Source organism: Phaeobacter sp. JH20_29, from assembly GCF_048056175.1.
Classification (GTDB): Bacteria; Pseudomonadota; Alphaproteobacteria; order Rhodobacterales; family Rhodobacteraceae; genus Phaeobacter; species Phaeobacter bryozoorum.
On record NZ_JAYMWO010000017.1, the window covers coordinates 1 to 53165 of the forward strand.

The window sequence follows — 53165 nt, forward strand, 5'->3', positions numbered from 1 at the left end:
GATGGAAATCCGCGAACTGCTGTCTTCCTACGACTACCCGGGCGACGATATCCCGATCATCGCAGGGTCCGCTCTGGCGGCGATGGAAGGCCGTGACGACGCGATCGGCGCCGACAAGATCAAAGAACTGATGGCGGCTGTTGACGATTACATCGACACGCCTGAGCGCGCTGTTGACCAGCCGTTCCTGATGCCGATCGAAGACGTGTTCTCGATTTCCGGCCGTGGCACCGTTGTGACCGGTCGTATTGAGCGCGGCGTGATCAACGTTGGCGACTCGATCGAGATCGTTGGTATCCGTGACACCTCCACCACCACCTGTACCGGTGTGGAAATGTTCCGCAAACTCTTGGACCGTGGTGAAGCAGGCGACAACATCGGCGCGCTGCTGCGTGGTGTGGACCGTGACGGCGTTGAGCGTGGTCAGGTTCTGTGTAAGCCGGGTTCCGTGAAGCCGCACACCAAGTTCGAAGCTGAGGCCTATATCCTCACCAAGGAAGAAGGCGGTCGTCACACCCCGTTCTTCGCGAACTACCGTCCGCAGTTCTACTTCCGGACCACCGACGTGACCGGCACCGTGACCCTGCCTGAGGGCACCGAGATGGTTATGCCCGGCGACAACCTGAAGTTCGACGTTGAACTGATCGCGCCGATCGCGATGGAGCAGGGCCTGCGCTTTGCGATCCGCGAAGGCGGCCGCACCGTCGGCGCCGGCGTTGTGTCGAAAATCACCGACTAAGGTCGAGTTTCCACCGGAAACTCTGGCCTGCGGTGACAGGTGGTTTTCGCTAGAAAATCACCGAGCGCCACTCAGGTGAGAAAATAGAAAGGCCGCTCCAACCGGGGCGGCCTTTTTCTATGTGGCGCGAGGCTCTTCGGGAGTCGGTAGCCCTGATGCTGCGCCTTGAATTGCGCCCGCATAGGTGGCTAAGAGGGTGTCAAAATCACGCCATAATAGTTTCACATTCCAAGCGTTTTCCTCCGCCAAGAAAGGGGAAAGCTTTTAGGGAGTCTTTGAATGGGACGTTTAATTTATTTGTTTCTGATCGCCCCTTGGTGGGTATACGCAGCTGCTGCCGCAGGTTTCTTGTATTTGAGTGAGCAAGTTTATCAGAACGAGTTGAAAGAAAAGGCCGATGCCACAGCTGCGTTGGCCCAGCCGATTCCGGGCCGGGTGGATTTGTCTGCTTTTGACAGGCAGAGCGATGTCGGTCTGGCGGACGAGGTTCACATTGGTGGGTGGATCAATACGAATTTCAATTATCGTCTTCGCAAGACCAAGAAAGGCAGCGTCCGCACAGAAGGGTATATGTATGTGCTGCAAGGCGCCGCTGACACTTCGAGCACTAAACAGGTCCGTGCCATTATTTTGATGTCGGAGCGTGAGAAAGCTGATTTCATCAGCCGAATCTCCGAGTTTCAGGTCCCTGGTAAGCTGGACGAGACTGGGCATTCGTACTTTGCGTTCAATGGTGTGAGCACCAATGCAGGATCTTTTTCAGACCTGGTTAACGATGCCTTCAAAGAACAGGGGCTGACGAAGGGCCCGGACTTCATAGTCGTCGAGCCTTTTTGGGAAGGCCGGGAAAAGGGATTGACCTATGCGGGCGATCCTCAAAGGTTGCGCGGGAAGTTGTGGAAGCTTTCCGGCGTTCTGCTTGTACTGGCAGCGATCAAATTCGGATTGGCTCGCCGTAGCAAGCAGCGGCAGAGCGAACGGGACGCTGCCAGTGTCGAACGGGCAATCTTGGCCAGTTCTCCCATCGCCAGTGCTGGCGAGAAAGGTGCCCGGTTTGGCAGGCCGGACCCTGGAGTGTCTCAGCCGAAAACGCTGCGCCAGACTGCAGCAAGAGTGCAGAAAACGTTACCTGAGCGGTCCAGTCCTGAACTGCAGTCCGAGGAAGAAGGGGGGGGCCATGGATTGGCAAAAGCAGGGTTTATGCAGCGATTTACCCAGGCGTCCAGAAAATCCCAGATGATCCTCTTGGGGATGGTTTTTATTCTTCCGTTTTGCGTAATGAAACCCGCCTTTGGAGGGATGGTTCTGCCTGTCGCGTTTATGGTCTACATCTACTGGTCAATTGGCGCGAAGGCTGCGTCATCTGTACGGGAGGCGTTGGAGGAGGTTGGCCTTCTCAAACCCAGAATCTCCCGCTTAGCAAAGCAGGACCCTTTCAGCCGACTGGAAGCCCAAGCAAGGAATTTCCGATAGCGCAAGTCAGGGCGGTTGGCCTGACTGCCCTAACTATCTGGACAAGATGATAATCAAACCCCAAACCCGTCGCCCGCCCCAAACGCAAACGTATCGGTGCGGAACCCCTTGCCACACACGGCTATCAGGCGTATACGGCGCCATCCCGCACTGCGGGGCAAAGGCGGGGTGATTCCCGCCTTTTGGGTTCGATGAGGGTGCGCGGTGGTCGCTTGCCCTCCTCTCAACCCCAACGCCTGAAAAAAAGGCATGACTATGCAAAGCCAAAATATCCGTATCCGGCTGAAGGCATTCGACTTCCGCGTACTGGACGCCAGCACGCAGGAAATCGTGAACACTGCCAAGCGGACCGGCGCGCAGGTGCGCGGCCCGATCCCCCTGCCGAACAAGATTGAGAAATTCACCGTTCTGCGTGGCCCGCACGTTGACAAGAAATCTCGTGACCAGTTCGAGATCCGCACCCACAAGCGGCTCCTGGACATCGTTGATCCGACCCCCCAGACCGTGGACGCGCTGATGAAGCTCGACCTCGCCGCTGGTGTGGACGTCGAAATCAAGCTGCAATCCTAAGATCGGAGGGTAAACATATGCGCTCTGGTATTATCGCAAAGAAAGTCGGCATGACCCGGCTGTTCCTCGAAGACGGCAAGCAGGTTCCTGTGACCGTTCTTCAGCTGGACGGCCTGCAAGTGACCGCACAGCGCACCGAGGAAAAAGACGGCTACACCGCCGTTCAGCTCGGCGCAGGTTCGGCCAAGGTCAAGCGCGTCTCCAAAGCCATGCGCGGCCACTTCGCAGCAGCGAAGGTTGAGCCCAAGCGCAAGCTGGTTGAGTTCCGCGTGCCTGCGGACGCCCTGATCGAAGTGGGCGCGGAAATCTCCGCCGAGCACTTCCTCGAAGGTCAGAAGGTAGACGTGACCGGCACCTCCATCGGTAAAGGTTTTGCCGGTGCGATGAAGCGCTGGAACTTCGGTGGTCTGCGCGCCTCGCACGGTGTGTCGATCTCCCACCGTTCCCACGGTTCGACCGGTCAGTGTCAGGATCCCGGCAAGGTTTTCAAAGGCAAGAAAATGGCCGGCCACATGGGTGCTGCCCGCGTGACCACTCAGAACCTTGAAGTCGTCAAGACCGACGCCGATCGTGGCCTGATCATGATCAAAGGCGCCGTTCCCGGCTCCAAAGGTGGCTGGGTCACCGTCAAAGACGCCGTGAAAAAGAAAGCCCCCGAAGGTCTGCCTTTCCCGGCAGCTCTGAAGTCGGCTGCAGCGGAAGAAGTCTCCGCGGAAGGTGGTGAAGCATGAAACTTGATGTGATCAAACTGGACGGCGGCAAAGCCGGCGACATCGAGCTGGATGCAGAGCTGTTCGGCCTGGAGCCGCGCACCGACATCCTGCACCGTGTGGTGCGCTGGCAGCGTAACAACGCGCAGGCCGGTACCCACAAGGTCAAGACGCGGTCCGAGACCTCCTACTCGACCAAGAAGATCTATCGCCAGAAGGGCACCGGCGGCGCACGCCACGGTGACCGTAATGCGCCGATCTTCCGCAAGGGTGGTGTCTACAAGGGTCCGACCCCGCGTTCGCACGGCCACGAGCTGACCAAGAAATTCCGCAAGCTGGGTCTGCGCCACGCGCTGTCCGCCAAAGCAAAAGCGGGTGAACTGGTCGTTATCGAAAACGCCGATTCCGAAGGCAAGACCGCCGCTCTGGCCAAACAGGTCAAGGACCTGGGCTGGAAGCGCGCGCTGGTCATCGATGGTGCATCCGTGAACGAGGGCTTCGCCCGCGCCGCGCGCAACATCGAAGGTCTGGATATCCTGCCGACAATGGGCGCAAACGTCTATGACATCCTGAAGCGTGACACCCTGGTGCTCACCAAAGCAGGTGTCGAAGCACTGGAGGCTCGCCTGAAATGAGCGCGAAGGCAGAACACTACGACGTGATCCGCAAGCCGATCATCACCGAAAAAGCAACCATGGCATCCGAAACCGGTGCAGTGGTCTTTGAAGTAGCGATCGACTCCAACAAACCCCAGATCAAAGAAGCCGTTGAGGCGCTCTTTGGTGTGAAGGTCAAAGCGGTCAACACCACCATCACCAAGGGTAAGGTCAAGCGTTTCCGCGGCCAGCTGGGCAAGCGTAAAGACGTGAAAAAAGCCTATGTGACCCTGGAAGAAGGCAACACCATCGACGTGTCCACCGGACTCTGAGATCTGCCTTTTTACAAGATTGAGAGGCCCTCGCGGAAGCGGGGGCCTTTTTCGTTGGGGCAGGGGGCAACGAAGGGTAGGGCACGACCTCGGGCGGGGTTGCCTGGCCTGCGGTTGGGCGATCCGGTCCGCTCCGTTTAGCTCAGTCCTGAAAGTTGTTTCGAGGAGTGGTTCGAGTTAAGGAATGTGCGCTATTCAAGTTGCATATTTTAGGACACAGATATGAAATACGTAATTATTGTGGTCGGTCTCGTCGCCGGATGTTCTTCGGCTGTGACTTCACATGTCTACAGCAGTCAGAGAAGCGATACTCTTTGGTACCAGCATAGCTTAGAACGCAATCTCTTGAAACTTGCTCAAATCGAAGCTGAGTTAGGTTCGCGTGGGGAGTACAGTTCCGGGACTTTTAACTTCATAGGTCGACGCACTGCCGAGCTGGTTGGTAGAGAACGGTTTGAAAGATCGTCGTCGGGTGTGCAGCGGCGAAATGATAGGAACTGTGATGATTTTGCCACCGCAGCCGAGGCTCAGAAATTCTTCCTATCGTCTGGCGGGCCGACAGCAGATCCGCACAGATTGGATGGCGATGGTGATGGTTTCGCCTGTGAATGGGGGCGGGAGGTCAAGCGAGCATATCGAAAGTTTCACCATACGCCCAAAGTTCGAGCTTACCGATCAGCTCCACGGTGTTATACGGGCCCTCGCGGCGGGCGCTATACGATATCTGCAGGTGGACGAAAGAACTATGGTGGGTGCTGACAGGTTCGGCTGAACTCCCCCATTGCCACCTCCCCCCGACTCTGCTAAGCCGCAGCAATCCTGACGACCCCGGATTCGCTCCGGGGTTATTACGTTTGTCAGGATGTTCGAACCTGGGGACCTTCGGGGCCCTATAATCTGGCCACCCTAGTAGGGCGTCTCATTGTGGGACAACCGGGCGGGGGGCTTACACATAGCGGGCCCAAAGACAAAAACCTAAGGGTCTGCACGCTAAACGGAAGACAGAAAGCATGGCACTCAAGTCGTATAAGCCGACGACGCCGGGCCAGCGTGGGCTGGTTCTGATCGACCGTTCGGAGCTTTGGAAAGGGCGTCCGGTCAAATCTCTCACTGAGGGTCTGACCAAATCGGGCGGCCGGAACAACACCGGACGGATCACTTCACGTCGTCGTGGCGGCGGCGCAAAGCGTCTCTACCGGATCGTTGACTTCAAACGGAACAAATTTGATGTCGCGGCAACCGTTGAACGGATCGAATATGACCCGAACCGGACCGCATTCATCGCGCTGATCAAATACGAAGACGGCGAGCAGGCCTATATCCTCGCTCCGCAGCGTCTGGCAGTTGGTGACAAGGTGATCGCATCCGCGAAGGCCGACATCAAGCCGGGCAACGCAATGCCGTTCTCGGGCATGCCGATCGGTACCATCGTTCACAACATCGAAATGAAGCCCGGCAAAGGCGGCCAGATCGCCCGTGCAGCCGGTACTTACGCTCAGTTCGTTGGTCGTGATGGTGGCTACGCTCAGATCCGCCTGTCCTCGGGCGAACTGCGCCTGGTTCGTCAGGAATGCATGGCCACCGTTGGTGCGGTCAGCAACCCCGACAACTCGAACCAGAACTTTGGTAAAGCCGGCCGTATGCGCCACAAGGGCAAGCGTCCTTCTGTGCGTGGTGTGGTTATGAACCCGATCGACCACCCGCACGGTGGTGGTGAAGGCCGTACCTCCGGTGGTCGTCACCCGGTGACACCCTGGGGTAAGCCGACCAAAGGCAAGCGTACCCGCAACAAAAACAAAGCGTCGCAAAAGCTTATCATCCGCTCGCGCCACGCCAAGAAGAAGGGACGTTAACATATGTCTCGCTCTGTATGGAAAGGCCCCTTTGTCGATGCTTACGTGCTGAAAAAAGCCGAAGCAGCGCGCGAGTCGGGCCGCAATGAAGTCATCAAGATCTGGTCGCGCCGCTCGACGATCCTGCCCCAGTTCGTGGGCCTGACGTTTGGCGTTTACAACGGTCAGAAGCACATCCCCGTCAACGTCTCGGAAGACATGATCGGTCAGAAGTTCGGTGAATATTCGCCGACACGGACCTACTACGGTCATGCTGCGGACAAAAAAGCGAAGCGGAAGTAAGTCATGGGCAAGGCAAAAAATCCCCGCCGCGTGGCAGACAACGAAGCAATGGCAAAACTGCGCATGCTCCGTACCTCCCCGCAGAAACTGAACCTCGTCGCCGCTATGATCCGTGGCAAGAAAGTTGAGAAGGCTCTGACCGACCTGACTTTCTCCAACAAGCGGGTCGCACAGGACGTGAAGAAATGCCTTCAGTCCGCCATCGCGAACGCCGAGAACAACCATAACCTGGACGTCGATGAACTGATCGTTGCCGAGGCTTATGTGGGTAAGAACCTGACCATGAAACGCGGCCGTCCTCGTGCCCGTGGCCGGTTTGGCAAAATCCTCAAGCCGTTTTCGGAGATCACCATCAAGGTGCGTCAAGTTGAGGAGCAAGCCTAATGGGACATAAAGTCAATCCGGTCGGCATGCGCCTTCAGGTCAACCGCACCTGGGACAGCCGTTGGTACGCCGACACCAAAGACTATGGTGATCTGCTGCTGGAAGACCTGCGCATCCGTGATTTCATCAAGGAAGAGTGCAAGCAGGCAGGCATCGCCCGCGTGATCATCGAACGCCCCCACAAGAAGTGCCGTGTGACCATTCACACCGCACGTCCGGGCGTGATCATCGGTAAAAAAGGTGCTGACATCGAAGTGCTGCGCAAGAAGCTCGCCTCGATGACAGACTCGGAACTGCACCTCAACATCGTTGAAGTCCGCAAGCCCGAGCTCGACGCACAGCTGGTTGGCGAGTCCATCGCTCAGCAGCTGGAACGTCGTGTGTCCTTCCGTCGCGCGATGAAGCGTGCCGTGCAGAACGCCATGCGTATGGGCGCCCTGGGTATCCGGGTGAACGTTGCAGGTCGTCTGGGTGGTGCTGAAATCGCACGGACCGAATGGTACCGTGAAGGTCGTGTGCCGCTGCACACGCTGCGCGCCGACATCGATTACGCTCACTCCGAAGCCATGACCCCGTACGGGATCATCGGGATCAAAGTCTGGATCTTCAAAGGCGAGATCATGGAACACGATCCTCAGGCGCGTGACCGTAAAGCACAGGAACTCCAGGACGGTCCGGCACCTCGCGGTGCAGGCGGTCGTCGCTAAGGAGGAGATGACATGCTTCAACCAAAGCGTACTAAATTCCGCAAAATGCACAAAGGCCGGATTTCCGGCGAAGCAAAAGGCGGTTCGGACCTGAACTTCGGCACCTATGGCCTGAAGGCAACCACTCCTGAGCGTGTTACCGCGCGTCAGATTGAGGCTGCTCGTCGTGCCATGACCCGCCACATGAAGCGTCAGGGTCGTGTCTGGATCCGCATCTTCCCGGATACCCCGGTAACCTCCAAGCCCGTCGAAGTTCGTATGGGTAAAGGTAAGGGCTCCGTGGATTACTGGGCATGCAAAGTGAAGCCCGGTCGCGTGATGTTCGAGATCGACGGCGTCAATGACGACATCGCACGCGAGGCCCTGCGCCTGGCCGCGATGAAGCTGCCGGTCAAGACCCGCGTCGTAGTTCGCGAAGACTGGTAAGCGGCGGCGCTCTTGCGCATCCGATGAAAAACAAAAAGCCCCCGCCGAGCGATCGGTGGGGGTTTTCTTATGTGCCTTCGGCGTAGAATGATTTGTCCGCCCCGGCGGCGGGCGGTCAGGCTAGCGATATTTTGCGGCGGTGATGAACTCTCCGAAGGCCTCACACCAGATCACCACGGTGGTGTAATCCTCGATGTTGATCCCTTCGGGGATGGGCAGGATCAGCCCGTCGAACATCTTCACATCGCCAATCCGCGCCGACGCGGCCTTGATCGCCTCGAACCCGGCCTCATCCTCAACAAACTCTGGCGTCAGGTAGAGTTTGTAGTCCGGGCCTGGTGCCAGCTCGCCCATATGGGTGATCTGCTGCGGCGACAGGCTGATGCTGCCGGTGCCCCAATGCAGGAAATCGCTGCCGGCCAGATCGCGGCTGAAACTGCCGGTAAAGCGTGCTCCCTTGGCGCTTTCGCTCAGGGTTGCGGCATCCGGGCTCTGCGGCGCGGTCAGGATCGGCAACATGTAGATTCCCAAAGCAAATCCGAACGCCAGCGCGATCCCATGGCTCAGCAGTCTCAATATCCAGCGCATGTTCTGCTCCTCATCCTGGGTGAGGCCAGCTTATGGGCGGGCGCGGTGAAAAGGGAAGGGGGCAGACCTATCTTGTCCGGCAAAGCATCTCGTACTCACCCTGATGTTGCGCTAAAGGACAGATATGGCACAGATAGATTCCCTCTTTGTAACCCGTCTCTACCGCGCAGCCCTGTCCGAACACGGACCAAAGGTTGATGCCGGTGAACTTGAAAACTCCTGCTTCGTGATCGCTCAGGACGATGAAGCCGGTCAGGATTGGTGCGAGGAGAACGGCTATCCCGGCTATACCTCCTATGCCTCGCTGACCGATCTGCCGTGGCGCTTCCCGATTTTTGCCGATCTGGTGAAGTCGCTTGATCTGCATGTCGCGGCCTTTGCCAAGGATCTGCAACTGGATCTGGACGGACGTGCGTTGGTTCTGGAGGATCTCTGGATCAACATCCTGCCCGAGGGCGGCACCCACGCCAGCCACATCCACCCTCATTCGGTGATCTCCGGCACGACCTATGTGTCGATGCCCGAAGGCGCGAGCGCGCTGAAGCTGGAGGACCCGCGCCACGCCATGATGATGGCGCATCCCCCGCGCATGAAGGACTGCCGTCAGGAGCTGAAGACATTTGTCTACCAGTCGCCCGCCGTCGGGGATGTGCTGCTGTGGGAAAGCTTCATCCGCCACGAGGTGCCGATGAACATGGCCGAAGACGAGCGTGTCTCGGTGAGCTTTAACTACCGCTGGGAGTGATCAGACGTGAAGACCGTTGATATCGTTAAATGGGTTGCGACCGCTATTCAGCTGGTTGGCTATGGAATGACCGGTCTCAATATGACGCCGTGGAACGTTTACTTTTTCTTCGCCGGTATCTTCCTGTGGTTTGCCGTTGGCGCGATGTGGAAAGATAAGGCGATTATGGTGGTACATGTGGGGGCGTTTATCTCGCTGATGATTGGGCATCTTAACGCGCCTCCAGTTTAAGGGGCGGCTTCCAGCGGATGCATCCCAAGATGTGTCGACACTAGGTACGCAGCATGTACGATCACGCGGCAATCGAGCTTCTTGCCGGCGAGCAAGTCGTTCACGCCACTCACGCCCGCATTGCGCTAACGCTGACTGAGGTGATCGTCATTGTGCTCTGCGCGCCACTGGCTCTAGTGATCTGGCAGTTCATCCATCGTGCCTTTCGCTCGGTCACCTACATCATCACCACACAGCGCGTGCTGATTGTCGAAAAGCAAGGCATTGCCGATCAGATCCGCATTCAGGATATCCAGCGAGTTCGGGCGAGGCGGCACGCGATGATGATTTCTGGAATGGGGAAACGCCTGTGGCTTGCGCGGCTCCAAAGCGGGTGGCAATTTGACACGATCTTAACGCGGGTTCGCGAGCTGCGCTAAGGGGCGCGACCGGGTGCCAAAGGGTGTCGCAAACTTCACCCTTGCCCCGACCGTCTACCTCCTGTAAGTGGACCCATCGCCTGACCCCTGTCCCGCGTGGATCTGGGGCTGGTGATTCTTTTTGCCGCGTCTTTCGGCGCGGTGTGACATAACCCACCAGGTTCAAAGGTGACCCATCTCGGGGCCTTCTGGTGCTTAGGACAAGGAACAAAGGCGATGAACGCCAATGATCTGCGCGAGAAAACCGTGGATGAACTCCGCGATACCCTCGCATCCCTGAAAAAAGAGAGCTTCAACCTGCGTTTTCAGCAGGCAACCGGTCAGCTGGAATCGACCGCAGGCATCAAGGCGGCCCGCCGCAATGCTGCACGCGTCAAAACCATCCTGAACGAAAAAGCTGCTGCTGCAGCTGAATAAGGAGCTTCTCGAATGCCCAAACGTATCCTGCAAGGCGTTGTGACCTCCGACGCTAACGCACAGACCGTCACCGTTTCCGTTGAGCGCCGCTTTACGCATCCGGTTCTGAAGAAAACCATCCGTAAGTCCAAGAAGTACCGGGCTCACGATGAAAAGAACGCTTTCAAGGTCGGCGATTCCGTACGCATCATCGAGTGCGCGCCGAAATCGAAAACGAAACGCTGGGAAGTTCTGGAAGCCTAAGAGTCTCATCTCGAGACTCCTGGCGACTAGACTTAACAGTTAGTCGAAACCCTGGGGGATTACGCCACGCATCGGCGCCCCAAAGGTCGGGAGAAACCACATGATCCAGATGCAAACAAACCTGGATGTTGCTGACAACTCCGGCGCTCGCCGAGTTCAGTGCATCAAGGTTCTGGGTGGTTCCAAGCGTAAGTACGCATCCGTTGGCGACATCATTGTCGTCTCGGTCAAGGAAGCCATCCCGCGCGGCCGCGTGAAAAAAGGGGACGTCCGCAAGGCCGTCGTCGTACGCACCGCCAAAGAGGTCCGTCGTGAAGACGGTACCGCAATCCGTTTTGACCGCAATGCAGCTGTCATCCTGAACAACAACAACGAGCCCGTAGGTACCCGTATCTTTGGCCCGGTTGTTCGTGAGCTGCGCGCGAAAAACTTCATGAAGATCATCTCGCTCGCTCCGGAGGTGCTGTAATCATGGCTGCTAAACTCCGCAAAGGCGACAAGGTCGTCGTGCTGGCCGGCAAGGACAAGGGCAAAGAAGGCACCATCGCCTCCGTTGACCCCAAAGCCGGCAAAGCCATCGTTGACGGTGTGAACATGGCAATCCGCCACACACGTCAGACCCAGTCTGACCAGGGTGGCCGTCTGCCCAAGGCACTGCCCATCCAGCTGTCGAACCTGGCCCTGCTGGACGCAAACGGCAAAGCAACCCGCGTTGGCTTCCGTATGGAAGGTGACAAGAAAGTGCGCTTCGCCAAAACCACGGGGGACGTGATTGATGCTTGATAACGCAACCTATACCCCGCGTCTGAAGGCTCTCTACAAGGAAACCATCCGTGGCGCCCTGAAAGAAGAGTTCGGCTACAAGAACGACATGATGATCCCCAAGCTGGACAAAATCGTTCTGAACATCGGCTGCGGCCGTGCTGCCGTCAAAGACAGCAAGAAAGCCAAGTCTGCTCAGGCTGATCTGACCGCAATCGCGGGCCAGAAGGCACTGACCACAGTGGCAAAGAACTCCATCGCCGGCTTCCGCGTTCGCGAAGGCATGCCGATGGGCGCAAAGGTGACTCTGCGCGGCGACCGGATGTACGAATTCCTCGACCGTCTGACCACCATCGCGATGCCCCGTATCCGCGACTTCCGCGGCGTGTCGGGCACGTCTTTTGACGGCCGTGGCAACTATGCCATGGGTCTGAAAGAGCACATGGTCTTCCCTGAGATCGACTTCGACAAGATCGACGAAGCTTGGGGTATGGACATCGTGATTGCCACCACCGCGAATACCGACGCGGAAGCAAAGGCGCTGTTGAAAGCTTTCAACATGCCCTTCAATAGCTAAGCGCGGGAAGGAAGAGACATGGCTAAGAAAAGCATGATCGAACGCGAGAAGAAGCGCGAACGCCTGGTGGCAAAATACGCCGCGAAGCGTGCCGAGCTGAAAGAAATCGCAAACGACGAATCTCGCCCGATGGAAGAGCGCTTCAAGGCGCGCCTCGACCTGGCGAAACTGCCGCGTAACTCGTCGGCAACCCGTCTGCACAACCGCTGCCAGCTGACCGGCCGTCCTCACGCTTACTACCGTAAGCTGAAGATCAGCCGTATCGCACTGCGGGAACTGGGCTCGAATGGCCAGATCCCCGGCATGGTGAAATCGAGCTGGTAAGGGAGAGACTGATATGAACGATCCTATCGGCGATATGCTCACCCGTATCCGTAACTCGCAAATGCGCGGCAAATCCACTGTCATGACACCGGCTTCCAAGCTGCGTGCATGGGTTCTGGATGTGCTGAAGCAAGAGGGTTACATCCGCGGTTATGAGTCTGCGACTGATGCAAAGGGCCACCCGGCTCTGGAAATCAGCCTGAAATACTTCGATGGCGAACCTGTCATTCGTGAACTGAAGCGGGTCTCCAAACCCGGTCGTCGCGTTTACATGGGCGTCAATGACATCCCGTCGGTCCGTCAGGGCCTGGGTGTGTCGATTGTCTCCACCCCCAAGGGTGTGATGTCGGACGCAAGCGCACGCGCAGCCAACGTTGGCGGCGAAGTGCTCTGCACCGTCTTCTAAGGAGGCCCCACGATGTCCCGTATTGGTAAAAAACCGGTCGAACTTCCCAGCGGCGTAACTGCTTCTGTGTCCGGCCAGACCATCGAAGTCAAAGGCCCGAAAGGCGCCCGCAGCTTCACCGCGACCGACGACGTCACCCTGACTGTTGATGACAATGTCATCAAAGTGGATCCCCGCGGCAAATCCAAGCGCGCGCGCCAGCAGTGGGGCATGTCCCGCACCATGGTCGCGAACCTGGTTGCAGGCGTGACCACCGGCTTCAAAAAAGAGCTGGAGATCCAGGGTGTGGGTTACCGGGCTCAGATGCAGGGCAACACCCTGAAGCTGAACCTGGGCTACAGCCACGACGTTGATTTCACTGCCCCGGAAGGTGTCACCATCACCGCACCGAAGCAGACCGAAATCGTTGTCGAAGGTAATGATCAACAACTCGTTGGCGAAGTTGCGGCCAAAATCCGCGACTGGCGTCGTCCCGAGCCCTACAAGGGCAAAGGCATTCGCTACAAAGGCGAGTTTATCTTCCGCAAGGAAGGCAAGAAGAAGTAAGGACCAGCAAAATGGCAAACAGCAAACGTACCCTGTTTCTGAAGCGCCGGCTGCGCGTCCGGAACAAGCTTCGCAAGGTCAACGCAGGCCGTCCGCGCCTGTCCGTACACCGTTCGAACAAGAACATCTCTGTTCAGCTGATCGACGACGTACGCGGTGTGACCCTCGCTTCGGCATCGACCCTGGAAAAAGACCTGGGTCACGTTGGCAAGAACAACGTCGAAGCAGCTACCAAAGTGGGTTCGGTTATCGCCGAGCGCGCCAAGGCGGCTGGCGTCACCGAGGCCTATTTCGATCGTGGCGGCTTCCTGTTTCACGGCAAGGTGAAGGCTCTGGCCGACGCTGCGCGTGAAGGCGGCCTGAAGATCTAAGGATCTGTGCGCCTCGGTTCCGGCAGTCGTCGGGTCCGGGGCATACACCCAAAGTCAAAGTGGGTGGCGTTCGCGCCATCCCGATGATCCGGGGGCGGGCCGATCCGGTCCTAACCCACCTGGATTGAGTTCAAGTCAGGCGCTTGTCGTCAGAATGAAAAGGATTGCCTCATGGCAGAACGTGAAAATCGCCGTGGCCGTGGCCGCCGCGAAGAAGAAACCCCGGAATTCGCCGACCGTCTGGTCGCGATCAACCGGGTGTCGAAAACCGTAAAAGGTGGTAAGCGCTTCGGCTTCGCCGCTCTGGTGGTTGTTGGCGATCAGAAAGGCCGCGTCGGCTTTGGTAAAGGTAAAGCGAAAGAGGTCCCCGAGGCCATTCGTAAAGCCACCGAGCAGGCCAAGCGTCAGATGATCCGCGTGCAGCTGAAAGAAGGCCGCACCCTGCATCACGACATGCACGGCCGTCACGGCGCAGGCAAAGTTGTCATGCGCACCGCACCGGAAGGTACCGGTATCATCGCAGGTGGTCCGATGCGTGCCGTCTTCGAAATGCTCGGCGTCAAAGACGTTGTTTCGAAGTCGATCGGTTCGCAGAACCCCTACAACATGATCCGCGCCACCATCGACGGTCTGAAAAAAGAGCAGTCGCCCCGTTCGGTTGCTCAGCGTCGTGGCAAAAAAGTCGCCGACATCCTGCCCAAGCGGGATGAAGCCCCTGCTGCTGAAGCAGAAGCGTAAGGAGACGGACACATGGCAAAAACCATCGTCGTTAAGCAGATCGGCTCCCCGATCCGCCGCCCCGCAGACCAGCGCGCAACCCTCGTTGGCCTGGGCCTGAACAAGATGCACAAGACCCGCGAACTGGAAGATACCCCTTCCGTACGTGGTATGGTCAACAAGATCCCGCATCTGGTTGAGATCATCGAAGAGCGCGACTAAGCGCTCTCTCGTATGAGCCAAACAAAAGAAAGCGCCCCGATTTCGGGGCGCTTTTTTGTTGCAGAGATCAATTTGGGAGGAGGGGGTATCTATCTGATCCGCCGGGAGAGAGGCCCCCGGCCATCTGGACTGTCGGTTTTCAACATCAGCGATGATCACCGGATCCGCGATGGCACAGACTAGGGGCGGCCAGCGGTGGTCGGTAGATCAGCCGAAGTAGGTGCTGGCGTCGTAGTAGGGCAGATCAGGGGCGGTTTCAGCCGCGTCCCGGCGGTCGATGATGGCCTGCAGCAGGCGGGTCGCCAGCTCGGCAGTCAGAGGGTAGAGAACCAGCAGCGCCACCACGGTGGTGGAGAGGCCGATAAAGCCGGTTGCGATTGCGGTGACGGTTGCGCTTGCGCCGATGAGAGTGCTGAAGAGTGCCATGATCGTGTTCCTTGATGCTGATGATTTCCTTGTCCTCAATGTGCCATTTGCCTCAAATTGCATCAATCACACGAAAGGATAGTTCGCGGCTCCGGAGGCTAGCCCAGGCATCCCTAGGGTGACGGAAAACGCCGTTGGAGCGCGGAAATACCGGTATCTGCGGTGGTGGGGCGCAATCGCGCCAGCATCCGGCCTGCCGCGCCCCCTCCAGATCAGCCTTGCGCCGAACCTCCACGATTCCCACGGCCGCAACGGCTGCGCGCCATCCGGCCCAGACCGGACGCCGGAGATTAATATCTCAGTCATCTCCTATGCTTGGCGTGCATAGCGGGCAGTCCGACCTGTCAGTTGTTTGCGCAAACATTTCCACCTATCTCTCGGGTGTCACTGAAACAGACATAACTGAGACCACCCGGAAATTCGTCCGGTCAGATAAAGGATCAACATTATGGCACATGTCATCAACACCACCGACACCGGCTTTAACCTCGCAGCGCGCCTGCGTGGCTTCGCAGAAGAGGTCAAGGACAGCTGGGCCCGTCGCGCCGAATACAAACGCACCTTCGCCGAGCTGGACGGCCTGTCCAACCGCGACCTGGCGGACATCGGCGTGCGCCGCTGCGACATTCCGCAAATCGCCCACGCGCAGGCCTACGGCCAGTAAGGCGAGAGCCGCAACAGATTGTCATCCGGCGGGGACCGCAACGACGGCTCCCCCCGGATCGACCCAAGCTCCAGACCGTCTCTTTCTCCTCCCTCAGGGGTCGGGCTGGACACGCCTCCGCGCTGCGGGGGCGTTTTTGGTTTCTGGCGCGACGATGCCGATGGCCGACCCGTTGCCAGCCAGTCGCTGGCCGTTGCCACCCCGGCGCGCGCCCGCTCCATGATCCGTTTACGCGCCCGTGGCATTCTGCACAGGATCGCGATCCCCGCCGGGCCTGACACCCCCGGCACCCATGACCAGGGCCCCGGTGTGGCAACCGGGGAGCTTGATAATATTATTTCGCACGGGAGAGATCCCGTCCCACATCCCCCGGCGGCGCCGCCACCCTTTATGGTCGGCCACAGACGCAACGGACACCGCAACAGACCTGAAATAGCAGCCACCGACAGGGCAGGGGCCCTGGCGGTCCTTGGTGCTTGGCAGCTGCCATGATCCGCTTTGGAACCCGGTGTCTGCCGCATATGGACTGAACCCTTGATCCGGCGCGGTATCGGGTCTATACGCCCCCGGTGGTCCTCTGGACGACAGAATCAGAAAACCAAGAAACGCCGTGTTTGCCCTAATCCGCTTCGGGGGCAGTTCCGGCAAAGGAGAAGCGATATGAAACTCAATGAACTGCGCGACAATCCCGGCGCCGCCAAGAAACGCACCCGCGTTGCACGTGGTCCGGGTTCCGGCAAAGGTAAAATGGGTGGCCGTGGTATCAAAGGTCAGAAATCCCGTTCGGGTGTTTCGATCAATGGCTACGAAGGCGGCCAGATGCCCCTCTACCAGCGTCTGCCCAAGCGCGGCTTCAACAAGCCGAACCGCAAGTCCTACGCTGTTGTGAACCTGGGCCTGATCCAGAAATTCATCGACGAAGGCAAGCTGGAAGCCGGTTCCATCACCGAAGACACCCTGATCTCGTCGGGTCTGGTACGTCGTAAGCTGGACGGTATCCGCGTTCTGGCAAAGGGTGACTTCACCGCCAAGGCAACCATCGCTGTGACCGGCGCCTCCAAGGCCGCCGTAGACGCAGTCGCAAAGGCCGGTGGCGCCCTGACCGTGGCAAACACTGCCGCAGCTGAGTAACAGCTTGTGAGCGGCGCCGATGCCGCTTACATAGACTTCAGTTTTCCATTAACGCCGCCCGAGCCGGAAAACGGCCCTGGGCGGCGTTTTCGCAAGAAGAGACCTTTTTTATGGTATCAGCAGCAGAACAAATGGCGGCGAACACCAGCTGGGCCGCTCTTGGCAAAGCCACGGATCTGCGCAACCGTATCCTGTTTACGCTCGGGCTTTTGATTGTCTATCGCCTGGGCACCTATATTCCCGTTCCGGGGATTGATGCGGATGCACTGCGCCAGTTCATGACCTCGGCAGGGCAGGGCATCGGGGGCATGGTGTCCATGTTCACCGGCGGCGCGCTTGGCCGTATGGGCATCTTTGCACTTGGCATCATGCCCTATATTTCGGCGTCGATCATTGTGCAGCTGCTGACCTCGATGGTCCCGGCGCTCGAACAGCTCAAGAAAGAGGGCGAGCAGGGCCGCAAGAAGATCAACCAATACACCCGCTACGGCACCGTGCTTCTGGCGACAGCGCAGGCCTATGGTCTGGCGGTCTCGCTCGAATCGGGGGATCTGGCGACCGATCCGGGGCTCTATTTCCGCCTCGCCTGCATGATCACCCTGGTGGGTGGCACCATGTTCCTGATGTGGCTGGGCGAGCAGATCACCCAGCGCGGCATCGGCAATGGTATCTCCCTGATCATCTTCGTTGGCATCATCGCCGAAGTGCCCGCCGCGATTGCCCAGTTCCTGGCCTCCGGCCGCTCCGGTGCGATCAGCCCGGCGGTGATCATCGCGGTGATCGTGATGATGATCGCCATCATCATGTTCGTGGTGTTCATGGAGCGCGCCCTGCGCAAGATCCATATCCAGTACCCGCGCCGTCAGGTCGGCATGAAGGTCTATGACGGTGGCTCCAGCCACCTGCCGGTCAAGGTGAACCCCGCAGGCGTGATCCCGGCGATCTTTGCGTCCTCGCTGCTGCTGCTGCCGGTGACCATCTCGACCTTCTCCGCAGGCAGCACCTCCGGCCCGATCATGTCCTGGCTGCTGGCCAACTTCGGCCCCGGTCAGCCGCTCTACCTGCTGTTCTTTGTCGGTATGATCGTGTTCTTCGCCTATTTCTACACCTTCAACGTGTCCTTCAAACCCGATGAGGTCGCGACCAACCTGAAGAATCAGAACGGCTTTGTTCCCGGTATCCGTCCCGGCAAGAAAACCGCCGAATACCTCGAATATGTGGTCAATCGCGTGCTGGTTCTGGGTTCGGCCTATCTCGCGGCTGTCTGTCTGCTGCCGGAAATCCTGCGTGGTCAGCTTGCAATCCCGGTTTACTTTGGCGGCACCTCCGTGTTGATTGTGGTTTCTGTTGTGATGGACACCATTCAACAGGCACAAAGCCACCTGCTTGCGCACCAATACGAAGGTCTCATTGAAAAGAGCCAGCTGCGCGGCCGCAATAAGAAACGGACACGACGGGGACCTGCACGCCGATGAGCAATATTATCCTTCTGGGCCCGCCCGGCGCGGGCAAGGGAACACAAGCACGCTACCTGGTTGAATCGCGCAATATGGTTCAGCTCAGCACCGGCGACATGCTGCGCGATGCGCAGGCGTCGGGCAGCGAAATGGGCAAGCGGGTTGCCGCTGTGATTGCCCGCGGCGAGCTGGTGACTGACCGTATCGTGATTGGGCTCATTCGCGAAAAGATCGAAGAAGGAGCCGAGGGCGGCTTTATCTTCGACGGTTTCCCGCGGACGCTGGCGCAGGCGGATGCGCTGGCCGAACTGCTGAGCGAAACCGGCCAGAAGCTGGACGCGGTGATCGAGATGCAGGTGGATGACGCCGCGCTGGTTGCCCGCATCACCGGTCGTTCGACCTGTGGCGATTGCGGTGAAGTCTATCACGACGAGACCAAGCCCTGGCCTGCCGATGGCAAATGCGCCAACTGCGGCGGCACCTCGCAGAAACGTCGCCCCGACGACAATGAGGAAAGCCTGCGCACCCGGCTGATGGAATACTACAAGAAGACCTCGCCGCTGATCGGCTACTACTACGCCAAGGGCAACCTTCAGCGTCTCGACGGTCTGGCCTCCATCGAAGAGGTTCGCAAGAATCTCGGCTGGATCATGGGCGACTGAACCACGGCCTCTCCAGCACTGATAGATCATCGCCCCGCGCCTTTCTGGCCGGGGCGTTTTTGTTGCGGGGGAGGGCAATATGCAGATAAAACGTCACAAATGCTGCCGTTGACGGTTGACCTTGCGGGAAACTTCGGTCCCAGTCTTGTCGATGGGTTGACCATAGCACGATTTCCACATACGGAAGCCCATCCCTTCTGGGAATCATCACAGGTGCGCGCAATTTTTGCCTGCCCTGACCACCTCGAAATGCTGGACCCACGGGCGACACTGCCAAGGTCAAGCGTTGTGAAAAAAGGTTCCGGCGCTACGGAACCGCAACGAAAAGGAAAGTGACACGTGGCACGTATTGCCGGCGTAAACATCCCGACTGCAAAGCGGGTACCTATCGCCCTTACCTATATCACCGGCATTGGCACGACCTCTGCTCAAGCCATCTGCGAAGCCGTAGGCATCGACGCAACCCGTCGTGTGAACGAGCTGTCCGACGCTGAAGTTCTGGCCGTGCGTGAGCACATCGACGCCAACTACACCGTCGAAGGCGACCTGCGCCGTGAAGTTCAGATGAACATCAAGCGTCTGATGGACCTGGGCTGCTACCGCGGTCTGCGCCATCGTCGTAACCTGCCCGTTCGCGGTCAGCGTACCCACACCAACGCTCGTACTCGCAAAGGCCCCGCAAAGGCCATTGCTGGTAAGAAGAAATAAGGGAGGGTTTGATCAATGGCACGCGATAAGACTCGTACCAAGCGCAAAGAGCGCAAGAACATCGCCTCCGGCGTTGCACATGTGAACTCCTCGTTCAACAACACCAAGATCCTGATCTCGGACGTGCAAGGCAATGCGATTTCCTGGTCCTCCGCAGGCACCATGGGCTTCAAAGGGTCGCGTAAATCGACTCCTTATGCCGCTCAGATGGCTGCTGAAGATGCAGGCAAAAAAGCGCAGGAACACGGCGTTAAAACTCTGGAAGTCGAAGTTCAGGGCCCCGGTTCGGGCCGTGAATCCGCACTGCGCGCCCTGGCCGCAGTGGGCTTCAACATCACCTCGATCCGTGATGTGACCCCGATCGCGCACAACGGCTGCCGCCCGCCGAAGCGCCGCCGCGTCTAAGCGATACTGATTTTTTGCTGGGGCTTTGCGATTTCTGCAAGGCCCCAGTACGCCATTTGAAACCTCGGGCGTCTGTACCTTTCGGACATGAGGTACGGACAGGAATGGAGGGACCGCATGATCCACAAGAATTGGGCTGAACTGATCAAGCCGACTCAGCTTGACGTGAAGCCGGGCAATGATCCCGCACGCCAGGCCACCGTTGTGGCTGAACCGCTGGAACGCGGCTTTGGCCTGACACTGGGCAACGCGCTGCGCCGCGTTCTGATGAGCTCGCTGCAAGGCGCCGCCATCACCTCCGTGCAGATCGACAATGTTCTGCATGAATTCTCCAGCGTCGCCGGCGTTCGCGAAGATGTCACCGACATCATCCTGAACCTCAAAGGCGTGTCGCTGCGCATGGAAGTCGAAGGCCCCAAGCGCCTGTCGATCAATGCCAAAGGCCCCGCAGTTGTCACCGCCGGTGACATCTCCGAATCCGCTGGCATCGAAGTGCTGAACCGTGAGCACGTGATCTGCCACCTCGATGATGGTGCCGATCTGTTCATGGAACTGACCGTCAACACCGGCAAGGGCTATGTCTCTGCTGACAAGAACAAGCCCGAAGATGCGCCCATCGGTCTGATCCCGATCGACGCCATCTACTCGCCGGTCAAGAAGGTCTCCTATGACGTTCAGCCGACCCGTGAAGGTCAGGTTCTGGACTATGACAAGCTGACCATGAAGATCGAAACCGATGGCTCCATCACGCCCGACGACGCGGTCGCCTATGCGGCCCGTATCGTGCAGGATCAGCTGTCGATCTTCGTCAACTTCGACGAGCCGGAATCGGCAAACCGTCAGGACGACGACGACGGTCTCGAGTTCAACCCGCTTCTGCTGAAGAAAGTGGACGAACTGGAACTGTCTGTCCGGTCTGCAAACTGCCTGAAGAACGACAACATCGTCTACATCGGCGATCTCATCCAGAAGACCGAAGCAGAAATGCTGCGCACGCCGAACTTCGGCCGCAAGTCGCTGAACGAGATCAAAGAAGTGCTGTCGGGCATGGGTCTGCACCTTGGCATGGATGTCGAGGACTGGCCGCCGGACAACATCGAAGATCTGGCCAAGAAGTTCGAAGACAGCTTCTAAGAGATTGGGCGGCCTCTAGGGCCGCCCGAAATGCCCCGGTTGCGGGGGAAGACCCGGGCATCTGCCCCAAGGTGAGCGGCTGACACGCATCAGCCGCCTGACAAAGCAAAACGCGAAGTAAAGGATTGAAAAAATGCGTCACGCACGTGGTTACCGCCGCCTGAACCGTACTCATGAGCACCGTAAGGCCCTGTTCTCCAACATGGCCGGCTCGCTGATCGAGCACGAGCAGATCAAGACAACCCTTCCCAAAGCAAAAGAACTGCGCCCGATCATCGAAAAGATGATCACCCTGGCAAAGCGCGGCGACCTGCACGCCCGCCGTCAGGCCGCGTCCAAGCTGAAGGAAGACAAGGACGTTGCAAAACTGTTCGACGTTCTGGGTCCGCGCTACAAAGACCGTCAGGGCGGCTATGTCCGTATCCTGAAAGCCGGTTTCCGCTATGGCGACATGGCACCGATGGCGATCATCGAATTCGTTGATCGTGATCGCGATGCCAAAGGCGCCGCCGACAAGGCACGCCTGGCCGAAGCAGAAGCTGCTGCTGACGAATAAGAACTCCCGGTTTCCACCGGACCTGACCCCCGCTCTGGCAACAGGGCGGGGGTTTTTCGTTCTGCGCCCCCGTTTCGCGGGAGGCCCCCGGTTGGGGATAGGGGCCAAAGTCGCGGATTTTCCCCGGTGAATCCTACCTTGTAAAAGACGGCAGCGGTCCGCATATCCTGTTCACAAGAACAATCGGAGTCGTCATGTTTCGTGCCATCCTGACCGCAGCGGGCCTGTTTCTGGCCACTCAGATCCCCTCCACACAGGCCTTTGCCGAAACCCGCGTGCCCCAGTCGCAGGCAGAAATCTCGCTTGGTTTTGCGCCTCTGGTGAAACAGGCGGCGCCTGCGGTGGTGAACATCTATGCCAAGATCGTGCAGGAACAGCGCCGCACGCCTTTTATGAACGATCCCTTCTTCGACGATTTCTTTCGCGGCCTGTCAAAGCCGCAGCCACGGGTGCAGAACTCGCTTGGCTCCGGGGTGATCCTGTCGGCTGATGGCATCGTGGTGTCGAACTACCATGTGGTTGGTATGGCGACGGATATCCGGGTGGTGACCACCGACCGGCGCGAATATGCCGCTCAGGTGGTGCTGGCGGATGAGGCCAGCGATCTGGCCATTCTCCAGCTACAGGACGCCAAGGACCTCCCCTTTCTGGAGCTGCGTGACAGTGACCGGGTAGAGGTGGGCGAACTGGCACTGGCGATCGGCAACCCCTTTGGGGTGGGCCAGACCGTCAGCAGCGGCATCGTCTCCGGGCTGGCGCGCTCCGGCGCGGCGACGGGCGAGGGGATCGGCTATTTCATTCAGACCGACGCGCCGATTAACCCCGGTAACTCTGGCGGGGCGCTGATTGATGTGAATGGCAATCTGATTGGCATCAACACCCGCATCGTCACCCGCTCCGGCGGCTCCAACGGGATCGGTTTTGCGATCCCGGCCAATCTGGTGCGGGCCTTCATGCGGCAGGCCCATGATGGTGCCGAGGAATTCCAGCGCCCCTGGGCAGGCATGATGGGCCAGCCGGTCGATGCCGATCTGGCGGCGTCGCTTGGGATGGAGCTGCCAGAAGGCATGGTGATCTCGGAACTGCATCCCGCCAGCCCCTTTGCCAAGGCCGGGTTCGAGGTGGGGGATGTGGTGCTCGACGTGGCGGGGGAGGCGGTGAATTCGCCCTCCGAAATGGTCTTCCGCATGTCGGTGGCCGGTCTGGGCGACAGCGCCGAGGTGACCCGGCTGCGCGGCACCGAGCGCAGCACGGTGATGGTCGAGATGATGCTGGCCCCCGATGATCCGCCCGCCGATCCGCTTACCCTGCCCGAAGGGACGCCGCTGCCGGGGCTGACCCTTGCGCGGATCAACCCGCAGTCGATTGTTCGTTTGCAGCTGCCGATGACCGCCACAGGTGTGGTGATCACCGATCCCGGCGCCTATGGCGGCCGTGTCGGTCTGCGCGCCGGTGACATTATCCTTGGCATCAACAATGAGGCCATCGAGACCCCCTCCGATGTCTCTGCCGTGCTGGCGGCGATTGGCCGCTGGATGAAGATTGATCTGAACCGTCAGGGCCAGCGCGTGTCGCTGCGTTACCGGCTCTGATCATGGCTGATCTCTTTGACAGCGGTGATGCCGCGCCCCGGCCAGATCCGACCGCCGAGCTGAACCGCCCGCTGGCGGATCGGCTGCGGCCGAAGACGCTGGCAGAAGTGATCGGCCAGACGCAGGTTCTGGGCGAGGACGCCCCTCTGGGGGTGATGCTGGCATCGGGCTCGCTGTCATCGCTGATCTTCTGGGGACCACCGGGCGTGGGCAAGACCACCATCGCCCGGCTGCTGGCCCGTGAAACCGATCTCCATTTCGTGCAGATCTCGGCCATTTTCACCGGCGTGCCGGATCTGAAGAAGGTGTTCGAAGCCGCAAGGATCCGCCGTCAGAACGGGCAGGGGACATTGCTGTTCGTGGATGAGATCCACCGGTTCAACAAGGCGCAGCAGGACGGCTTCCTGCCGCATATGGAGGATGGCACCATCCTGCTGGTGGGGGCGACCACTGAAAACCCGTCGTTTGAACTGAACGCCGCTGTGCTGAGCCGGGCGCAGGTGCTGGTGCTGGAACGCCTGTCTCTGGTCGATCTGGAGCGGCTGACCCAACGCGCCGAGCAGGAGCTTGGCCGCGCCCTGCCGCTGACGCCCGATGCCCGCGACGCGCTTCAGGGGATGGCCGATGGCGACGGGCGGGCGCTGCTGAACCTCATCGAACAGATCGCCGCGTGGACCGTGGACAGCCCGCTGGGCCGCGAGGCGCTGGCCACCCGGCTGATGCGGCGGGCGGCGAAATACGACAAATCCGGCGATGAGCATTACAACCTGATTTCTGCCCTGCATAAATCCGTGCGCGGCTCCGACCCGGATGCAGCCCTCTACTGGTTTGCCCGGATGCTGGAGGGTGGCGAGGATCCGCGCTATCTGGCGCGTCGGCTCACCCGCATGGCGGTGGAGGATATCGCGCTGGCCGATCCGCAGGCGCAGGGCATCTGCATCGAGGCCTGGGAGACCTATGAGCGCCTTGGCAGCCCCGAGGGCGAGCTGGCGCTGGCCCAGGCGGTGATCTACCTGGCCCTCGCCCCCAAGACCAACGCGGGCTACATGGCCTATAAGGCGGCGCGACGGCTCGCGAAACAGACCGGCAGCGCGCCGCCGCCCAAACATATCCTGAACGCGCCGACCAAGCTGATGAAATCGCAAGGCTACGGTGAGGGCTATGATTACGATCACAACGCCGCCGACGGGTTTTCAGGGCAGAACTATTTTCCCGACGACGTGCCGCGCCCGGTGCTTTATCAGCCGGTCGAGCGGGGCTTTGAGCGCGAGTTGAAGCGCCGGACCGAGTATTTTGCCAATCTGCGCGCCAAGCGGAACAGCTGATCCGGCTTTGCGGGGCAAAGCCGGGCCTGCGGCGCGAGTATTTCTGGAAAGATGACGGGCCTGCGCCGTGGCTGCAATGCTGCCATGCAGCGCGCAAAACTTGACATCACCGCGCCAGCCGGCGACAGACCGCAGATGGTTTTTTCGGTTCTATATGTGGCTCTGGGCGGCGCGATCGGCGCGGCCTGCCGCTATCTGGCCGGTTTGGGGATCCACCGCCTGTTCGGGGTGGGGGAGTTTCCGGTGGCGATCCTTGCGGTGAATGTGATCGGCTCCTTTGTTATGGGGCTGTTTGTGGTTGCTGCCGCCCATAAGGGGCTGACCCATCTCAGCCCGTTTGTGATGACCGGCCTGCTGGGCGGCTTCACGACGTTTTCGGCCTTCTCGCTTGAGACGGCCACCCTGATCGAGCGCGGCGCCCTGGGGCAGGCTGCGCTATATGTGCTGTTGTCCGTTGGCCTGTCGGTCGGCGGGCTGTTTTTGGGCCTGATGGCCGCCAGAGGAGTGTTCGCATGAGCGGCGTACAGATGATTACCGTCACTGAAGACGACGCAGGCCAGCGCATCGACCGCTGGTTGCGCCGCCTGTTTCCCCATGTGAGCCAGGGCCGCATCGAGAAGATGTGCCGCAAGGGCGAGCTGCGTCTGGATGGGGGCCGGGTCAAGGCCAGTTCCCGCGTCGAGGCCGGTCAGGTGGTGCGGGTGCCGCCGCTTGGCGCCAGCGATCTGAAACCGGCAGAGGCGCCGAGCTACCGGATTTCCGAGGCCGACGCCAAGATGATCCGGGGCTGCGTGATCTACAAGGATGATGCCGTCATCGTGCTGAACAAACCCGCGGGTCTGGCAGTGCAGGGCGGCAGCGGCACCACCAAACATGTCGACGGGCTGAGTGCCGCCTTGCAGTTCGACGCCGAGGAGAAGCCGCGTCTGGTGCACCGGCTGGACAAGGATACCTCCGGTGTTCTGGTGCTGGCGCGCACCCGTCTGGCGGCGCAGTCGCTGACGGCGGCGTTCCGGCATCGTGCCACGCGCAAGATCTACTGGGCGCTGGTGGCGGGCGTGCCGACTCCCTATCTGGGCGAGATCAAATGCGGGCTGGTCAAGGCGCCGGGCCATGGCAAAAGCGGCGAAGGCGAGAAGATGATCGCCATCCATTCCAACGAGGTGGACAGCACACCCGGCGCCAAACGCTCGCATACCCAGTATGCCACGCTCTACCGGGTTGCCAGCCGGGCGGCCTGGGTGGCGATGGAGCCGATCACCGGTCGCACCCATCAGCTGCGCGCGCATATGGCCGAGATCGGTCATCCGATTGCGGGCGACGGCAAATACGGCGGCTCGGGGCAGGAGAACCTTGGCGATGGCTGGGGCGCGCAGCTGGGCGGCATCATCTCCAAGAAGCTGCATCTGCACTGCCGCCGTATGGCGTTTGAGCATCCGGTGACGCGCAAGACGCTGTCGATCACCGCGCCCTTGCCCGATCATATGAAGGACAGCTGGGACACCTTTGGCTGGTCCGAAGATCTGGCGGCAGAAGATCCGTTCGAGAGCCTGCAATAAGGGCGCGCGTGGATGAGCCGTGACCTGCGCCTGATCCTCTTTGATGTGGATGGTACGCTGGCCGACAGCCAGGGTGCCATCACCTCGGCAATGGCGGCGGCGTTTGCCGGGGTCGGGCTGGCCTTGCCCAGCCGGCAGGACATCCTGTCGATTGTTGGATTGTCCCTGCCGCAGGCGATGGCCGAGCTGGCGCCGGGGCAGAGCGCTGCCGTCCAGGCCGGCTTGGTCGACGGCTATAAATCCGCTTATAAATCGGCCCGTCTGGCGGCGGGCGCGGGGCATTCACCGCTCTATCCCGGGGCGGCGGAGGTGCTGGCGGAGCTGAACGCCGTGCCCGAATACCTGCTGGGGGTGGCCACTGGAAAATCACAGCGCGGGCTGGATGCGCTGATCGCGTCCCATGACCTGCGCTGTTTCGTGACCCGGCAATGTGCCGATCACCACCCGTCAAAGCCGCATCCGTCGATGGTGCTGCGGGCGATGGCCGACACCGGCGTGGCACCTGCGCATACGGTGATGATTGGCGATACCAGTTTTGACATCGACATGGGGCGCGCAGCCGGGGTGCATACGATTGCGGTCAACTGGGGCTTTCACCCGGCCGAGCGCCTTGGGGCGGATCATATTATCGACAGTTTCGCCGCGCTGGCGCCGCTGTTGCAGGACATCTGGAAAGACTGACGACATGAGCGAGTGGAAACAGAAACGGTTTTGGAAAGAGGTCGCCGTGGCCGAGGTCGAGAGCGGCTTTGCCATCGAGCTGGACAGCCGCCGCGTGAAGACGCCGGCCAAGGCGCCGCTTATCGTTCCGACCCGTGAGATGGGCGATGCAATTGCCGCGGAATGGGACGCGCAGACCGAATCAGTTGACCCTTTGTCGATGCCTATGACGCGTTCTGCGAATGCTGCAATCGACAAGGTGTCGCATCAACATGGCGAAGTGTCGGATATGCTGGCGGATTACGCAGATTCCGATCTTTTGTGCTATCGCGCCGAAATGCCGGTCGAATTGGTGCAGCGTCAGGCCGAGATCTGGGACCCGGCGCTGGACTGGGCTGCGGAAGCGCTGGCGGCCCGGCTGCAGCCGCGCACCGGCATCCTGCATGTGCCCCAGGACCCTGAGGTGCTGCACCGTCTGCGCGGCTTAGTCCATGAAATGACACCCTTTCAGCTGGCGGCCTTCCATGATCTGGTGGCGATGTCGGGCTCTCTGGTGCTGGGGTTTGCGGCCGCACGGGGCTGGCGGCCGACCGATGAAATCTGGGAAATGTCGCGGTTGGACGAGCTGTGGCAGGAGCAGCAATGGGGCCGGGACGACGAGGCTCAGGCCACCGCAGACCTGAAACGCACAGCGTTTTTGCACGCTAAGCGGTTCTACGATTTTTCCTGTTAGCGCAATATATTACCCAGATCGGGGCGCTGCCGCAAAAATCGTTCGCGACCGCAAAAATGTTCGCTATGCGCCCATCGAATTTCCTGATCCCACCCTTGACGTTTGTTGATGAATGCGCCCACACTCGGTCGCGAAATGGGGTCACCCTTGTTTCACCACCTATCTCCGGCATGGCTGGTGCCGGGCAAAAAGAGCCGCCAAATAGGCGGACAATCAGGAAGAGGTAAACATGAAGAATAAGGTAATTTTGGGTGCGCTGACTGTTGCTGGTCTGGCCGCCGGTGCCGCTGCGGCGGGCACGCTGGACGACGTCAAGGCCCGCGGCAAGCTGAACTGCGGTGTGACCACCGGTCTGGTCGGTTTTGCGGCGCCCAATGCCAACGGCGAATGGGAAGGTTTTGACGTTGCTGTCTGCCGCGCGGTTGCTGCGGCTGTTCTGGGCGACTCGACCGCCGTTGAATTCGTGCCGACCACCGGCAAAACCCGCTTCACCGCTCTGGCCTCCGGCGAGATCGACATGCTGGCCCGTAACACCACCTGGACCTTCAGCCGCGACGTCGACCTGAAGTTCGAATTCGTTGGTGTGAACTACTACGACGGTCAGGGCTTCATGGTTCCCAAGGAACTGGGCGTGTCCTCCGCGAAGGAACTGGACGGCGCGACCGTCTGCATCCAGACCGGTACCACCACCGAGCTGAACCTGGCGGATTTCTTCCGTTCCAACAACATCAGCTATGAGCCGGTTCCGATCGAAACCAACGCCGAAGCGCAGCAGCAGTATCTGGCTGGTGCCTGTGACGTTTACACTACCGACGCCTCCGGTCTGGCTGCAACCCGCGCGACCTTCGATGATCCTTCGGCACATGTTCTGCTGCCCGAAATCATCTCCAAAGAGCCGCTCGGCCCGCTGGTTCGCCACGGCGACCACGAGTGGGGCGATGTTGTTCGCTGGAGCCTGATGGCGCTGATCGCAGCTGAAGAGCTGGGCGTGACCTCCGCCAACATCGGCGAAATGGCCGCTGGCACCGAGAACCCGGAAATCAACCGTCTGCTGGGCGCCGAAGGCACCCTGGGCGAGATGCTGGGCCTGTCTGCTGACTGGGCGAAGAACGCAATTGCCGCTGGTGGCAACTACGGCGAAGTCTTTGCAAAGAACATCGGCGAAGACACTCCGATTGGTCTGGCACGTGGTCTGAACGCACAGTGGACCGAAGGTGGCCTGCTCTACGCACCGCCTTTCCGCTAAGATCTACTGAGGAAAGGGCGCAGGACCAACCTGCGCCCTTTTACCTCCCGACCTATCCTAACAAAAACGCTTAAGGTCTGGACGCGAGCAGGGACCCAACCCCGCCGAACAGTCGACCTATAAGCCACGGGGATCACACATTCATGTCAACTCTCACTGACCCTCCAAAGGCACAGTTTCAGCTGTCCATGTTGGTCAACGATACCCGCTATCGTTCGTTGACCTTCCAGGCGATTGCTGCGCTGGTTCTGGCCTTGGCCATCTGGTATCTGGGGAACAACCTTATTCAGAACCTGCGCGCCGCGGGTCTGAATATTTCATACGGGTTCCTCGGGGATCCATCCGGTTACGACATCAACCAGCGTCTGATCGAATACGACAGCCAGTCCAGCCATGCACGTGCTGCTGTGGTCGGCATTTTGAACACGCTGCTGGTGGCCTTTCTCTCCTGTATCACGGCCACCGTCTTTGGTGTGATCGCGGGTGTTCTGCGCCTGTCGAACAACTGGCTCGTCTCCAAATTGATGGCCGTTTATGTGGAAATCTTCCGCAATATTCCGGTTCTGATCTGGATCATCATCATTTTCACGATCATGACAGCCGTGATGCCCGGCCCGCGGGAATTCCGCGGTGACGACGCCACGTCGAGCATGGTGTTTGACCTCTTTGCCTTCACCAACCGCGGTGTCTACATCCCGATGCCCTGGTTCGAGAGCGGTCTGTTTGCCTCCACCACGATGAACTGGCTGGTGGTTCTGGCGGCACTGGCGCTGTCCTTCTTCGTGATGCGCAAGGTCGAGACCAACGCGACCAAGACGCAGGAAGAAACAGGCGTGCGCCCCAATACCACATGGATTGGCCTGGGCGTCTGGCTGGTGCCGGTGCTCCTGGTGCTGTTCCTGATGGGTCTGTCCTGGGAAGTACCGGAGCTGAAAGGCTTCAACTTCACCGGCGGTATCAAAATCGGTGGTCCGCTGATCGCGCTGTGGTTCGCTCTGTCGATCTACACCGGTGCTTTCATCGCGGAAAACGTGCGTGCGGGTATTCAGGCGATCAACAAGGGTCAGACCGAAGCCGCAGCGGCACTGGGTCTGCGTCCCGGCCGGATCATGAATCTGGTGGTGCTGCCGCAGGCGCTGCGCGTCATCATTCCACCGCTGATCTCCAACTTTCTCAACATCACCAAGAACTCCTCGCTGGCGATTGCCGTTGGTTACGCCGATATCACCGCGACCCTGGGCGGCATCACGCTGAACCAGACCGGCCGTGCAATCGAATGTGTTCTGCTGCTGATGCTGTTCTATCTCACCGCATCGCTGCTGATTTCGATGGTGATGAACGTCTACAACGCATCTGTGAAACTGAAGGAGCGCTGAGACATGAGCGATACACACTCTCAAACTATCGCCTTTGTCCGCGATACGGAAATCCCGCCGGCCCCGCCGCCGGCGCGTGAAACCGGTGCCTATAAATGGATGCGAGAGAACCTGTTCTCCAGCATTCCCAATTCGATCCTGACGCTGGCGGCGCTGGTGCTGATCTATCTGCTGCTGAGCACCACGGTTCCGTGGCTGCTGAACGGTGTATGGACCACCAACTCGCTTGCCGAATGTCGCGAGGTTCTGGATGGCAAGGTTGGTGCCTGTTTCTCGGTCCTGACCGAGCGCTGGAACCAGCTGCTCTATGGGTTCAAATATCCGGCCAGTGAATACTGGCGCCCGAATCTGGCCCTTGTGCTGCTGTTGATTGCGCTGGCACCGGTTCTGTTCTTTGACCTGCCGCGCAAGCTCTTGGCCTTCACCGCGATCTACCCGTTCCTGGCCTTCTGGCTGATCTGGGGTGGTTCCATTCTGGTACCGATCGTTGCCTTGCTTGGCTTTGTTGCCGCCGGGTTCGTGTTCCAGAAATACGGCAAGGGCAGCTTTGCTCTGGGGTTCTTCGGCGCGATTGTTGCAGCGGTCGTGGTCTGGAATGTCGGTGGCTATCTGATCCCGGAAGGGGCGTCTGACACCGCGATGCTGTCAGCTGTGCCTTCGCGCGATCTGGGTGGCTTCATGCTGAACATGATGCTGGGTGTGACCTGCGTGTCGCTGTCCGTGCCGCTCGGTATCGCGCTGGCACTGGGCCGTCAGTCCAACATGCCGCTGATCAAGTGGATCTGCGTCGTCTTCATCGAATTCGTGCGTGGCGTGCCGCTGATCACCCTTCTGTTCGTGGCATCGGTGATGCTGTCCTACTTCTTCCCGCCAGATGCCACCGTGGACCTGTTCCTGCGCGTGGTTATCATGATCACCCTGTTCTCCGCGGCCTATATCGCCGAAGTGATCCGGGGCGGTCTGGCCGCGCTGCCCAAGGGGCAGTATGAAGCAGCAGACAGTCTGGGTCTGGACTACCCGCAGGCCATGCGTCTGATCATCCTGCCGCAGGCACTGAAGATCTCGATCCCCGGTATCGTGAACGTGGCCGTTGGCCTGTTCAAGGATACCACACTGGTGTCGGTCATCTCGATGTTCGACCTGGTGGGCATGATCCGGGGCCCAATCCTCGCCTCCACCGAGTGGAACGGCGTCTATTGGGAACTCCTCGGCTTTGCCGCCTTCCTGTTCTTCATCGTCTGCTACGGCATCTCTCAGTACTCACAGTGGCTCGAGCGTCGTCTCGCCACCGATCACCGTTAAGGAGTTCAACATATGTCTGAACTTATGTCTGACCGCGCAATCGACCGCTCGAAAATGCAAGTGAGCGACGAGGTTGCCATTGAAATCAACAATATGAACAAGTGGTACGGCTCGTTCCACGTGCTGCGCGACATCAATCTGACCGTCAATCAGGGCGAGCGGATTGTTATCGCAGGCCCCTCGGGGTCCGGCAAATCCACCCTGATCCGCTGCCTCAATGCGCTGGAAGAGCACCAGCAGGGCAAGATCGTGGTGGATGGCACCGAACTGTCGAATGATCTCAAGAACATCGACAAGATCCGGTCCGAGGTTGGCATGGTGTTCCAGCACTTCAACCTGTTCCCGCATCTGACCATTCTGGAAAACTGCACCCTGGCGCCGATCTGGGTCCGCAAGACCCCCAAGAAGGAAGCCGAAGAACGGGCGATGCACTTCCTTGAGAAGGTGAAGATCCCCGAGCAGGCCAATAAATATCCGGGCATGCTCTCCGGTGGTCAGCAGCAGCGTGTGGCGATTGCGCGCAGCCTCTGCATGATGCCGCGCATCATGCTGTTCGATGAACCGACATCGGCGCTCGATCCGGAGATGATCAAGGAGGTCTTGGACACCATGATCGAACTGGCCGAGGAAGGTATGACCATGCTCTGCGTCACCCACGAGATGGGCTTTGCCCGTCAGGTGGCGAACCGTGTGATCTTCATGGATGCGGGTCAGATCGTGGAGCAGAACGAGCCGGAAGAGTTCTTCAACAACCCGCAGAGTGAGCGGACAAAGCTGTTCCTGAGCCAGATTCTCGGCCACTGAGCGCCGCACTAGTGTAAGACGGCCAAGGCCGGGCAGATCTGCCCGGCCTTGGTCATTCTGGGTCGATGCAGGGGGCGCTGCCCCCTGACCCCCGGAGTATTTATCGGAAAGATGACAGGGGCAGAGATGCCAGGGTGCTGTGCCGCGCGTCAGCCGTGCTGGGCAAAGGCCTCGGTGCTGCCGTCTGCCCGGATCAGGAGCGTGGAGAAAGGCTCTTTGCTGTCGCCCATTTCCATCCCCGGTGAGCCAATTGGCATGCCCGGAACCGTGAGGCCCAGGGCATCAGGCCGCTCTGTCAGCAGGCGTTTGATATCGCTGGCGGGGACATGGCCTTCGATCACATAGGGGCCGAGGGTGGCGGTGTGGCAGGAGGCAAGATCATCTGAGATGCCAAGCCGGGATTTCATCTCCCAGAGCTGATCGTCAGGGATATTGCGGACCTCGGTCTTCAGGCTGGCGGCGGTGAGATGCTCCACCCATCCGGTGCAGCAGCCGCAGCTGGGGGATTTCATCACCTTAATCACCGGGTCGTTGGTGGCCGTTGCAGCCACCAGCGGTGTGGTGGCCAGCGGCAGGGTTGCAGCGGCGAGGAGGAAGGCGCGGCGGTTCATCTCAAAGGCTCCATTGCTGAGAATGCGGATCTTGGGATCATAGCGGATCTGCGGATGTTCGGCGGCATGGCTTCCCGCGTGGGAGCGACAGCATGTCACAGGATCATATCGCAGCCGCTTTTGTTGTCCTGTCACCTGCGGAGCGACCGCGCCGCGCCAGCGGCGCCATGCCCAACGGGAGCGGTTGCATATTCATGCGACCGCGGCGGGCGGGAGCGCTTATGGTCTCCCCTGGTTGACGGGCCGCAGCAAGGCGCGCAGGCTCGCCCCTGTCACGCACCAAGCAATTCGCGGGGGACGGTGAATTCCGCCACCTTGCCGCTGCTCCACGTGAGATCGGCCCAGCTGTCGATATCAAAGCTTGCGATCAGTGTCGCGCCGGTTGGGAAATCGTCGAACCGTGAATGATCCGGTGGGTGGCGGACGATGGAATGGGCAAAGGCGGCAAGGCCGGGATTATGGCCCAGTATCAGCACCCGCTTGTGTTCGGCCTCGCGCAGCACCTGAAACAGGATGTCGGCGCTGGCGTGATAGAGCCGTTCGATGAACACCGCAGGGGCACCCAGTTCCATCAGCTCGCAGGTTTCACGGGTCCGCTGGGCGGAGGAGGAGATCACCTGATCCGGGATCATTCCGAGCTCGCGCAGCCAGGTGCCAACCGCCGCGGCGGAATGGCGGCCGCGGGTGTTCAGCGGGCGGGCGTGGTCACTGGGGGAGGAGGTGTCCCAGGCGGATTTGGCGTGGCGGGTCAGGATCAGCGTGCAGGTCATTTTATGTGAAAATACCTCATATGATGGGCGGATTGCGCCGGGATACGGTCAGCGCCTGTGCTCAGCGGGCAGGCGCGGCGGGCAAGGCAGCCGGTGGAGAGGCAGGGGGTTCCCTCGGTGCTCTCCAGGTGCCTGTGGCAGGCTGCCAGATCATAGGGGCCGCCCTCTTTCAACGCCGTGACGGGGCAGCGGTTCAGGCAGGGGCGATCCTCACAGCCAAGGCAGGGGGCCAGGGCCAGCGGGGCGGGCGGAAGATCAAAGTGGTGCGCGAAATAGAGGGCGCCGCGAAAGGAAATCATCATGCCATAGCGATCATGCACCAGCATTTGCGACGGCGATGTGAAACTGCGGCCCGAGGCCAGCGCCCAGTCCACGAAGGGCGCATAGGGGGGGCCGGTGAAGGGGTAGGCCGGGATTGCGCCCCAGCTTTGCGCCAGATCACCGATGACCCGGCTGGACCAGCGGTCGACCGGGTCTGCCCTGCCATCGTGATATTCCGGGCTGGTGACAAACCCCGGCCAGAAGGAGGGGGAGGTGCCCAGCAGGATCAGCGTTCCCTGTGGGCCGCTGTCGGTTTCGCTGCCTGTTGCGATGTCCGGTGCCGCCGCTTCGATAAAGCCCCGAAGCTGTCCGGCTGTTGGGTGAAACCCGCCATAGATATCCAGCCCAAGTGCCGCAACAGACCGTTGCAGCCTGTCATAGGTCGGTGGGGTTTCGACAGGGGGGGAGACAGGCACCGATGCAGAGCGGTCTACAAGGTCGCTGTCCGGGTTTAGGGGGCGGATCATAGGGACAGTCTAGCGCAGGTTGGCGCGTTTCCCTATGGGGATTTCGCAGCCGTAAACCCGTCGCAAAGCGAGACAGCTGGCCCGCGACGGGTGAGATCCGGCCGGTTGGCTGATGTCTGCCGCCTCAGGGACGGATCATCGAACCGGCGCCGTGATCGGTGAAGAGTTCCAGCAGCACGGCATTGGGTACCCGGCCATCAACGATGGTACAGGCCCGCACACCGCTGCGAACGGCGGAGAGCGCGGTTTCCGTCTTCGGGATCATGCCGCCGAGGATCACGCCGTCGCGGGTCATCGCTTCGACATCGGCGGCCTTCAGCTCGGTCACGACATCGCCGTCGCTGTTCTTTACGCCAGACACATCCGTGAGCAGCAGCAGCCGGTCGGCCTTGAGCGATGCGGCGATGGCGCCGGCGGCGGTGTCGCCGTTGATATTGAACGTCTCGCCGTTGGGGCCTGCGCCGATGGGGGCGATCACCGGGATCATATCCTGTTCAAAGAGATGGTTCAGCACGCTTGGATCCATTTCAGACGGGGTGCCGACATAGCCCAGATCCGGGTCGGTCTGGGTGCAGGTGATCAGATTGGCATCCTTGCCGGACAGACCGACAGCAGCGCCGCCCTGGCGGTTGATGGCCTGCACGATACGTTTGTTCACCACGCCGGAGAGCACCATCTCCACCACTTCCATCGTGGCGGCATCGGTGACCCGCTTGCCGTTCACGAAATCGGATTTGATCTGCAGCTTGTCGAGCATGGCATTGATCATCGGGCCGCCGCCATGGACGATCACCGGGTTCACCCCGACCTGACGCATCAGCACGATGTCGCGGGCAAAGGTATCCATGGCCTCGTCGCTGCCCATGGCGTGACCGCCCAGCTTGATCACGACGATGGCGCCGTCATAGCGCTGCAGATAGGGCAGGGCGCTTGAAAGGGTCTCGGCTGTGGCAATCCAATCGCGGTTCATGTCTTGTTTCTTCATCGTTGCAATCCCTGGGACGGGCCGTCCGTCGCAGACGGCGCAGGCGGCTGTGCCATGGGGATTGTGTTACGCGGTTCTGGGCGCGGTGCCAAGCGCCGGCCCTGCATTCGCGGCATTGCAGCTGTCGCAAAGGCTGCTAGGGTCGCCGCGACAGATACCGAAACGGGGCCTGCGGGCTGTGAGGTCAGAGCGGCCTCCGACACGGGCCTGAGGCCAAGGAATGGTAGCCATGCGTAAGAAAACCCTGTTGCTGACCGGTGCAAGCCGCGGCATTGGCCATGCGACGGTGCAGCGGTTCAATGCCGAAGGCTGGCGGGTGATCACCTGTTCGCGCCAGCCGTTTCCGGCGGAATGCCCCTGGGGCGGAGGTGCGGAGAATCACATACAGGTGGACCTGTCCGATCCGACCGACACGATAAACAAGGTGGGTGAAATTCAGGACCTCTTGGGTGGACAGTTGGATGCGCTGGTCAATAATGCGGGCGTGTCCCCCAAGGGTCCGGATGGCGCGCGGCTGAACACGCTGGACACAGATCTGATGACCTGGGGCAAGGTGTTCCACGTGAATTTCTTCTCCTCCGTTGTGCTGGCGCGGGGGTTGAAGGACGAATTGGCGGCGGCCAAGGGCTCGGTTGTCAATGTGACCTCGATCGCGGGCAGCCGGGTGCATCCGTTTGCGGGCGCGGCCTATTCCACCTCGAAGGCGGCGCTGGCGGCGCTGACCCGCGAGATGGCGCATGATTTCGGCCCGCTTGGGGTGCGCGTCAATGCGATTGCGCCGGGCGAGGTGGAGACCGCGATCCTGTCGCCGGGCACCGACAAGATCGTCGAGAAACTGCCGCTGCAACGGCTGGGTCAGCCGGAGGAGGTGGCGGCCGCGATCTATTTCCTTTGTTCGGGCGAAAGCTCCTATATCTCCGGTGCGGAGATTGAAGTGAATGGCGCGCAGCACGTCTGATAGCGGCTCTAATACAGCTATCAGAGACGAAACCGCCCCCGGGATCGGCTGATTGCGGGGGCGGTTCCATGTGGCGGGCTACGCAACAGCTGCGTTATTCCAGACCCGCGATGATCGAGCGCAGCGTGGCGATGCCGTCGCCTTTCTCCGAGGAGGTCAGCACGATCTCCGGGTAGGCTGCCGGGTGTTTGGACAGCGCCTTGCGGACCTGCTCCATGATTGCGGCGCGGTCCTTGTCCTTGACCTTGTCGGCTTTGGTCATCACGCATTGAAAGGTGACCGCAGAGCTGTCGAGCCGGGTCATGATCTCGTCATCGACGGCTTTGATGCCGTGACGGCTGTCGATCAGCACAAAGGCACGGCGCAGGGTCTGGCGACCGGAGAGATATTGTTTCAGCAGGCGCTGCCATTTCTCGACAATCGGCAGCGGCGCATTGGCGTAACCATAGCCCGGAAGGTCGACCAGATAGAGATCGGGGCCTTGGGTGAAGTAGTTGATTTCCTGCGTGCGCCCCGGCGTGTTGGAGGCCCGCGCCAGACCTTTGGTCCCGGTCAGCGCGTTGATCAGGCTGGATTTGCCCACGTTGGAGCGGCCCGCGAAACAGACCTCGATCCGGTCGGCGGGGGGCAGGCCGGACATGGCGACCACACCTTTGACAAATTCCGACTGGCCGGCAAACAGCTTGCGGCCTTTTTCGGTCATGATTTCATCTGGCGATTCGGCCAGGGGGAACGGCATCTGCATCAGAGCACCTTTATACTATCGCCGACGCGGATCGCGCCGTCTTTGATGACCTCTGCATAGACAGCGAAGTCCTGGTGACCCCAGGTGTCGCGCAGCGTCTTGAGCGTATCTGCGTCACGCTCGCCGGTCTCGGGGTTGGTTGTGGTGGCCAGACAGCGCACGGTGCGTTCACGGACGGTCAGCACCGCCTCGCCGATCTGCACGTCGCGCCCGATCCAGGTGTTTTCTTCCCAGGCGGTGCCGGTGTCAAACCAGATGTTGCCGCGCCAGCGCTGCGGCGACAGCCCATGGCCAATGGCGGTTTCCACCGCGCGGTGAGACGCCCAGTTGCACAGGCTGATCGACGGGAAATCGCTGTCGGTCATGCCACGGCCCGGAACCCGCAGAATGCGGGCCGAGGCGGCGCGGTCCTCTGGCATCAGGGGGCGCACCCAGTCCAGAAACCGCGGCAGATCCGCCGCGTCATCGGGGCTGAAGCTGAGGTTGTCCAGCTGCGGGTGGCTCAGGGTGACCTGGCCCGTGGCCTCGTCATAGCGGGCTTCAAGCGCCATCAGCTGCGGTGCCTTGGCGACACGGCTGAAATTGGCGCAGGGCGCCCAGGCGCTGCCGTCAGCCTTGGAGGCCTCATGTGCAACCGCCCAAACGCGATCGCCGGGCAGACACTGCCCGGCGACCAAAGAGGCGCTCTCCAGCGGCTCCCGACCATGTGATTTGATCGGATGCCGCCAGATATGAGTTATGCCTTCGCTCATTTCTTTTCAGCCTTTGGCGTCTTCTTGAAGCCGGATTTGATGTTGCCGAAGACATCCGGCTTGTAGCCGTGGCTGCGCATGATCAAATACTGCTGCGTGAAGGTGATGGTGTTGTTCGCGATCCAGTAGACCACCAGACCGGAGGCAAAGCCGCCCAGCATGAACATGAAGACCCACGGCATCCAGGCAAAGATCATCTGCTGGGTCGGATCGGTGGGTGCCGGGTTCAGTTTCTGCTGCAACCACATCGAGATACCGAGAAGGATCGGCAGAATCCCGATGAAGATCGTCGCCATCAGCGTGCCCTCGACCGGAGCGGCAAACGGCAGCAGGCCAAAGAGGTTCATGATCGAGGTCGGATCCGGCGCGCTCAGATCCTGGAACGGACCAAAGAAGGGCGCGTGACGCAGTTCCAGCGTCACAAAGATCACCTTGTAGAGCGAGAAGAAGATCGGGATCTGGATCAGGATCGGCAGACAGCCGGCAGCCGGGTTGACCTTTTCCTTCTTGTAGAGCGCCATCATCTCCTGCTGGAGTTTCTGACGGTCGTCGCCCGCCTTCTCCTTGATCTCCTCCATCCGCGGCTGCAGCTCTTTCATCTTCGCCATAGAGGCGTAGGATTTATAAGCCAGCGGGAAAACGAGGAGCTTGATCAGCACGGTCAGGCCGATGATCGCCCAGCCCATGTTGCCAATCAACGCGTTCAGCCAGTGCAGAACCGCAAAGATCGGCTTGGTCAGGAAGAAGAACCAGCCCCAGTCGATGCTGTCGAGGAAGCCCTCGATGCCGTCTTTCTGATAGCCGCGAATGGTCGCCCATTCCTTGGCACCGGCAAACAGCATGGTGGTGGCTGCGCTGGTTTCGCCATCGGCGACGGTGACGGTCGGCAGCACGATATCGGTCTGGTAGATGTCGCGGCGCTCATCGAATTTGGCGATGGAGCGGAACGGCTGGCCGGGATCCGGCACCAGGGTCGACATCCAGTAATGATCGGTGAAGCCGATCCAGCCGTTGGTCTCGACCGCGGTCACGGCGGCGCGGGCGCCGGTGCGGGGGTCGATCTCGAAATCGGTCATGTCGTCATAGTCGATTTCGGCCAGGGTGCCGTCGGCCATGCCGATCACGCCTTCATGCAGGATGAAGAAATTCTTCAGGTCCTGCGGCTCACCATGGCGCGCCAGGGTGCCATAGGGCGCCAGCGCCACGGTCGCGCCGGAGGCGTTAGTGACCGACTGGGTGATGGTAAAGAGGTAATCCTCATCCACCGCGATGGTGCGGGTGAAGGTGAGCCCCTTGCCATTATCCCAGCTGAGCGTGACCGGGGTGTCCGGGGTCAGGGTTGCCTCGGTATCGGCCTGCCACAGGGTGTTGGCCCCGGGCACGTCGTCGGGACCCAGCCCGGCACCGGGCGCCCAGCCGTAAAGGGCGTAATAGGCATTGGGATCACCGGCGGGGGACAGCATCTTGACGATGGCGGCACCCTCTTCCAGCGAGACGCGGTAATCCTTGAGAGACAGATCGTCGAGACGCCCGCCTTTCAGGGAAATGCTGCCGGAGACGCGCGGCGTGTCGATGGTGAGACGCGGCGCATCCGCAGCGGCCTCAGCTTCGGCGCTGACATCAGCGCCATCGGTTCCGGCCGCAGGATTGGCCGCAGCAGGCGCGGTCACGACATCGCCTGTGGCGGTTGTCTCCGCGACCACGGCGTCCGGCTGGATCTGCGGCTCTGGTGGGGGGAAAAAGATATACCACCCCAGAATCACCAGGAAGCTAAGCGCGGTTGCGAGAAGAAGGTTCTTGTTCTGATCGTCCATTGGGGACTGCCACCTCGTGTATGGAATGACAGGGTGTGGTTCAACAGAGATGCCCCCCAAAGGTCAAGCGGAATCGCCCCCATCGTGTCCTTGCGACGCGGTTGAAGGGGGATTTCGTCCGATCCCTGGCGCAATTGCCGGATCAGGGCGGCATGTCGCGACCCGTCGGGCGCGGCGCGCGGCCTACGACAGCAGATCCATGTCGCGGTGGATCAACCGGCGGTGCAGGCCGCCCCGGGTGGGAGCGAAGGCGCGGCAAGGCTGCGGGAGGGCGGGACAGGAAACGGGGAGCTGGGAACGGGCGGGGCTGGGAGCGGGCGGGATTGAGACCGGGCGGGAGTGGGCAGCGCGCGTGACTGCACCGCAAGAGACCGCGCGCCAAAGATGGCGGCACGCATAAGGCACAAGACCTTCAGCGGCCGAGGGCGCCCGTTTTGCTGTGCCGAACCTGCCGGGGCCGAGCCGGTCGCCGGGAGTTCCTGCGCAGAACCGCCGGATCGCTGCGCCAGGCCGAAGCAGAACCCGTGACTGGGCGGCGCGCGCAGACAGGGGGCAACCGAAACCAACCGGAACCAATCGGGGCCGATTGCGTAGATGGTCGCCGAAGGGCGGGGGACTGGGATGTCAGCGGATCAGCTGCTGTGGCGCCCGATACTGGGGGCCTCCTGCAGCTTTGCCTCATGGGCGGCGATCCAGTCGAGAGTCTGATCAAAGGGCATCGGACGGCCAATGCCAAAGCCCTGCACGTGATCGCAGCCCAACTGGGACAGGAGGGCGTGTTCGCCAACGGTCTCCACCCCTTCGGCGAGGGTTTCCAGCTCCAGCCGTTCGGCCATGGTCAGGATGGCGGCAATCAGCTTTTGCTGTTCGGGGTCGCGGTCGGCCTTCATGACGAAGGAGCGGTCGATCTTGATCCGGGATACGCGGAACCGCTGGACCGCCGCGATGGAGGCATGGCCGGTGCCGAAATCATCCAGATCAATGCCGCAGCCCAATTCGCCAAGGGCGGCGATATTGCGGACGATCATGTCATCCGGGCGGTCGGTCATCACGGTTTCGAGGATCTCGACGCAGAGCCGGTCCGGGGTGAGGCCAAAACGCTCAAGCTCCCATTGGATGCGCTCCACCAGATTGGCGTTGCGCAACTCGTCGGTGGCGAAATTCACACCGACCGAGGGGACATGCAGGCCGGCGGCATCCCAGGCTTTGAGCGCGGTGAGCGCGTTGTAGAGCATGATTTCGCTCAATCGTTCCATCAGCCCGGCGCTCTCCAGATAGGGCAGGAAGGACATGGGCGCGATCATCCCGCGCACCGGATGGGACCAGCGGGCCAGCGCCTCAAACCCGGAGACACGGCCGGTGTCGGTGCAGATCTGCGGCTGGAACCAGGCCTGGATCTGACCGTTTTCCAGTGCCTCGGTCACCTCGTCGATCATGTCGCCGCGCGCCTTGCTGCGCTGATCCATTTCGGGGGAGAAGGCGCGAATGCCGGAGGGGCCATTGTTCTGGGCGTCCAGCAGGGCCGTGCAGGCGGCGCCCATCCAGTCGCTGCCTGCCGGTTTCGGGCTGCGGCTATGGAGGCAGAATCCGATGGAACAGGAAATATAGAGAGAGGCACCATCAACCGAAATCGGCTCTTCGATGGCGGCCTGAAGCCGTCCGGCCATCTGGATCGAGAGTTCCAGATCCATTTGCAACACCGGTGTGAGGCAGATGGCAAACCGAGAATCGCCAATCCGGGCGACATAGTCCTGCGGGCGCAGGATGGAGATGATGCGGTCGCCACAGCGGTTGACCAGCTGATCGGCGGTTTCCTGGCCGTGGCGCTGCGCCAGCTCCTTGAAGTCATCAAGCTCAAGCACAAACACGGCCGAGCGCAGGCCGGTATCCGCGGCGCTGTCATAAACTTCCGAGACGATTTCGCTGAACCCGTCGCGCATCATCATGCCGGTCAGGCTGTCGCGTGGCATGGCGGGGCGGCGGAAATAGGAAAAGCCACCGGAGGCGACAAGAACCAGCGGCAGGCCAAGAGCAACGGCCAGCAGCGCCACCTCGCCGCCCATCCAGAAAGTTGCCAGTGTCAGGGCCGGCAAAAACGCAAGCAGCGGCGGCCCCAGCAGCACCGGGGCAATCCGTTTCCTGACCTGTGTCAGCGTCTGCGACAGCATTTTTGTCATCTGTAGACCTTTCACCTACGGCATGTGGTGCTGGCTACAGATTAAGGTCGCGGTCTGACCGGCAAGTTAACGCAAATCGGGAATTTCGTCCGAATCCGTCCCCAAATCAGGTTTTTTCAACATAAGAGCGGAAAAATCGAACAGCTTGGGGTCCAGAAGATGCGAGGGGCGGGCATTCATCAAGGCCCGGAACATCACCTGACGGCGTCCGGGGCTGTTTGATTCCCACTGATCGAGGATCTGTTTCACCTGCTGGCGCTGCAACCCGTCCTGGCTGCCGCAGAGATCGCAGGGAATGATCGGATAATTCAGAGCCTTGGCGAATTTTTCACAGTCCACCTCGGCGACATGGGCGAGGGGGCGAAACACGAACAGATCGCCCTCTTCATTGACCAGTTTCGGCGGCATGGTTGCCAGACGACCCCCGTGGAACAGGTTCATGAAGAAGGTTTCCAGAATGTCGTCGCGATGATGGCCGAGCACCACCGCAGAGCAGCCTTCCTCGCGCGCGATGCGGTAGAGGTTGCCCCGGCGCAGGCGCGAGCAGAGCGCGCAAAACGTACGGCCCTGCGGGACCTTATCCATCACGATACTATAGGTGTCCTGATATTCGATGCGGTGCGGCACGCCCATCTTTTCCAGAAACTCCGGCAGCACGGTGGCCGGAAAACCGGGCTGGCCCTGATCGAGGTTGCAGGCCAGGAGATCCACGGGCAGCAATCCGCGCCACTTCAGCTCGTAAAGCACCGCCAGCAGGGTATAGCTGTCCTTGCCGCCCGACAGGCAGACCAGCCATTTCGGCGTGCTGCCGTCCTCGCGCCGCTCGACCATGCCATATTGGTCAATCGCCTCACGGGCGTAGCGCACGATCCGTTTGCGGAGTTTCTTGAACTCCGTCGTCGAGGGGGCGCCGGCAAACAGCGGGTGGATATCGTCCAGATCATCATCAAGCATGGGCGCGCCCTAGCCGAGGATCGGCGTTTTGCCAAGGAAAAAAGGTGATCCCGGCGGGTAGCAGGCTTCTGCCCGCCGGGATCGTCAACCGGGATCGTCGGCCGGGATCAGAAATAGGGGCGCGACGATGGCAGCCTGTCGGCGAGCGGTGGCAGGCCAATATCCCGGCGCAGATGGTTGCAGATCGGCAGCGTGCTGGCGCGTCTGCGCGGCGGGCTTTGTGCGGCAATCATCTGACGCAGGATCGCCGTCAAGGTCCGGCGCAGACCAAGATCGGCCAGAATCTGCGCCAATGCGGCATGGGGGTCGCGGAGCGGGGTGGGAAATTGTGTAGATGTCATGCGTGTTTCCGGCTGCATGCAGACGGGTCCTTTGTTGTGAAAGATGACAGATGTGCCCAGACCATGCAGCAAAGACGAGGTCGAAGACCGGATCAAAGACAGGCGTCGACGATGGCTTCGCTAGGGGTGGTTTGGGATGGTACGATCAGATCGGGCGCACATCAGTGCTGAGCCGCGATTAAAGGCAGACTGGATCAGGCGCGTGCCTGTCCCGTATAGCCCCCAGGAGCACGTCGCCATTGAACAAACTTATTCATAAACAGCCCTCCTGCATCTATAGGTTGATCGCTTCAGAGCCTTAGCACGGCCCGACTGCCCCGGTTATACCGGTATTCCATACTGTGGCAGAAATGGCGCGCGGCTTTGCCGGGCATCGGCCCGGACCGGTTATCGTCGATCTGCGGTCTTGTCATGGCTGTGGTCACAGCCCGGCACCGGGTCGTAGCCATCGCCGCCAAACGGGTGGCAGCGGCCGATCCGGCGCAACGTCAGCCATGCCCCACGGAGGGCGCCGTGTTTCTCCAGTGCCTCAAGCGCATAGGCCGAGCAGGTGGGCTGATAGCGGCAGTTGAAGCCGACCCAGGGGCTGAACAGCAGCCGATAGGCGCGCACGGGCAGGGCAAGGAGATGGGCCAGCGGGGTCATGGGAGTTAGATAGGCAGAGTTGAGCGGTATGGCAATCAGGACCGCGCCTGAGTGCGGGGACAGCGGCCGTGTGCTGCGCCAGTTCCCTGCCGGGAAAATCGCCTTCGGAAACGATTACTTGCCGTGGATTTTCTTCAGCGCGTAGATGAGATCGTTTTGCAGATCTTCAAAGGGGCGCTCGGCGGTCTCTGTCGCGCGGCCGATCAGGACATAGTCCCAGCCGGACCGGCCATGCAGGGGCAGAATCAGCCGGGCGACTTCGCGCAGCCGGCGTTTGGCGCGGTTGCGGGCCACCGCATTGCCGACCTTCTTGGAGCAGGTAAAGCCCATGCGGATGGCATCGCCGCCGGCTTCGCTGTCCTGGCGGCGTTTGCGACCCTGTACCATCATTCCCTTGGTGCCCTGACGGCGGGCGCGTGCCGCTGCGAGAAAGTCGCGGCGTTTGGCGATTACTTCCGGGCGGGGCAGTGGGCGGTCCAAGGTATCAGATACGCAAACGGACACCGCCGGAGACCTGGTCCCTTGGGCAGCTGAGCCGTCCTTGGGGGTCTCCGGCGGTGTCATGTCCGTCTGAACAGTGCTGGGCGCGATTACGCGCTCAGCGACTTGCGACCGCGTGCGCGGCGTGCGTTCAGGATCTTGCGGCCTGCCTTGGTGGCCATGCGCGCACGGAAGCCGTGGCGGCGTTTGCGAACCAGGTTCGAAGGCTGATAGGTGCGTTTCATCGCTCCGGTCTCCAACTGTTTACATCGGGACGGCGCGGAATCGGCCACCCGGGGGTCTATCTCGAAGCCCGGTCTCTAGAAGGGAATGACCGGCGAGTCAAACCCCAAGGCGGTTGTTTTCTGCACGAAATGCAACATTTCCATGAAAACCGGGCGCTGGAGCCCCTATAGCAGAAGATATTTGTAACAGACAGAGGGGCGCGCGCTGTTTGGCTCACTTTTTTGCAGGCAATGATCAAGCGGGCGTGAAGATATCGCCCGTGGTCTCGTACCGGGGCCATTTAGCAGGTAGCCAGAGACACAGACCCGCCGCGTCTGCGGTGCCGACCATGACCGGCCAGCCACTGGCCCAAGACAGCAGGATTTGACCACCGATGCCAGATCATCCCGAGCAGCCCGATATCGCGGAGCATTCTCCGGCCCAGCCCACCGCAGCCGAATCGCGTGACAGGGCAGAGAAGAAACCGGCGCTGACCCGGTTCCTGCCGCTGGCCGTGGTGCTGGTTGTTGCGGTGATCGGGGCGATGACGCTGGGCGATTACCTGACGTTTGAGACCCTGCGCGACAATCGGGTGGCGCTGATGGCGTTTCGCGATGAGAATTATCTGGGCCTCGTTGGCCTGTTTGTGCTGGCCTATGTGACAATTGTTGTCTTCTCGTTGCCGGGCGCCGCTGTGGCCTCCGTCACTGGCGGGTTCCTGTTTGGTCTGGTGGCGGGCACGCTGTTCAACGTGCTGGCAGCCACCATTGGTGCGGTTGGCATCTTTCTGGCGGCGCGCTGGGGGCTTGGAGCGATGCTGACCCACCGGCTGGAAGCGGCGGAGGGGCGCGTGCGCATCCTCAAACAGGCCCTGCGGGAAAATGAGATCGAGGTGCTGCTGCTGCTGCGGCTGGTGCCTGCGGTGCCGTTTTTTGTCGCCAATCTGCTGCCCGCGCTGGTCGGGGTGAAGCTGGTGAATTTCCTGTGGACCACGGCGGTGGGGATCATCCCCGGCGCCATCGTCTTTACTTGGATTGGCGTGGGCCTTGGTGCGGTGTTTGACCGAGGCGGGACACCTGATCTGTCGCTGTTGTGGGAGCCGTTTGTGATCGGGCCGATCCTTGGTCTGTGCGTGTTGGCGGCGCTGCCCATGCTGCTGAAGAAACGCCGTCCCGCGGCCTCCGGAAAGGACCAGTGACCATGCAAGAGCTAACCTGCGATCTTCTTGTGATCGGCGCCGGGTCGGGCGGTCTCTCTGTTGCGGCAGGGGCAAGTCAGATGGGCGCGGATGTCGTGCTGCTGGAAGGGCACAAGATGGGCGGCGACTGTCTGAACTATGGCTGCGTGCCGTCGAAATCGCTGCTGGCCAGCGCCAAGGTGGCCTATGGGCAGGCCCATGCCAGCGCCTATGGTGTGGCCGATCAGCTGCCAGTGGTGGATTACGCCGCCGCCAAGGACCACGTGCAGGACGTGATCGCGACCATCGCCCCGGTCGACAGCCAGGAGCGGTTCGAAGGGTTTGGTGTGCGGGTGATCCGCGCCTATGGACGGTTTGTCGATGATCGTGTGGTCGAGGCCGGGGAGCACCGCATCACCGCCCGGCGCATCGTGATTGCCACCGGATCCTCGCCCCTGGTGCCCCCAATCGACGGGCTGGCCGATGTGCCCTTTTATACCAATGAGACGCTGTTTGACCTGCGCGAGCGGCCCGATCACCTGCTGATCATCGGCGGTGGTCCGATTGGCATGGAGATGGCGCAGGCGCACATCCGGCTGGGCAGTCAGGTCACGGTGATCGAGGGCGACAAGGCGCTGGGCAAGGACGACCCGGAGCTGGCGGCCATCGTGCTGGAGCAGCTGCGCGAGGAGGGCGTCGAGATTGCCGAAGGCGCGCAGGCGGAAACCGTCGCCTCCACCGAGGATGGCGGCATTCGCGTCACCGCGAAGGATGGCCGGGTGTTCGACGGCAGCCACCTCCTGATGGCGGTGGGGCGCAAGGCCAATATCGACCGGCTGAATCTGGAGGCCGCCGGTGTCGAGACCAACCGCGCGGGCGTGGTGGTGGACGACAGCCTGCGCAGCAGCAACCGCCGGGTCTATGCCATTGGTGATGTCGCGGGCGGGATGCAGTTCACCCATGTGGCGGGCTATCATGCCAGTGTGATCATCCGGTCGATCCTGTTCGGCCTGCCGTCGAAGGCCAAGACCAGCCATATTCCCTGGGCCACCTATACCGCGCCCGAGCTGGCGCAGGTCGGGCTCACAGAGGCGCAGGCGCGCGAGAAACATGGCGACCGGATGGAGGTGGCGCGGTTCGACTATCATCACAACGACCGCGCGCTGGCCGAACGTCACAGCACCGGCCTGATCAAGGTCATGGTGGTCAAGGGGCGCCCGGTCGGCGCCTCTGTCGTGGGGCATCAGGCGGGGGAGCTGGTGGCGCTGTGGTCGATGGCCATCGCCAATAACCTGAAGATGAGTGGGGTCGCGGCCATGGTGGCGCCCTATCCCACCATTTCAGAAGTGAATAAACGCGTCGCAGGGGCCTATTTCTCGCCACGGCTTTTTGATAGTCCAATGGTGAAACGAGTGGTGCAATTTGTGCAGCGCTGGCTCCCGTAACGCCGGAAGGGGCTGAATGCTCAATACGCTTTCAGGCAGATTCCTGATCCTGACCACGGTCTTCGTGATGTTGGCCGAGATCCTGATCTTTGTGCCCTCCGTATCCCGGTTCCGTCTCGATTATCTGGCCGACCGTCTGGAGCGGGCGCAGATCGCGTCGCTGGCGCTATTGGCCGATGATATGCTGGACACCGAGCTGGAGGCGGAGCTTTTGGAGAATGCTGGTGTCTTCAACGTGGTTCTGCGGCGGGACGAAGTGCGCCAGCTGGTGCTGTCCTCACCGATCCCGGCGCCGATTTCGGGCACTTATGATCTGCGGATGAGCAGCCCGTTTGCACTGATCGGCCATGCCATGCAGCGGCTGGTCACGCCGGAAAACCAGATCATCCGGGTGATTGGGGCGCCGGTGCGCGACGCTGGTCTTCTGATTGAAATCACGATTGAAACCAAGGGTCTGCGCGATGCGATGATTGATTACGGGCTGCGTATTCTGCTGCTCTCGGCGGTGATCTCAATCTTTACTGCCGTTCTGCTGTTTGCGGCGGTGCGCCGGTTCATGGTGAAGCCGATCAAGGGGGTCATCGGCTATATGCAGCGCTATGCGGCGGCGCCGGAGGATGCCCGTGGAATCATCCACCCCAGCGCCGGTGTGCGTGAGCTGCGCGAGGCCGAAGAGGCGCTGATGCAGTTGCAGACCGAGCTGACCCATGCGCTGAAACAGCGCGAACGGCTGGCCCAGCTGGGCGGCGCTGTTGCCAAGGTCAGCCATGATCTGCGCAATATCCTGACCTCGGCGCAGCTGTTCACCGACCGTATCGAGATGAGCGAAGACCCCCTGGTGCGGCGCCTCGCCCCGAAGCTGGTGAATTCGATCACCCGCGCGGTCTCGCTCTGTGAGGGGACATTGGCCTTTGGCCGGGCAGAGGAGCCGGCGCCGACCTTTGGCCGGGTTGCACTACACGGTCAGGTGGAGGACATCCTGGAAAGCGAGAGCCTGGCCGGCGGAGCGGAGGGGCGTGTCACCTTCCGCAATGAGGTGCCCGTCGATCTGAGCCTGCGGGCGGATCCCGAGCAGCTGTTCCGCATCGTGATGAACCTGGTGCGCAATGCCCGTCAGGCGATCGAGGCCAGCGGTCAGCCGGGGCAGATCACCCTGTCGGCGCGTGAAGATCACGAGGCCTGGTGGATCTCCGTCACCGATACCGGCCCCGGCCTGCCGGTGAAAGCGCGGGAGAATCTCTTTACCCCGTTTCAGGGCGGCATCCGCAAGGGCGGCACCGGCCTTGGCCTTGCCATCGCCGACGAACTGGCCCGCGGCCATGGCGGCATGGTGGTCCTGCGCGACACCGGTCCTGAGGGCACGGTATTCGATATCTGTCTGCCCAAGGGCGACGGCACTCTTTGACGCCGCCGTGCCCGCAATCCGCGCGTCGGAACGCCCCAATCGCAAAAAGAAGAAAACCTGCGGCAATCTGACATTTTGGACTTGCACCCCCGCGCCGCTACGCTTAAACCCCGCCGCAGTGGACCGATAGCTCAGCTGGATAGAGTACTTGACTACGAATCAAGGGGTCGGGGGTTCGAATCCTCCTCGGTCCGCCACTTCCCTCTTTTGATACGTCAGATTTCGAGCGTCAGATCTGTTTGACTTTTCCGTCACATCATTGACCTGACGTGCGATAACTGCCTGCGTTCCATGCTGGTGCAAAATATGCGCTGCAGCATTGTGCCAACATGCGGCAGGCCACAAAACAGCAGCTCAATCGGCATCAACGCCTCTGGGCCGATCTGCGCGTTCGGGGAGGTTCCTGGGACAAGACGCCCGCGAATTCGGCCTTGCAGGCTCTGCTGTCACCTTGGCAGGTATGGCGTAGCGCCGATCTGGAAGGACCGAGCAAGCTCGGGCCGCCGCTTTGCAATACCACGCCAGAGCAGCTTTTCCCTGATCTTTGCTTAGAGACCTAAGGCGGCCAGCCATGGGCGACGCAGCGAATGCGGGCAGTTAGTCCGGATTGACCGATGCTGCGCTGTGTATGGGTGGCAGCTTTGCGTGTTGCCAGGGTCAACGATCCTTACTACGCTTGATCCCAAAGGAGTGAGATCATGACCTTCAAGTTCGTCATCGATGTAGCAAGCAAGAGGCGCATGGTCCGATAGGGTTCTCCATATCCGTTTCCATGCGCCCCCGACATTCTCGGGGGCTTTTTTGTTTTTATTGCTCAGAGCATCAGATGAACCGCGCAAGAACACCTCCGAATTTGATCACATTGATCCTGTTGACTGGGTTTTCGCCCATGTCGCTCAACATGTTTCTACCCGCTCTGGCTAACATCGCTGTCGATCTCAATACCGACTACGGTACCGTGAGCTGGGCGGTGTCCGGATATCTGGCAATAACGGCAGTTATTCAGTTGATCGTTGGGCCCTTGTCAGACCGGATCGGCAGACGACCGGTTCTTCTGGTGGTTTTGTTTGTTTTTGCTTTCGCCTCTGTGGGGTGCGCTTTTGCACCAAACATCGTGGCTTTTCTGTTCTGCCGGATGCTCCAAGGCGGCATCGTCGGCGGTTACGCGCTTTCTCTCGCGATCGTTAGGGATACGAGAACGGCACGGGAGGCTGTAAGCCTGATCGGCTATATCGGAATGGCGATGGCGATTGCTCCTATGGTCGGCCCCATGCTGGGAGGGGTGTTGGACACCTTATTTGGGTGGCGGTCCGTCTTTGGTTTCTATGCTGTAGCGGGCTTCGGATTACTGCTGCTTTGCTGGTTCGACCTCGGAGAAACGAGGCCTCAAAGGGCAACAGACGCCAGCACTCCGGCACCTGGCACGATGATGCTTATCCGTGAGCCCCTGTTCTGGGCTTATGCACTCTGTGGTGCGCTTTCTGTCGGCGCATTCTACATCTTTCTGACAGGCGCACCTCTTGTTGCGCAGTCCGCTTTCAATGTCACAACCGCTGGACTTGGATTCTATATCGGGACCATCACAGTTGGCTTCATGATCGGCGGGTTCTTGGCCGGTCGGGTTGGAAAACACTTCGAACCAACAACCATGATGATTGCGGGCCGGGTCATGGCGTGTAGTGGTATTGTGGGCGGTTTGCTGTTGCTCGCATCGGAGATCATGTCAGCGGAGATTTTCTTTGCGAGCACGATCTTCGTTGGTTTAGGGAACGGCATGACCATGCCGGGATGCAATGCCGGTGCGATGTCGGTTCGACCAGATCTCGCCGGAAGCGCTGCCGGGCTGAGCGGCGCTCTCATAGTTGCAGGCGGTGCGGTTGTTACCACATTGACGGGCAACCTCGTATCACAGACGAACGGGGCACAAACGCTGCTTATGCTTATGCTAGCTTCAACGGGACTGGCGTTGGCATTTGCCATTTGGGCAGCATGGTTGAGTAAGAATAGGGTCTAGTCTCAAAACAATAGCGGCCGTCGGGCCAGGTGCAGACAAAGCGATCCTTGAAAACGGGCGCTATTGGCGGAGCTCGAGAATGTCAGAGTTTCCCTATCCGGAGTGCGGCGCGGTACAGGATTTTAGTCATTGATGGCGTTGCCGCTTTGGACCGATTCTGAAAATAGACCGGTTCTCTGGTGCAGAATATCGCCCCCTGATAAGGGTCGAGAGTGCCTTTCTTGTCTGGCTTATTGCGGTTGCTGCGGCGCAGGATAGTTTGTGGCCAGTTTCTGGAGATTGTGGGCGGTTGCGGCGAGGAGAAATTCGTCATTTGCGCCGCATGACCCATGTAATAGGAGCCGGTTCAGGTTCCTCGCCGGTTGATCGACTGGAAATCCATATTCTGGCGGCAGCGCGCCTGTGATGGGCGGCCTGACACGTGTGCTCCAAACCCTGCTATATGGCGATGCCCCTGCCGGTCGGCCAGCGGTTCGGATCGGAACAGTTCCGGGGGAATTGCTTCACCTCGTGCCCTTCAGGGCAGATGTGTTGATTGTCCTCGGCGTCGCACTCGAAGTCGGCTCGGGTCCAGTCACTGCGCTCAGATTTGTCGAAGCACGAGATGTGCGGGGCGATCTGTCGATCGCCTGCCAGCATTTGGCTGACGATTTTTTGCTCGCGGCGGCGGCACTTTCGACAAGCGATGAAGACAGGCCTATCACGGGCCGACACCCTTTCGAGCGTGCTAACGCGCTGGGCGAACTGCCCTGCATTTCGCAGTCATGAACCGAAGATCTAGTACGAGGATCTCGGGGGGCTCCACTCCGTGCGCCTATAACCGTATGTTTTAGAACATAAAAAATTCTCGAAGAAATTTGTTGACAAGATGTTGATGAAGAACGAACCTTTTATTTGGAAACGTTTCCATAATCTTCTAGGGAAATTCCACAGGAGGGACGCAGGTGAAATCCGCACGTATGAACAGACTGTTCGGTGTTTCGGGAAATTGCTTTGACGTGGCAATCGACCACGGCATGTTCAATGAAAGCGCCTTCCTTGGCGGGATTGAGAACATGCAGGCCGCGATCACGATTGTGGCGAGCGCGGCACCGGATGCCATTCAGCTGCCACCGGGGACGGCGCCGATCCTGCAGGCAATCCCCGGCAAGGACCGTCCGGCGCTGGTGTTGCGGACCGACATTGCCAATGTTTATGGCAATCCGTTGCCACGGTCGCTGTTTTCAGAAGTGATAGCCGACCCGGTTGAGCAAGCTGTGGCCCTCGATGCGGCCTGTGTGGTGGTGAATCTGCTCATGCTGCCCGGTCAGCCCGAAGTGCATCAGGCCTGCATTCAGAACATCAACCGGTTGAAGCGCGCTTGCGATCTGGCAGGGATGCCGCTGATGGTGGAGCCGCTGGTGATGCAGGACAACGCCAAGGCCGGTGGTGGTTACATGGTGGATGGCGATCTGGCAAAGATCCTGCCTTTGGTGCGTCAGGCCGTGGAACTGGGCGCGGACATCATCAAGGCGGATCCTTGCGACGATGTTTCCCAGTATCACCGTGTGATTGAGATTGCCCAGGACGTACCCGTGTTGGTGCGCGGTGGCGGCAAGGTCTCTGACAAGGAGATTCTGACACGGACCGAAGCTTTGATGAAACAGGGCGCCCGCGGTATCGTTTATGGCCGCAATGTGATCCATCACGACGACCCGGCAGGCATGACCAAAGCGCTGATGGCGGTGGTGCATAACGGCGCCTCCGTGGCTGATGCCCTGGGGATGATCGCGTGAGCCGCGTCGTCAAATTCGGCGTCATTGGCTGCGGGCTTATGGGGCGCGAGTTTGCCTCGACTGCCGCCCGCTGGCTGCATCTGACCGAAACAAAAGCGCGGCCAGAGATTGTCGCGGTGTGCGACACGAACACGGACCTGATGGATTGGTTTTCGCACAATCTGTCCAGCGTGACGCAAAAGACAACCGACTACCGAGAGATGCTCGACAATCCAGAGGTCGAGGCGATCTATTGCGCGCTGCCGCATGTGCTGCATGATCAGGTTTATCCGCAGATCATGGCTGCCGGGAAACACCTGTTCGGCGAAAAACCGTTTGGTATGGATGGGGCCGCAAACGCCCGTATTCAGGCGGCGATTGATGCGCATCCTGATGTGATGGTGCGGTGTTCATCCGAGATGCCGTTCTATCCCGGTGCGCAAAAGGTCATCAATCTTGTGCGATCCGGTGATCTGGGAGAAATCATCGAAGTTGAGGCCGCGTTCCTGCATTCCTCGGACCTTGACCCGGACAAGCCGATCAACTGGAAACGCATGGTTGAGGTAAATGGCGCCTACGGCTGCATGGGCGATCTTGGCATGCATGTGCTGCATGTGCCCTTGCGACTGGGGTGGCGCCCGACCCATGTATCGGCGTCGTTGGTCAACCGGTTTCGGACCCGTCCGGATGGCAAGGGGGGGACCGTACCCTGCGAGACATGGGACAACGCCACCATCACTGGCCA

General features: G+C 60.4%; 66 protein-coding genes, 1 tRNA gene and 1 pseudogene (1 of these 68 running past the window's edge). 52 read left to right on the plus strand and 16 right to left on the minus strand.

The annotated features are described in order from the left end of the window. From VWZ85_RS14485 to rplP, 12 genes are all read left to right on the plus strand, one after another. The coding region (locus tag VWZ85_RS14485) for an EF-Tu/IF-2/RF-3 family GTPase (RefSeq protein WP_416595499.1) at positions 1–739 on the plus strand (739 nt) is incomplete at its 5' end. A 279-nt stretch (positions 740–1018) separates the two neighbouring features. Then, positions 1019–2212 carry a hypothetical protein gene (locus tag VWZ85_RS14490; RefSeq protein WP_416589393.1) on the plus strand — a complete coding sequence of 398 codons (1194 nt, stop codon included), beginning with the start codon at positions 1019–1021 and terminating at the stop codon, positions 2210–2212. A gap of 255 nt (positions 2213–2467) precedes the next feature. Then, entirely contained in the window at positions 2468–2782 is a 315-nt protein-coding gene (rpsJ, locus tag VWZ85_RS14495) for a 30S ribosomal protein S10 (RefSeq protein ID WP_008563081.1), read from the plus strand. A 17-nt stretch (positions 2783–2799) separates the two neighbouring features. Further along, positions 2800–3513, plus strand: a complete 714-nt coding sequence (rplC, locus tag VWZ85_RS14500) for a 50S ribosomal protein L3 (RefSeq protein ID WP_102870588.1) — start codon at positions 2800–2802, stop codon at positions 3511–3513. After that, complete coding sequence (rplD, locus tag VWZ85_RS14505) at positions 3510–4127, plus strand: 50S ribosomal protein L4 (RefSeq protein WP_340546591.1); 618 nt, start codon at positions 3510–3512, stop codon at positions 4125–4127. Before rplC ends, rplD begins: the two co-directional genes overlap by 4 nt. Next, the gene (locus tag VWZ85_RS14510; protein WP_102849743.1) at positions 4124–4420 is read left to right on the plus strand and encodes a 50S ribosomal protein L23; all 297 of its coding nucleotides are present in this window, start codon (positions 4124–4126) and stop codon (positions 4418–4420) included. Before rplD ends, VWZ85_RS14510 begins: the two co-directional genes overlap by 4 nt. 222 nt (positions 4421–4642) lie before the next feature. Continuing rightward, complete coding sequence (locus tag VWZ85_RS14515) at positions 4643–5179, plus strand: excalibur calcium-binding domain-containing protein (RefSeq protein WP_416589394.1); 537 nt, start codon at positions 4643–4645, stop codon at positions 5177–5179. Positions 5180–5430: 251 nt separating this feature from the next. Then, positions 5431–6273, plus strand: a complete 843-nt coding sequence (gene rplB, locus VWZ85_RS14520) for a 50S ribosomal protein L2 (RefSeq protein ID WP_008561157.1) — start codon at positions 5431–5433, stop codon at positions 6271–6273. Positions 6274–6276: 3 nt separating this feature from the next. Next, a complete protein-coding gene (gene rpsS, locus VWZ85_RS14525) occupies positions 6277–6555 on the plus strand; it encodes a 30S ribosomal protein S19 (RefSeq protein ID WP_005980699.1) in 279 nt (92 codons plus the stop codon). A 3-nt stretch (positions 6556–6558) separates the two neighbouring features. Beyond that, complete coding sequence (rplV, locus tag VWZ85_RS14530; protein ID WP_340546592.1) at positions 6559–6939, plus strand: 50S ribosomal protein L22; 381 nt, start codon at positions 6559–6561, stop codon at positions 6937–6939. After that, positions 6939–7646: a 30S ribosomal protein S3 gene (gene rpsC / locus VWZ85_RS14535; protein WP_024095828.1), complete on the plus strand. Its 708-nt coding sequence runs from the start codon at positions 6939–6941 to the stop codon at positions 7644–7646. Before rplV ends, rpsC begins: the two co-directional genes overlap by 1 nt. Before the next feature lie 12 nt (positions 7647–7658). Then, on the plus strand, positions 7659–8072 hold the full coding sequence (gene rplP / locus VWZ85_RS14540) for a 50S ribosomal protein L16 (protein WP_008559969.1): 414 nt from the start codon (positions 7659–7661) through the stop codon (positions 8070–8072). A gap of 120 nt (positions 8073–8192) precedes the next feature. On the opposite strand, the gene VWZ85_RS14545 is transcribed toward rplP, so the two are convergent. Then, on the minus strand, positions 8193–8660 hold the full coding sequence (locus VWZ85_RS14545) for a DM13 domain-containing protein (RefSeq protein WP_416544448.1): 468 nt from the start codon (positions 8658–8660) through the stop codon (positions 8193–8195). A gap of 124 nt (positions 8661–8784) precedes the next feature. Between VWZ85_RS14545 and VWZ85_RS14550 the strand changes: the two genes are divergently transcribed. From VWZ85_RS14550 to rpmD, 14 genes are all read left to right on the plus strand, one after another. Further along, positions 8785–9405 carry a TIGR02466 family protein gene (locus VWZ85_RS14550; protein WP_340546594.1) on the plus strand — a complete coding sequence of 207 codons (621 nt, stop codon included), beginning with the start codon at positions 8785–8787 and terminating at the stop codon, positions 9403–9405. 6 nt (positions 9406–9411) lie between these two features. Next, complete coding sequence (locus VWZ85_RS14555; RefSeq protein WP_102849740.1) at positions 9412–9636, plus strand: DUF6552 family protein; 225 nt, start codon at positions 9412–9414, stop codon at positions 9634–9636. 53 nt (positions 9637–9689) lie between these two features. Next, a complete protein-coding gene (locus tag VWZ85_RS14560; protein WP_416589395.1) occupies positions 9690–10055 on the plus strand; it encodes a hypothetical protein in 366 nt (121 codons plus the stop codon). A 216-nt stretch (positions 10056–10271) separates the two neighbouring features. Further along, complete coding sequence (gene rpmC / locus VWZ85_RS14565; protein ID WP_014876000.1) at positions 10272–10472, plus strand: 50S ribosomal protein L29; 201 nt, start codon at positions 10272–10274, stop codon at positions 10470–10472. A gap of 12 nt (positions 10473–10484) precedes the next feature. Next, complete coding sequence (gene rpsQ, locus VWZ85_RS14570; RefSeq protein ID WP_005621877.1) at positions 10485–10715, plus strand: 30S ribosomal protein S17; 231 nt, start codon at positions 10485–10487, stop codon at positions 10713–10715. Positions 10716–10815: 100 nt separating this feature from the next. Then, complete coding sequence (gene rplN / locus VWZ85_RS14575) at positions 10816–11184, plus strand: 50S ribosomal protein L14 (protein ID WP_005621870.1); 369 nt, start codon at positions 10816–10818, stop codon at positions 11182–11184. Positions 11185–11186: 2 nt separating this feature from the next. Continuing rightward, positions 11187–11498 (plus strand): 50S ribosomal protein L24, encoded by a 312-nt coding sequence (gene rplX / locus VWZ85_RS14580; RefSeq protein ID WP_014875998.1) that lies wholly within the window; start codon positions 11187–11189, stop codon positions 11496–11498. Further along, entirely contained in the window at positions 11491–12054 is a 564-nt protein-coding gene (rplE, locus tag VWZ85_RS14585) for a 50S ribosomal protein L5 (RefSeq protein ID WP_340546596.1), read from the plus strand. Before rplX ends, rplE begins: the two co-directional genes overlap by 8 nt. A gap of 18 nt (positions 12055–12072) precedes the next feature. Then, the gene (gene rpsN, locus VWZ85_RS14590) at positions 12073–12378 is read left to right on the plus strand and encodes a 30S ribosomal protein S14 (RefSeq protein ID WP_008561382.1); all 306 of its coding nucleotides are present in this window, start codon (positions 12073–12075) and stop codon (positions 12376–12378) included. Positions 12379–12391: 13 nt separating this feature from the next. Then, a complete protein-coding gene (gene rpsH / locus VWZ85_RS14595; protein ID WP_014875996.1) occupies positions 12392–12784 on the plus strand; it encodes a 30S ribosomal protein S8 in 393 nt (130 codons plus the stop codon). Between the two features lie 12 nt (positions 12785–12796). After that, positions 12797–13330 (plus strand): 50S ribosomal protein L6, encoded by a 534-nt coding sequence (gene rplF / locus VWZ85_RS14600; protein WP_340546597.1) that lies wholly within the window; start codon positions 12797–12799, stop codon positions 13328–13330. A gap of 11 nt (positions 13331–13341) precedes the next feature. Further along, positions 13342–13701: a 50S ribosomal protein L18 gene (rplR, locus tag VWZ85_RS14605; RefSeq protein WP_340546598.1), complete on the plus strand. Its 360-nt coding sequence runs from the start codon at positions 13342–13344 to the stop codon at positions 13699–13701. Between the two features lie 171 nt (positions 13702–13872). Continuing rightward, the gene (rpsE, locus tag VWZ85_RS14610; protein ID WP_340546599.1) at positions 13873–14439 is read left to right on the plus strand and encodes a 30S ribosomal protein S5; all 567 of its coding nucleotides are present in this window, start codon (positions 13873–13875) and stop codon (positions 14437–14439) included. A gap of 12 nt (positions 14440–14451) precedes the next feature. Continuing rightward, a complete protein-coding gene (gene rpmD, locus VWZ85_RS14615; RefSeq protein WP_008559881.1) occupies positions 14452–14640 on the plus strand; it encodes a 50S ribosomal protein L30 in 189 nt (62 codons plus the stop codon). Between the two features lie 207 nt (positions 14641–14847). Here the strand turns inward: rpmD and VWZ85_RS14620 are convergent, their stop codons facing one another. After that, positions 14848–15066, minus strand: a complete 219-nt coding sequence (locus VWZ85_RS14620; RefSeq protein WP_416589396.1) for a hypothetical protein — start codon at positions 15064–15066, stop codon at positions 14848–14850. A 448-nt stretch (positions 15067–15514) separates the two neighbouring features. Here VWZ85_RS14620 and VWZ85_RS14625 point away from each other — a divergent pair, with 448 nt between their 5' ends. The 18 genes from VWZ85_RS14625 to VWZ85_RS14710 all read left to right on the plus strand — a co-directional run bounded on the left by VWZ85_RS14625 (position 15515) and on the right by VWZ85_RS14710 (position 32380). Further along, positions 15515–15730, plus strand: a complete 216-nt coding sequence (locus VWZ85_RS14625) for a DUF1127 domain-containing protein (protein WP_340546600.1) — start codon at positions 15515–15517, stop codon at positions 15728–15730. Between the two features lie 660 nt (positions 15731–16390). Continuing rightward, positions 16391–16861, plus strand: a complete 471-nt coding sequence (rplO, locus tag VWZ85_RS14630; protein WP_260089702.1) for a 50S ribosomal protein L15 — start codon at positions 16391–16393, stop codon at positions 16859–16861. A gap of 110 nt (positions 16862–16971) precedes the next feature. Next, positions 16972–18336: a preprotein translocase subunit SecY gene (gene secY / locus VWZ85_RS14635; protein ID WP_340546601.1), complete on the plus strand. Its 1365-nt coding sequence runs from the start codon at positions 16972–16974 to the stop codon at positions 18334–18336. Further along, entirely contained in the window at positions 18333–18980 is a 648-nt protein-coding gene (locus VWZ85_RS14640; RefSeq protein ID WP_340546602.1) for an adenylate kinase, read from the plus strand. The genes secY and VWZ85_RS14640 overlap by 4 nt, the downstream gene beginning before the upstream one ends. A gap of 339 nt (positions 18981–19319) precedes the next feature. Further along, positions 19320–19688, plus strand: coding sequence for a 30S ribosomal protein S13 (rpsM, locus tag VWZ85_RS14645; RefSeq protein WP_340546603.1), 369 nt, complete (start codon positions 19320–19322; stop codon positions 19686–19688). Between the two features lie 15 nt (positions 19689–19703). Beyond that, entirely contained in the window at positions 19704–20093 is a 390-nt protein-coding gene (gene rpsK, locus VWZ85_RS14650; RefSeq protein WP_014875982.1) for a 30S ribosomal protein S11, read from the plus strand. 117 nt (positions 20094–20210) lie between these two features. After that, entirely contained in the window at positions 20211–21227 is a 1017-nt protein-coding gene (locus VWZ85_RS14655) for a DNA-directed RNA polymerase subunit alpha (RefSeq protein ID WP_014875981.1), read from the plus strand. A gap of 133 nt (positions 21228–21360) precedes the next feature. Then, the gene (rplQ, locus tag VWZ85_RS14660) at positions 21361–21783 is read left to right on the plus strand and encodes a 50S ribosomal protein L17 (protein ID WP_340546604.1); all 423 of its coding nucleotides are present in this window, start codon (positions 21361–21363) and stop codon (positions 21781–21783) included. Between the two features lie 194 nt (positions 21784–21977). Then, entirely contained in the window at positions 21978–23375 is a 1398-nt protein-coding gene (locus tag VWZ85_RS14665; protein ID WP_416535604.1) for a trypsin-like peptidase domain-containing protein, read from the plus strand. A gap of 2 nt (positions 23376–23377) precedes the next feature. Then, complete coding sequence (locus VWZ85_RS14670; RefSeq protein WP_416538159.1) at positions 23378–24700, plus strand: replication-associated recombination protein A; 1323 nt, start codon at positions 23378–23380, stop codon at positions 24698–24700. A 135-nt stretch (positions 24701–24835) separates the two neighbouring features. After that, complete coding sequence (gene crcB, locus VWZ85_RS14675) at positions 24836–25216, plus strand: fluoride efflux transporter CrcB (RefSeq protein ID WP_416589397.1); 381 nt, start codon at positions 24836–24838, stop codon at positions 25214–25216. After that, positions 25213–26259 carry an RluA family pseudouridine synthase gene (locus tag VWZ85_RS14680; RefSeq protein WP_416535601.1) on the plus strand — a complete coding sequence of 349 codons (1047 nt, stop codon included), beginning with the start codon at positions 25213–25215 and terminating at the stop codon, positions 26257–26259. Before crcB ends, VWZ85_RS14680 begins: the two co-directional genes overlap by 4 nt. 12 nt (positions 26260–26271) lie before the next feature. Further along, the gene (locus VWZ85_RS14685; RefSeq protein ID WP_416544443.1) at positions 26272–26940 is read left to right on the plus strand and encodes an HAD-IA family hydrolase; all 669 of its coding nucleotides are present in this window, start codon (positions 26272–26274) and stop codon (positions 26938–26940) included. A 4-nt stretch (positions 26941–26944) separates the two neighbouring features. Further along, positions 26945–27652: an ATP12 family chaperone protein gene (locus VWZ85_RS14690; RefSeq protein ID WP_416538163.1), complete on the plus strand. Its 708-nt coding sequence runs from the start codon at positions 26945–26947 to the stop codon at positions 27650–27652. A 229-nt stretch (positions 27653–27881) separates the two neighbouring features. Next, positions 27882–28898, plus strand: coding sequence for an amino acid ABC transporter substrate-binding protein (locus VWZ85_RS14695; protein WP_340546609.1), 1017 nt, complete (start codon positions 27882–27884; stop codon positions 28896–28898). 143 nt (positions 28899–29041) lie between these two features. Continuing rightward, on the plus strand, positions 29042–30274 hold the full coding sequence (locus VWZ85_RS14700) for an amino acid ABC transporter permease (protein ID WP_340546610.1): 1233 nt from the start codon (positions 29042–29044) through the stop codon (positions 30272–30274). 3 nt (positions 30275–30277) lie between these two features. Beyond that, positions 30278–31576, plus strand: a complete 1299-nt coding sequence (locus tag VWZ85_RS14705) for an amino acid ABC transporter permease (protein WP_416535598.1) — start codon at positions 30278–30280, stop codon at positions 31574–31576. A 12-nt stretch (positions 31577–31588) separates the two neighbouring features. After that, positions 31589–32380: an amino acid ABC transporter ATP-binding protein gene (locus tag VWZ85_RS14710; protein ID WP_340546612.1), complete on the plus strand. Its 792-nt coding sequence runs from the start codon at positions 31589–31591 to the stop codon at positions 32378–32380. Positions 32381–32529: 149 nt separating this feature from the next. Here the strand turns inward: VWZ85_RS14710 and VWZ85_RS14715 are convergent, their stop codons facing one another. From VWZ85_RS14715 to argB, 4 genes are all read right to left on the minus strand, one after another. Next, positions 32530–32991 (minus strand): DUF411 domain-containing protein, encoded by a 462-nt coding sequence (locus VWZ85_RS14715; protein WP_416589420.1) that lies wholly within the window; start codon positions 32989–32991, stop codon positions 32530–32532. Positions 32992–33263: 272 nt separating this feature from the next. After that, positions 33264–33761 carry a SixA phosphatase family protein gene (locus tag VWZ85_RS14720; RefSeq protein ID WP_416535596.1) on the minus strand — a complete coding sequence of 166 codons (498 nt, stop codon included), beginning with the start codon at positions 33759–33761 and terminating at the stop codon, positions 33264–33266. Further along, entirely contained in the window at positions 33758–34549 is a 792-nt protein-coding gene (locus VWZ85_RS14725) for a ferredoxin (RefSeq protein WP_416589398.1), read from the minus strand. The genes VWZ85_RS14720 and VWZ85_RS14725 overlap by 4 nt, the downstream gene beginning before the upstream one ends. Positions 34550–34673: 124 nt before the next feature. Then, positions 34674–35534, minus strand: a complete 861-nt coding sequence (gene argB / locus VWZ85_RS14730) for an acetylglutamate kinase (RefSeq protein WP_416535594.1) — start codon at positions 35532–35534, stop codon at positions 34674–34676. 229 nt (positions 35535–35763) lie between these two features. On the opposite strand from argB, the gene VWZ85_RS14735 reads away from it, so the two are divergent. Continuing rightward, positions 35764–36492, plus strand: coding sequence for an SDR family NAD(P)-dependent oxidoreductase (locus VWZ85_RS14735; protein WP_416589399.1), 729 nt, complete (start codon positions 35764–35766; stop codon positions 36490–36492). 94 nt (positions 36493–36586) lie between these two features. On the opposite strand, the gene yihA is transcribed toward VWZ85_RS14735, so the two are convergent. From yihA to rpmH, 9 genes are all read right to left on the minus strand, one after another. Next, a complete protein-coding gene (gene yihA, locus VWZ85_RS14740; protein ID WP_340546618.1) occupies positions 36587–37237 on the minus strand; it encodes a ribosome biogenesis GTP-binding protein YihA/YsxC in 651 nt (216 codons plus the stop codon). Then, positions 37237–37989, minus strand: a complete 753-nt coding sequence (locus VWZ85_RS14745) for an MOSC domain-containing protein (RefSeq protein WP_416538168.1) — start codon at positions 37987–37989, stop codon at positions 37237–37239. The genes yihA and VWZ85_RS14745 overlap by 1 nt, the downstream gene beginning before the upstream one ends. Further along, positions 37986–39803, minus strand: coding sequence for a membrane protein insertase YidC (gene yidC, locus VWZ85_RS14750; RefSeq protein WP_340546620.1), 1818 nt, complete (start codon positions 39801–39803; stop codon positions 37986–37988). The genes VWZ85_RS14745 and yidC overlap by 4 nt, the downstream gene beginning before the upstream one ends. 632 nt (positions 39804–40435) lie before the next feature. Continuing rightward, the gene (locus tag VWZ85_RS14755; protein WP_416541077.1) at positions 40436–41980 is read right to left on the minus strand and encodes a putative bifunctional diguanylate cyclase/phosphodiesterase; all 1545 of its coding nucleotides are present in this window, start codon (positions 41978–41980) and stop codon (positions 40436–40438) included. A 66-nt stretch (positions 41981–42046) separates the two neighbouring features. Beyond that, positions 42047–42934 (minus strand): tRNA 2-thiocytidine(32) synthetase TtcA, encoded by an 888-nt coding sequence (ttcA, locus tag VWZ85_RS14760; RefSeq protein WP_340546622.1) that lies wholly within the window; start codon positions 42932–42934, stop codon positions 42047–42049. A 107-nt stretch (positions 42935–43041) separates the two neighbouring features. Continuing rightward, a complete protein-coding gene (locus VWZ85_RS14765; protein ID WP_340546623.1) occupies positions 43042–43275 on the minus strand; it encodes a hypothetical protein in 234 nt (77 codons plus the stop codon). A 387-nt stretch (positions 43276–43662) separates the two neighbouring features. Beyond that, positions 43663–43920 (minus strand): membrane protein insertion efficiency factor YidD, encoded by a 258-nt coding sequence (yidD, locus tag VWZ85_RS14770; protein WP_340546624.1) that lies wholly within the window; start codon positions 43918–43920, stop codon positions 43663–43665. Between the two features lie 114 nt (positions 43921–44034). After that, positions 44035–44484 (minus strand): ribonuclease P protein component, encoded by a 450-nt coding sequence (rnpA, locus tag VWZ85_RS14775; protein ID WP_340546625.1) that lies wholly within the window; start codon positions 44482–44484, stop codon positions 44035–44037. 26 nt (positions 44485–44510) lie between these two features. Beyond that, positions 44511–44645: a 50S ribosomal protein L34 gene (gene rpmH, locus VWZ85_RS14780; protein ID WP_005980833.1), complete on the minus strand. Its 135-nt coding sequence runs from the start codon at positions 44643–44645 to the stop codon at positions 44511–44513. A gap of 374 nt (positions 44646–45019) precedes the next feature. On the opposite strand from rpmH, the gene VWZ85_RS14785 reads away from it, so the two are divergent. The 5 genes from VWZ85_RS14785 (at position 45020) to VWZ85_RS14805 (ending at position 50666) form a co-directional block, all read left to right on the plus strand. Then, a complete protein-coding gene (locus tag VWZ85_RS14785; RefSeq protein ID WP_416589400.1) occupies positions 45020–45823 on the plus strand; it encodes a TVP38/TMEM64 family protein in 804 nt (267 codons plus the stop codon). 2 nt (positions 45824–45825) lie between these two features. After that, complete coding sequence (locus VWZ85_RS14790; protein ID WP_416589401.1) at positions 45826–47247, plus strand: dihydrolipoyl dehydrogenase family protein; 1422 nt, start codon at positions 45826–45828, stop codon at positions 47245–47247. A 16-nt stretch (positions 47248–47263) separates the two neighbouring features. Next, a complete protein-coding gene (locus VWZ85_RS14795; protein ID WP_340546628.1) occupies positions 47264–48652 on the plus strand; it encodes a sensor histidine kinase in 1389 nt (462 codons plus the stop codon). Between the two features lie 120 nt (positions 48653–48772). Continuing rightward, positions 48773–48849: transfer RNA gene (locus tag VWZ85_RS14800), tRNA-Arg, on the plus strand. 629 nt (positions 48850–49478) lie between these two features. Continuing rightward, positions 49479–50666 (plus strand): multidrug effflux MFS transporter, encoded by a 1188-nt coding sequence (locus VWZ85_RS14805; RefSeq protein ID WP_416589402.1) that lies wholly within the window; start codon positions 49479–49481, stop codon positions 50664–50666. Between the two features lie 230 nt (positions 50667–50896). On the opposite strand, the pseudogene VWZ85_RS14810 reads toward VWZ85_RS14805, so the two are convergent. Further along, positions 50897–51293: pseudogene (locus VWZ85_RS14810) on the minus strand (IS5/IS1182 family transposase); the annotation flags it as partial. Between the two features lie 317 nt (positions 51294–51610). On the opposite strand from VWZ85_RS14810, the gene VWZ85_RS14815 reads away from it, so the two are divergent. Beyond that, positions 51611–52441 carry a class I fructose-bisphosphate aldolase gene (locus VWZ85_RS14815; protein WP_416541083.1) on the plus strand — a complete coding sequence of 277 codons (831 nt, stop codon included), beginning with the start codon at positions 51611–51613 and terminating at the stop codon, positions 52439–52441. Beyond that, positions 52438–53165, plus strand: partial view of a Gfo/Idh/MocA family protein gene (locus VWZ85_RS14820; RefSeq protein ID WP_416589404.1) — the 5' portion only. It continues 424 nt past the right edge of the window; only the first 728 of its 1152 coding nucleotides appear in the window; its start codon is at positions 52438–52440; the stop codon falls past the right edge of the window. Before VWZ85_RS14815 ends, VWZ85_RS14820 begins: the two co-directional genes overlap by 4 nt.

Excerpts from the sequence above, each read along its gene's own strand:
- VWZ85_RS14490 (WP_416589393.1), top strand. The coding sequence starts at position 1,019 with ATGGGACGTTTAATTTATTTGTTTCTGATCGCCCCTTGGTGGGTATAC.
- rpsJ (WP_008563081.1), top strand. The coding sequence starts at position 2,468 with ATGCAAAGCCAAAATATCCGTATCCGGCTGAAGGCATTCGACTTCCGC.
- rplC (WP_102870588.1), top strand. The coding sequence starts at position 2,800 with ATGCGCTCTGGTATTATCGCAAAGAAAGTCGGCATGACCCGGCTGTTC.
- rplD (WP_340546591.1), top strand. The coding sequence starts at position 3,510 with ATGAAACTTGATGTGATCAAACTGGACGGCGGCAAAGCCGGCGACATC.
- VWZ85_RS14510 (WP_102849743.1), top strand. The coding sequence starts at position 4,124 with ATGAGCGCGAAGGCAGAACACTACGACGTGATCCGCAAGCCGATCATC.
- VWZ85_RS14515 (WP_416589394.1), top strand. The coding sequence starts at position 4,643 with ATGAAATACGTAATTATTGTGGTCGGTCTCGTCGCCGGATGTTCTTCG.
- rplB (WP_008561157.1), top strand. The coding sequence starts at position 5,431 with ATGGCACTCAAGTCGTATAAGCCGACGACGCCGGGCCAGCGTGGGCTG.
- rpsS (WP_005980699.1), top strand. The coding sequence starts at position 6,277 with ATGTCTCGCTCTGTATGGAAAGGCCCCTTTGTCGATGCTTACGTGCTG.
- rplV (WP_340546592.1), top strand. The coding sequence starts at position 6,559 with ATGGGCAAGGCAAAAAATCCCCGCCGCGTGGCAGACAACGAAGCAATG.
- rpsC (WP_024095828.1), top strand. The coding sequence starts at position 6,939 with ATGGGACATAAAGTCAATCCGGTCGGCATGCGCCTTCAGGTCAACCGC.
- rplP (WP_008559969.1), top strand. The coding sequence starts at position 7,659 with ATGCTTCAACCAAAGCGTACTAAATTCCGCAAAATGCACAAAGGCCGG.
- VWZ85_RS14545 (WP_416544448.1), bottom strand. The coding sequence starts at position 8,660 with ATGCGCTGGATATTGAGACTGCTGAGCCATGGGATCGCGCTGGCGTTC.
- VWZ85_RS14550 (WP_340546594.1), top strand. The coding sequence starts at position 8,785 with ATGGCACAGATAGATTCCCTCTTTGTAACCCGTCTCTACCGCGCAGCC.
- VWZ85_RS14560 (WP_416589395.1), top strand. The coding sequence starts at position 9,690 with ATGTACGATCACGCGGCAATCGAGCTTCTTGCCGGCGAGCAAGTCGTT.
- rpmC (WP_014876000.1), top strand. The coding sequence starts at position 10,272 with ATGAACGCCAATGATCTGCGCGAGAAAACCGTGGATGAACTCCGCGAT.
- rpsQ (WP_005621877.1), top strand. The coding sequence starts at position 10,485 with ATGCCCAAACGTATCCTGCAAGGCGTTGTGACCTCCGACGCTAACGCA.
- rplN (WP_005621870.1), top strand. The coding sequence starts at position 10,816 with ATGATCCAGATGCAAACAAACCTGGATGTTGCTGACAACTCCGGCGCT.
- rplX (WP_014875998.1), top strand. The coding sequence starts at position 11,187 with ATGGCTGCTAAACTCCGCAAAGGCGACAAGGTCGTCGTGCTGGCCGGC.
- rplE (WP_340546596.1), top strand. The coding sequence starts at position 11,491 with ATGCTTGATAACGCAACCTATACCCCGCGTCTGAAGGCTCTCTACAAG.
- rpsN (WP_008561382.1), top strand. The coding sequence starts at position 12,073 with ATGGCTAAGAAAAGCATGATCGAACGCGAGAAGAAGCGCGAACGCCTG.
- rpsH (WP_014875996.1), top strand. The coding sequence starts at position 12,392 with ATGAACGATCCTATCGGCGATATGCTCACCCGTATCCGTAACTCGCAA.
- rplF (WP_340546597.1), top strand. The coding sequence starts at position 12,797 with ATGTCCCGTATTGGTAAAAAACCGGTCGAACTTCCCAGCGGCGTAACT.
- rplR (WP_340546598.1), top strand. The coding sequence starts at position 13,342 with ATGGCAAACAGCAAACGTACCCTGTTTCTGAAGCGCCGGCTGCGCGTC.
- rpsE (WP_340546599.1), top strand. The coding sequence starts at position 13,873 with ATGGCAGAACGTGAAAATCGCCGTGGCCGTGGCCGCCGCGAAGAAGAA.
- rpmD (WP_008559881.1), top strand. The coding sequence starts at position 14,452 with ATGGCAAAAACCATCGTCGTTAAGCAGATCGGCTCCCCGATCCGCCGC.
- VWZ85_RS14620 (WP_416589396.1), bottom strand. The coding sequence starts at position 15,066 with ATGGCACTCTTCAGCACTCTCATCGGCGCAAGCGCAACCGTCACCGCA.
- VWZ85_RS14625 (WP_340546600.1), top strand. The coding sequence starts at position 15,515 with ATGGCACATGTCATCAACACCACCGACACCGGCTTTAACCTCGCAGCG.
- rplO (WP_260089702.1), top strand. The coding sequence starts at position 16,391 with ATGAAACTCAATGAACTGCGCGACAATCCCGGCGCCGCCAAGAAACGC.
- secY (WP_340546601.1), top strand. The coding sequence starts at position 16,972 with ATGGTATCAGCAGCAGAACAAATGGCGGCGAACACCAGCTGGGCCGCT.
- VWZ85_RS14640 (WP_340546602.1), top strand. The coding sequence starts at position 18,333 with ATGAGCAATATTATCCTTCTGGGCCCGCCCGGCGCGGGCAAGGGAACA.
- rpsK (WP_014875982.1), top strand. The coding sequence starts at position 19,704 with ATGGCACGCGATAAGACTCGTACCAAGCGCAAAGAGCGCAAGAACATC.
- VWZ85_RS14655 (WP_014875981.1), top strand. The coding sequence starts at position 20,211 with ATGATCCACAAGAATTGGGCTGAACTGATCAAGCCGACTCAGCTTGAC.
- rplQ (WP_340546604.1), top strand. The coding sequence starts at position 21,361 with ATGCGTCACGCACGTGGTTACCGCCGCCTGAACCGTACTCATGAGCAC.
- VWZ85_RS14665 (WP_416535604.1), top strand. The coding sequence starts at position 21,978 with ATGTTTCGTGCCATCCTGACCGCAGCGGGCCTGTTTCTGGCCACTCAG.
- VWZ85_RS14670 (WP_416538159.1), top strand. The coding sequence starts at position 23,378 with ATGGCTGATCTCTTTGACAGCGGTGATGCCGCGCCCCGGCCAGATCCG.
- crcB (WP_416589397.1), top strand. The coding sequence starts at position 24,836 with ATGGTTTTTTCGGTTCTATATGTGGCTCTGGGCGGCGCGATCGGCGCG.
- VWZ85_RS14680 (WP_416535601.1), top strand. The coding sequence starts at position 25,213 with ATGAGCGGCGTACAGATGATTACCGTCACTGAAGACGACGCAGGCCAG.
- VWZ85_RS14685 (WP_416544443.1), top strand. The coding sequence starts at position 26,272 with ATGAGCCGTGACCTGCGCCTGATCCTCTTTGATGTGGATGGTACGCTG.
- VWZ85_RS14690 (WP_416538163.1), top strand. The coding sequence starts at position 26,945 with ATGAGCGAGTGGAAACAGAAACGGTTTTGGAAAGAGGTCGCCGTGGCC.
- VWZ85_RS14695 (WP_340546609.1), top strand. The coding sequence starts at position 27,882 with ATGAAGAATAAGGTAATTTTGGGTGCGCTGACTGTTGCTGGTCTGGCC.
- VWZ85_RS14700 (WP_340546610.1), top strand. The coding sequence starts at position 29,042 with ATGTCAACTCTCACTGACCCTCCAAAGGCACAGTTTCAGCTGTCCATG.
- VWZ85_RS14705 (WP_416535598.1), top strand. The coding sequence starts at position 30,278 with ATGAGCGATACACACTCTCAAACTATCGCCTTTGTCCGCGATACGGAA.
- VWZ85_RS14710 (WP_340546612.1), top strand. The coding sequence starts at position 31,589 with ATGTCTGAACTTATGTCTGACCGCGCAATCGACCGCTCGAAAATGCAA.
- VWZ85_RS14715 (WP_416589420.1), bottom strand. The coding sequence starts at position 32,991 with ATGAACCGCCGCGCCTTCCTCCTCGCCGCTGCAACCCTGCCGCTGGCC.
- VWZ85_RS14720 (WP_416535596.1), bottom strand. The coding sequence starts at position 33,761 with ATGACCTGCACGCTGATCCTGACCCGCCACGCCAAATCCGCCTGGGAC.
- VWZ85_RS14725 (WP_416589398.1), bottom strand. The coding sequence starts at position 34,549 with ATGATCCGCCCCCTAAACCCGGACAGCGACCTTGTAGACCGCTCTGCA.
- argB (WP_416535594.1), bottom strand. The coding sequence starts at position 35,534 with ATGAAGAAACAAGACATGAACCGCGATTGGATTGCCACAGCCGAGACC.
- VWZ85_RS14735 (WP_416589399.1), top strand. The coding sequence starts at position 35,764 with ATGCGTAAGAAAACCCTGTTGCTGACCGGTGCAAGCCGCGGCATTGGC.
- yihA (WP_340546618.1), bottom strand. The coding sequence starts at position 37,237 with ATGCAGATGCCGTTCCCCCTGGCCGAATCGCCAGATGAAATCATGACC.
- VWZ85_RS14745 (WP_416538168.1), bottom strand. The coding sequence starts at position 37,989 with ATGAGCGAAGGCATAACTCATATCTGGCGGCATCCGATCAAATCACAT.
- yidC (WP_340546620.1), bottom strand. The coding sequence starts at position 39,803 with ATGGACGATCAGAACAAGAACCTTCTTCTCGCAACCGCGCTTAGCTTC.
- VWZ85_RS14755 (WP_416541077.1), bottom strand. The coding sequence starts at position 41,980 with ATGACAAAAATGCTGTCGCAGACGCTGACACAGGTCAGGAAACGGATT.
- ttcA (WP_340546622.1), bottom strand. The coding sequence starts at position 42,934 with ATGCTTGATGATGATCTGGACGATATCCACCCGCTGTTTGCCGGCGCC.
- VWZ85_RS14765 (WP_340546623.1), bottom strand. The coding sequence starts at position 43,275 with ATGACATCTACACAATTTCCCACCCCGCTCCGCGACCCCCATGCCGCA.
- yidD (WP_340546624.1), bottom strand. The coding sequence starts at position 43,920 with ATGACCCCGCTGGCCCATCTCCTTGCCCTGCCCGTGCGCGCCTATCGG.
- rnpA (WP_340546625.1), bottom strand. The coding sequence starts at position 44,484 with ATGACACCGCCGGAGACCCCCAAGGACGGCTCAGCTGCCCAAGGGACC.
- rpmH (WP_005980833.1), bottom strand. The coding sequence starts at position 44,645 with ATGAAACGCACCTATCAGCCTTCGAACCTGGTTCGCAAACGCCGCCAC.
- VWZ85_RS14785 (WP_416589400.1), top strand. The coding sequence starts at position 45,020 with ATGCCAGATCATCCCGAGCAGCCCGATATCGCGGAGCATTCTCCGGCC.
- VWZ85_RS14790 (WP_416589401.1), top strand. The coding sequence starts at position 45,826 with ATGCAAGAGCTAACCTGCGATCTTCTTGTGATCGGCGCCGGGTCGGGC.
- VWZ85_RS14795 (WP_340546628.1), top strand. The coding sequence starts at position 47,264 with ATGCTCAATACGCTTTCAGGCAGATTCCTGATCCTGACCACGGTCTTC.
- VWZ85_RS14805 (WP_416589402.1), top strand. The coding sequence starts at position 49,479 with ATGAACCGCGCAAGAACACCTCCGAATTTGATCACATTGATCCTGTTG.